The sequence below is a fragment of the Pseudomonas juntendi genome, assembly GCF_009932375.1.
GTDB lineage: Bacteria > Pseudomonadota > Gammaproteobacteria > Pseudomonadales > Pseudomonadaceae > Aquipseudomonas > Aquipseudomonas juntendi.
Genome location: NZ_BLJG01000123.1, coordinates 1 through 47,646 on the forward strand (window position 1 = coordinate 1; position 47,646 = coordinate 47,646).

The window sequence follows — 47,646 nt, forward strand, 5'->3', positions numbered from 1 at the left end:
AAGCCCTCGCTGCCATGCCGCAGGAGGGGTTGCCAGGCGAGCCCGTCACCTTCATGTTTTCTGGCCCGGATGCCTGTCGCCTGATGGAACAGCAACTGTTGCAAGCGCTTGCGCAACCACCAACGCCGCCCCGCACCTGGCGCTTTTGCAATGTGGATAAAGGCCAATGCGCGCAATTGTCCATCAGCCCACTGGGCAGTGAGGCCGCGAACCCATGCAGCTGAAACTCTTCATTTCGAGCAGGCACAAAAAAGTGCCGGTGTCAAGTCTTTCGCGCAAATCAAGAAGGACTTGAAACCGTATATGGGACAGTAGGTTAGCTCCTTTCGGGGCCGCTTAGAAGAAGAGCGGCGTTGTCGGCTAGGAGCGACATAGGAGCGTTGGGAGAGAAAGCCGCATCGCACTGTGTAGTGCTGGATTGCCGAGGAACGGCGGGCCTGTCGCATCATCATAGCCCAACAGGCTCGGCGGCATCCAGAATGAAGAACGCGCAGCCTGGGCTGCGCGTTCGATGGATGCCGTTGAATAGCATGCGGTGCAATCATGGCGGCTTCGGTGGTGTGCTGCGGGTCGCCGTGCCCTTCCTGAATCCTCGATCCCCCGCCATGAACGCTTCCAGCATATGCGGGATCAGCGTCGCCGCATCAACGGCCTCGCCATACGCCTGCGCGTGTAGCGCGGCGTAGCGGTCGAGGTCGGCTTTCAAGCTGGTCGGGCAAACGAAAGTCAGCTTGGTGCTCTCGGTCTTCGGCAGCGGGCCGAGCCGCAGCTTCTTGGTCGTGCTCATCGTGAAGTCCCCCGGTTGAAGAACAGCGGCTGGTACCGCCGCAGCACCAGATCCCGGTTGACGATGATGCGAACCGGCAGGCCCGGCCGTTGCGTTAAGGTCGGCTGGATGTTGAGGTTGCGCCGGGTCATCTCCTGGCCGACCTGATTGATGCTGTCCTGCGCGCTGTCGCGCCCAGCGATGATGACGCGATCACCATCCTGCCGGTTCTCCGGCGCGGCCAGCTCGGCACCGACGCCCAGCAGCGTGGTGAGTGCCGCACCGGCAAAGATGCGGCCCCAGTGGTAGTCCACATCGTCCTCCAGCCCGGCATAGCCGGCTGGGTCGGTGCCGGCCAGGTTGTCGAGCGTGAGCGAAGACGTGTCCGGCAGGATGATCCGGTTCCAGACGACTTGAACGCGGCTCTGCCCGTAGCTGACCTGGCTGTTGTATTTGCCCAGGATGCGCGAACCCTGCGGAATCAGCAGGAAGCGCCCGGAGGCTGTGTCATAGACCGGCTCCGTCACCGTGGCGATCACGTCGCCGGGCAAGTCCGACTTAATCCCCGTCACCAAGGCACCTGCGACCACCGTTCCGGCCATGACCTGATACGGCGAAGTTGGCAGGGTCAGATTGCCGGAATTACGGGTTTCAGTGGAGCCACCTTTCAAGAAAGCCTCTTTATGGTCTTGCCGGTTTTGCACCGCTGTCGGGTCAGCAGGCTGGGCCGCCGTGGAGACCGGCCCGGCCGCCAGCGGGTCAAACACCGCATTGGCGGCGAAGCCCGGCGCAGCGGCCACCTGTGTCTGCGCCACCGGCGCCGCATTCTGCCCTCCCGAGCGGAAGAACACGGACGAGGCCGCGGCCGCTTCGGCTTCTTTGCGCAGAGCATCGTTCGGGTCGTGGCCGGGGGCCGCGTAGGCGGCCGTCGCCGGCTGCTGCGACTTCACGATGGCCGGGCCAAGATCGCCCGGCAGCGGCGGCCCCAGTTCGGGAACGGCAGGCGGCAACGCCGGCGGCAGCTTGGAGTAGTCCGTCGGCAGCGCATCCAGTCCTTCAGACTTCGAGACACGATCGACGTTGTAAAGCTCGGTCTGCTCGCCCGCACCGCGCCGCTGAGGTTGCAGCGACCACATCACCGCGCCGAGCACGGCCACCGCCAGGACGCCGGCGAGGATGGCCAGCGTGCGCCGATTCAGGCGCGTGACCGGGCGCGGCTGGGCGCGAAGCGCGACCGCCTCGGGAGCGATCTTGCCCGCCGCCTGCGGCGCGGCAAGGTCGGGAGTGTCATCCTGGCTCATGGTCAGTTCCTCCGCGCAACGCCATCGGTGCGCTCGATCCGCACCACGTCGCCGCCGTCGCCGCCCAGCCGCAGTTCGGCCGCGCCGAACAGGCGATCCACGACGTAGTACGGCGCGCGGAAACGGTAGTTCACCAATTGCCCGTCGCCCTGCGCGCCGATGACAAACAGCGGCGGCAACTCGCCCTGGGCGATGCCCGCCGGAAACTGGATATAGACCTTCTCTCCATCATCGAAGGCGCGTAGCGGCTTCCACGGCGGGTTGCTGCCCGATACCGCGTAGCGGAAGCGGATCTTGTCCAGCGACAGGCCCGTATCGACAGGCGTTGTCGCCTGCGCAGCCTGCGCCTGGCGCTGCAACGCGAGCATCCGGTCTTTCGGGTAGTCCCAGGATACCGACGCCATCCATGCCTTCTCGGTCGAGGTCAGCTCCAGCAGGTAGGTGCGCCGACTGGTGGTGATGACGAGATTGGTTTTCAGGCCGGAACGGATGGGCTTGACCAGCACATTGACGCGCAGATCGGCCCCGCCGCCGCTGGACGTGTCGCCCACGATCCAGCGCACGGTATCGCCGGCGGCGACCGTCACCAGTTCCTCGCCCGGTTGAAGCGAAACCACCGTCACGCGCCCCGGCGACGCATAGACCTGATAAAGCGCGCCATCGGTGAACGGCCACACCTGAATCGCGTTGACGTAGCCCTCACGGGTAGGCGCGATACGCGCTTCTGCATTGGCACGGGAAACGCGCACCTTTTCGTCGGCCGGCTCCGGCGCAACGGGGGCCTCATCGAGTTCCGGCAGCGGCTTCAACTGCGCCGGCAGCGCCAGCGGTTCAGGGACGGCGACGACTTCGACGGGCTTGGGCGGTTCGGGCAATGGCTGGGCCAGCACCGGCTCGTCGAGCGAGATGGACGGCGGCGGCTTGCCCTGCGAGGCGCAGCCCGCGAGGGCCAGCAGCGTCAAAGGAAAAACGTAAAGGCAGAAACGAAGTTTCATGGTTTGGCTCCTTCGGAAGAATCCAGTTCGCGGCTCCATGACAGGCCGTTGACGTAGATACCCAATGGGTTCTTGCGCAAGCGCTGTTCAGTACGCGGGGTTTGCAGGACGGTCGAAAGCACGGCGTTCCAGCGTTCGGTGCCGGCGGGCGCACCGTTGACATAGCGCTGCTCTGTCCAGCGCACGTTGAAAGACGTGTCGCTGGCGCGAACCACGCTGGTGATTTGCACCGTTACCGATTCCTTGCCGATGCGGGCGAATGGGTCATTGGTGCGGGCGTAGTCGTTGAGCACCGCCGCGCCCTTGTCGGTGGTGTAGTCGTAGGCATCGAGCCAGTTCTGCCGCACCACGATGGGGTCGATGGACAGCGAGCGAACCAGCGTCACGAAGCGCGCCAGGTGGTGCGCGATCTGCGCGTCGCCGGGCCGATACGGCGTAGCGGCCTTACCTACAGCGCGCACCTGCCCGGCCTGATCGACCTCGATGACATAGGGCGTCACGATGGACTGCGCCGAGCGCCACACCAGGCCGCCGGCCATCAACAGCGCGAGCACTAGACAGCCGAAGGCCATCAGGCGCCAATTCTTCGCCTGCACGCGGGCGGAGCCGATACGGTCGTCCCACACCTGGGCGGCGGCTTGATACGGGGTGGCAGGCTGCGGCGTATCGGCGTAGCGCACCTGCGGTCGTTTGAATCGCATGGGTGTTCTCCTTGAAGGTTAGGTATCGGAATCCCGCAGGCTCGGGCCTTGCCCGGAGCCGCCGCCGTCGCCCCCGCGCAGCGTGTGGGCGGCAGTGGTCGCGGCATGGGTAGCCTGCTGGCGGCGGTGCATCCGCTTGGCCCAGGCCGGTTGCTCTTGCTTCTGCGAGCCTGCGGTGCCGTCTGCGGTCTGGCCGCGGCCAGCACCGTCGCTGCCGGCTTCTGTGCCGTTCCAGCCAGCGCGGAAGGAGTCGGCCACCTTCTGCCCAACAGCGGAAGCACCAGAGGTGACGCTGCGGCCTGCGGCTTGTGCGCCGGTCTTGGCGACATTGCCGAGGCCAGCCGCCGCGCCCTTGGCACCGCCGCCGGCCGCAGCGGAACCGGCCTGGAACGCCGATCGGGCACTGCCGGCCGCCGAAGTCGCGGCACGCGCGCCGGCACCGGCCAGCTTTGCGGCCGCCGGGGCCATTCGTGCCCCAGCCATGACGGCGCCGCCCACTCCCGTTGCGGCGGCTCCGATGGCAACGCCGGTGCCGACAGCCCCGACCGCAGCACCAGCCATCGCGCCCGCACCAAGCTGTGGCGCACCGGACACCAGGCCGGTGGCGATACCGGGGCCGAAAATGCCCAGCGCCAGCAGCGCGAGCGAGGCCAGCATCACGACCAGCGCGTGGTCGATTGATGGTTCGTCGGGATGTACCTGGAACTCGGCAAACAGCCCGGAACCAATGCCGACGATGACGGCCAGCACCAAGACCTTGATGCCTGACGACACCACGTTGCCTAGCACCTTTTCCGCGAGGAACGAGGTCTTGTTCCAGAGTGCAAACGGGATCAAGACGAAGCCGGCGAGCGTAGTCAGTTTGAACTCGATCAGCGTGATGAAAAGCTGTACGGCCAGCACGAAGAAGCAGAGGATCACCACCAGCCAGGCGATGAACAGAACCACGATAGGGTCGATGTTCACGAACACCTCGGGGAACCCAGCCATGTCCCCGATCTGTTCCAGAATCGGCGCGGCTGCGTCGATGCCGGTCTTCGCCAGCCGGCCCGGCTGAAGAAAGTTCTCCATCGTGATGGCCGAGCCGGTAGCGGTGATTCCCAAGCCGGCGAACGAGCGGAACACGATGCTCGCCAGCCAGTTGAAGTTGCCGATGATGTAGGCGAACGCGCCGACATAGAGCACCTTGCGCAGCAGCTTGGCGATCACGTCGTCGCCCTGGCCGGTGGCGTGGCTCATGGCCCAATACAGGCCAGCGATCGTCATGTCGATGACGATGAGCGTGGCGGTGAGAAATGCCACTTCGCCCTGCAATAAGCCGAAGCCCGAGTCGATGTAGCGCGAGAACGTATCGAGGAAACGGTCGATGATGGTCACGTCGTTCATGGCGAATCCTCGGGCGGAGTGAGCGGAACGGCGCCCTCTGGCAATTCATCTGCGGGCGTATCGAAGCTCGGCGGAATCGGCGGGAGTTCAGCCAGCGAGTTGTATTCATCCGGCCCGGTATGGCCGGCGAAGAAGCGCCGCCGGAAGGCTTCGGCGGCGGCGCGGCAGGCATCCTCGCCCATGGCCTGCCGGTCGACCGCGCATTGCCCGCGCAACGCCTTGAGCCGCACCGGATCTGCGGCCAGGGCGTCGGCCAGGTTCTCGGCCGGCTGCTGGCCGCACGCGGTCAGCAGCACGGCCAGCAGGACGGAAGCGCATCGCATGGCCGCCTCCGGTCAGTTGTTGTAGAAGTTGACGGACTGCGGCGTGTACGGCGTGCCGGTGCCGAGGAAGCGCCGCCGCACTTCGCGGGCGCGCTCCATAGCCGCCGCTTGCCGCGCCAGTTCCAGCGAAGCGGCCCGGTCTTGCGTGATCTGGAGCTGCTGCGCCTGGATCGACTGCTTGGCCTGCAAAGCCAGGAGCTGGTTCGTCGCCTGCATCGCTTGCAGCGCGCCGGTGGCCGACTGGCTCTGGCTCACGAGGTCGGCCAGCGCGCTTTCGTCTTGGGCGAGGTTCTGCGACACCTGCGCCTGCATCCGCATCGCGGTGTGCAGGCCGTTCAAGGTGTTCTGCCAGCGTTCGCGGGCATCCTGTGCCATGCGGTCGCCGCTGATGGTGGAGGCGTACTGTTCCGGGTACAGGCGGGCGAACGTGGCATCCATGCTCTGCACGTCGTAGGCCAAGCCGCGCGCCTCGGCGATCAGGCGCTCGGTGGTGGCGAGCGTCGAGCGCAGGCGGTTGACGATGTTGAAGTCGAGATTTGCCAGGTTCCTGGCCTGGTTCATCAACATCTGCGCCTCGTTCTGGAGCTGGTTGATCTGGTTGTTGATCTGTTCCAGCGTGCGCACGGCGGTCAGCGTGTTCTGCACGAAGTTGGACGGGTCGAACACCGTCAGCGCGGATGCGGGCTGCACGGCCAACAGCGATACCGACAGCACAGCAGCGAGTGAGACAGAGAGCAAACGGGGCTTGGTCATCATGGCGAAACCTCCAGCGGTTGAGAAGCGAGAAAGGAAGCTGCCGCCGGAGCGGACGGCAGCAGGTCGGCGGCCCAGCCGAGGCCGCGATGGCGCAGCCACGCGCCGGCGAAGCCGGGAGCGCCGGCCTGCGTCAGCACGCGGTCAATGTCGCGTTGGTCTTGAGGGGTGGATGCGCTCGCGAATGCGAGCGCGACAGGCCCCAGGTCGAGGTCGAACAGGCGATTGCCGAGGCGCGACTGGTAGTAGTAATCGCGCTTGGGCTGGGCGGTCGCCACGATCTCAATCTGGCGGCTGCTCAAGCCGAAGCCTTCGTAGATCGTGCGAATCTGCGGCTCGGTGGCCTGCGGGTTAGGTAAGAAGATCCTGCTCGCGCAGCTTTCGATGATGGCTGGCGCGATGGTCGAGTCCTTGATGTCGGCCAGCGACTGCGTGGCGAAGATGACGCTGACGTTCTTTTTTCTGAGCGTCTTGAGCCATTGCCGGATGCGGGCCGCGAAGGACGGCTCATTGAGGAACAGCCACGCTTCATCGAGGATCAACAGCGTGGGCGCGCCGTCGAAACGTTCGTCGAAGCGGGCGAACAGGTAGCGCAGCACCGCTTGCACGGCGGCCGGGCTGTGCATCAGTTCTTCCATCTCGAAGCCCTGCACGTCGGCCATGCCCAGCCGGTCGTGGTCAGCGTCCAGCAGCTTGCCGTGTGCGCCGCCCAGCACATAGGGCGCGAGCGCTTGGCGCAGCGCGTTAAACTGCAATAACACCGACAAGCCGGTCATGGTGCGCTGCTCCACCGGCGCACCGGCAAGGCTTCTCAGCGCCGACCAGATGGCAGCCTTCTCGTCCGGGCCGACCGTCACGCCTTCGTGCAGCAGCCGGCCCTCCACCCATTCGGCGGCCCAGGTGCGGTAGCCCTCGTGGGCAATTCGCGCGAGTGGCTGGAAGGCGATGCCGCCATCGGCGCCGAGGTCATAGTGCTCACCGCCAAGGCCGAAGATGGTGGCGCGCATCGAGCGGCCCATGTCGAAGGCGAAGATCCGCGAGCCGAAGTAGCGCCGGAACTGCATGGCCAAGATGGCGAGCAGCACCGACTTGCCCATGCCGGTCGGCCCGGCGACAAGGGTGTGCCCCACGTCGCCGATGTGCGTCACCAGCCGGAACGGCGTCGCGCCATCGGTGCGGGTGACGATCAGCGGCGGGCCATCGAGGTGTTCGTTCTTCTCCGGCCCAGCCCATACCGCTGACATCGGCATCATGTGCGCCAGGTTCAGCGTCGAAACGATGGGCTGACGCACGTTCGCGTATGCGTTGCCGGGGACGGACGACAGCCAGGCATCGACTGCGTTGAGGGTTTCGGGGATGGTCACGAAACCCCGGCCCTGGATGACGCGCTCCACCATGCGCAGCTTCTCGTCGGCCACGGCCGGGTCGGCGTCGAGCACCGTCACCGTGGCGGTGAGGTAGCCGAAGGCGACTTGATCGCTGCCCAGCTCCTGCAAGGCGGCATCGGCGTCGGCGGCCTTGTTGCTGGCATCGGTATCGACCAGCGGGCTTTCCTGCTGAAAGATCGTTTCGCGCAGCAGCGCGATGACGTTCTTGCGCTTGGCGAACCATTGGCGCCGCAAGCGCCCCAATTCCCGTTCCGCCTCGGCTTTGTCCAGGCACAGGAAGCGCGTACTCCAGCGATACGCAAAGCCCAGGCGGTTGAGGTCGTCCAAGATCCCCGGCCAGGTCGAGGTCGGGAAGCCTCGTACCGACACCACGCGCAGGTGCTGATCGCCCAGCATGGGCGCCAGGCCGCCGACCAGCGCGGCATCGGCAAGCAGTGCGTCGATATGGAACGGCACGTCGGGCACGCCGACGCGATAGCGCCGGGTGGAGACTGTGGCATGCAGGTAGGTCAGCGTCTGGCTATCGTCCAGCCAGGCAATCTCCGGCATCACACCATCGAGCAGGTCGAACACGCGATCGGTCTCTGCCACGAAGGAATCAAGCCGACCACGCCAGTCCACACCCTCAGTGGGCCGTTTCTCGTACAGCATCCCAGCCGCACGGGCGCGAGACTCTTGCGGCGGTAGGTGTTGCAACGTGAAGTGATAGACGCTCTCGAAATGGCCATCCGACTCCTCGAACGCCGCGCGTCGCTCCTCATCCACCAGCCAGGACAGTGGTTCGGGAAAGGAGGATTGCGGATAGCTCGATGCCCGCATCCGCTCGGCCTCGATATAGAAGGCCCAGCCAGACCCGGTACGGCGAAGCGCGTTGTTCTGCCGCGCCGACGTGGCAATCAGCTCGCCCTGTGTCGCACTGTCCAAGTCGGGGCCGCGAAACTGGAACGTGCGTTGAAACGAACCATCTTTGTTCAGCACAACGCCCGGCGCGACCAGCCCGGCCCAGGGCAGCCAGTCGGCAAGCAAGGCCGGGCGCTGACGATATTCGGCAAGGTTCAGCATGGCGTCCTCCCCTCACACGTCCAGAAGCGGGCGGTGTTTGATATGCCGCGCGAAGACCTGCATGAACTGCGGATCGACGCGCGCACCCCATACGGCCAGCGAGTGGCCGACGATCCAGAGCACCACGCCGGGAATCCACAGTTGCAGGCCCAGCCCGACGGCGGCGGCCAGCGTGCCGTTGGCAATTGCCACGGTGCGCGGCGCGCCGCCCAGCAGGATTGGCTCGGTCAGCGAGCGATGCAGCGGCACCTCGAAGCCTGGAAGGTCGCTGGCCGTACTCATACGACGGCCCCGCCGGAGAACGAGAAGAACGACAGGAAGAACGAGGAAGCGGCGAACGCGATGCTCAACCCGAACACGATCTGGATCAGCTTGCGAAAGCCGCCGCTGGTGTCGCCGAAGGCCAGCGCCAGGCCCGTGGCGATGATGATGATGACCGCGACGATGCGTGCCACCGGCCCCTGGATCGACTCCAGAATCGACTGCAAGGGCCCCTCCCACGGCATCGAGGAACCGGCGGCTTGCGCCGTTCCGGCCAGCAACAGCAGCAGCGCGGCCAGCAGCAGCCCCTGCCTCGCAGGGCGGGTGAGGCTGCGCAGCCGCGCCAGGCCGGACAGGCGAGGAAGCGGATTTACGGAAAAGCGGAAAGAATCAACGTGCGTCATGGCAGTTCTCCAAGTTGGTTGGGGGACGGGAATGTGCAGCGGCGTCGGCTGCGAGAGGAACCGGCGTCAGCTCGGGAAACGGCGTTTCCAGTGCGTCCGCCAGGCGATAGCCGGTGCCGTCGAAGCCGACGACACGGGCGATGGTTTCGACGTGGCGCTTGCGGCCGCGTCCGGCGATGTTGATGACGACGTTGACCGCCTCGGCGATCAGCGCCCGCGGCGGATTCACAGCGACTTCGAGAATCAACTGTTCGAGGCGCAGCAACGCGCCCAGCGCGGAGCCGGCATGGATGGTCGCAATGCCGCCGGGGTGGCCGGTGCCCCACACTTTGATGAGGTCGAGGGCTTCGCCGCCGCGCACCTCGCCGACGATCACGCGGTCAGGCCGCAGGCGCATCGTGGCCCGCACCAGCTCGGTCATGGTGACGACGCCGGCGCGGGTGCGCAGCGGCACATGGTCGCGGGCCGCGCATTGCAGCTCGATGGTGTCTTCGAGCACCAGCACGCGGTCGCCTGTGGCGGCGATCTCGGCCAGCAGCGCGTTCGCCAGCGTGGTCTTGCCGGTGCTGGTGCCGCCGGCGATTAGGATGTTCTGCCGCTCGCGCACGGCGCGGCGCAGGAACTCGGCCTGCCCGGCGGTCAGGATGCCGTCGGCCACGTAGCGATCCAGGCCGATGATGCTCACGGCCCGCTTGCGTAGCGCGAAGGCTGGCCCCGGGGCGGCCGGAGGCAGGATGCCCTCGAAACGCTCGCCGGTTTCCGGCAACTCGGCGGTCAAGAGCGGCTGGCCGCGATGCACCTCCGCGCCGACATGCGCGGCGACCAGGCGGATGATGCGTTCACCATCGGCCTCGGGCATCTCCACGCCCAGCGGCGAGCGACCCGACGACAGCCGATCCACCCACAGGGTGCGATCGGGGTTGAGCATGATTTCCACCACATCCGGGTCTTCGAGCGCAGCGGCGATCAGCGGCCCCATTGCAGTGCGCAGCATCTGGATGCGGCGATCCTGGGACGCTGCTGCGGATGAGCGAGGTTCGGGCTGGATCTGTGGAACGGCACTCATGACGCACGCTCCGCAGTTCGTTCATGGGCGGAGGCCATCGCTGCTGCGTCATCCATCTGCATCGGATCGGGGTGCAGTTCCTCCACCACGTCGCGCACCAGACTGCGGCCACGCAGAAGGTGGCGACCCAACTGTTCGACGAACTGCTCGAAGCGCACCTTGCCCTGGGCGCGTGCCGCATCCTGATGGGCTTCGGGCACCGGCGTGCTGACGGTCAGGAAGTAGCGGATGAACAGCGCCAGCGTTTCGATCTGGATGTTCTGGTCGCGCTCCAGGCGTTCGGTCTGCCGCGACAGTCGATCCAACCGCTTGGCAATGGCGGCCTCGCGCTGGTCGCCAGCATCGGGCGACAGCCAGGACGCCAAGGCCGCTGCGACGATGGACGACTTGGACACGCCTTTCTTGGCGGCCAGTTCGTCCAGGCGCTGGGCGTGCTCGGGCTGGATGAAAAGATTGAGGCGGTATTGGCTCATAGGTCGATTCCGTCGTTGGGGTCGAGGGAAGCCAGCCGGGCCGTGCGCTGCATGGCCGGGTCGAGCTGGCCGGGAAGCGGCAGCGCCAGGTCGTCGTCATCGAGCAGCGCCAGGTCGTTCGCATGTGCGTCCGGCTCGGGGTCGTAGGCGACGGTTTCGGAGAGTTCGGGCTGGCGGCGTGGGCCGCCGTCATCGGTGCCGCCCAGGCCATCGGCGGATGCCGAGGCCGGCGCCGCAGGTACGGCCGGGATCGCCAAGCCGCTCCAGTCGTCGGGGCGGGCTGGCGGCGCGTCGGCGTACCTCCCGGCTACGAGCGCGGGCGGTGGCAGGACGCGATTCTTGAAATTGGCGTCGGCGTAGTAGCGCAGCTTCTTCGCGCGGATCGGGGCGACGCTGGACACCATGACCACGGCGTCATCAGGTGGAAGCTGCATCACCTCGCCGGGCGTCAACAGCGGCCGTGCAGTTTCCTGACGCGACACCATCAGGTGCCCCAGCCACGGAGCGAGCCGGTGGCCGGCGTAGTTGCGCTGCGCGCGAAGCTCGGTGGCGGTGCCGAGGGTTTCTGAAATCCTTTTCGCCGTCCTTTCGTCGTTGGTGGCGAAAGTCACCCGGACATGGCAGTTGTCGAGGATGGAATGGTTCTGCCCATACGCCTTGTCGATCTGGTTCAGGCTTTGAGCGATGAGAAAGCTGCGGATGCCGTACCCGGCCATGAAGGCAAGCGCGGACTCGAAAAAATCGAGGCGGCCCAGCGCCGGAAACTCGTCCAGCATCAGCAGCAGCTTGTGCCGGCGCGCGATGCCATCGCTGCCGTCGAGCGATTCGGTCAGCCGCCGCCCGATCTGGTTCAAGATGAGCCGGATCAGCGGCTTGGTGCGGCTTATGTCGGAGGGCGGCACCACCAGATAGAGCGATACCGGGTGCTCGGCGGAAATCAGGTCGGCGATGCGCCAATCGCAGCGCGATGTGACTTCGGCCACGGTCGGGTCGCGGTACAGGCCGAGAAACGACATGGCGGTGGAGAGCACGCCCGATCGCTCGTTGTCCGACTTGTTAAGCACTTCGCGGGCAGCGGATGCGACAACCGGGTGAGGCGCATCGCCCAGGTGCTTCGTCGTCATCATCCGGTGCAGCGTCAGCTCGAACGGACACGCCGGGTCGCTGAGGAAGTTGGCGACGCCGCGCAGCGTCTTGTCCTCGCCTGCGTACAGCACATGCAGGATGGCGCCGACCAACAGCGCGTGACTGGTCTTTTCCCAATGGTTCCGGCGTTCGAGTGCGCCATCGGGATCGACAAGAATGTCGGCCACGTTCTGCACGTCGCGCACTTCGTGCGCGCCGCGCCTCACTTCCAGCAGCGGGTTGTAGGCTGCCGACTGCGCATCCGTGGGGTTGAACAGGAGGCAGTGGCTAAACCGCGAACGCCAGCCTGCGGTGAGCGTCCAGTTCTCGCCTTTGATGTCGTGAACGACGACGGATGCGGGCCAACTCAACAAGGTGGGAACGACCAGGCCCACACCCTTGCCCGAGCGCGTTGGTGCGAAGGTCAGGACGTGTTCCGGGCCTTCATGGCGGAGGTACTGGCCGCGATGCAGCCCGAGGAAAACCCCGTCGGGCTGGATCAGCCCAGCTTTGCGTATGTCTTCCGCATCGGCCCAGCGTGCCGAACCGTAGGTGGTGACAAGGCGCGCTTGCCGCGAGCGCCACACCGACATGGCGATGGCGACCACCACGGCCACCAGACCACTTCCACCCGCGATGGCCCCGCCGATATCGAAGACGTGCGGCGCGTAGGCATCAAAGAAGAACCACCACTCGAACAGCCGCCAAGGGTGATAGACCGGGGTTCCAAAGAAGTCGAACCATGGCGAGCCAAGGCGTAGTTGATAGCCCAGGGCGGCGGCTGTCCATTGCGTTGCACCCCACACGCCGGCGATCACGATGCCGAATACGGCGGCGATCTGCCCGAACAGTACGCCCTGAGCTTGCATTGACTGGCCTCCGATTTCCCTGCACTGATTCCTCGTTCAAAAGCGGCACAGGAACGTGCCGCATAGAGCGAGGATCGGTGCCGCGTGGGTGCCCGTCAAAGACCGTTTTGAGCACAACGGTCGAGGGAAAAGAAAGAATGAGCGGCGGGGCGAGTCGAAGACAAACGCCGCAAACTAAAGCACCCTATGGCGCATTTGGAGTTTCCAAGAGGTTGCCCAGAAAAAAATTCTCGCTGGGTCTCGCTCCCCTCATGAGCAGAATCTAGATATCATGGGAAAGAATTATTTATTGAAATCTGGATAAGAATGAAAGATATCAAGAGCATGGATCTCAACTTACTCAAGGCGCTGGACGTATTGTTGGACGAACGCAACGTGACACGGGCGGCAGCACGTCTTGGACTAACCCAACCGGCCTTGAGCGGCATGCTTGCGCGGCTGCGTGAAAGCTTCGGCGACCCGCTGTTCGCGCGTGCGCAGCGGGGCATCGTTCCGACGCAGCGGGCGCTAGACATAGGGATATCTGTCAAACAGGTGCTAGCGGAAATCGACGCGCTGCTCCAGCCACCTTCTTTCGACCCGGCCACCGCACAACTGACCTTCTCCATCGCCGCGACGGACTATGCGCTGCGTGCCATTGCTGTCCCATTTCTATCGGCACTCAAACAGCACGCACCGCGCGTTCGAGTCTCATTAGTGCCAGTCGAGAGCGGACTGCTACAGAACCAGCTTGAGCGCGGTCAAATCGATCTAGCCCTCCTGACGCCAGAGATCACTCCGCCAAATCTGCATGCCCGAGAGCTATTCAAGGAGCACTACGTGTGTGTCCTGCGGGAAGACCATCCAGCGGCTATGGGGCGCAAGCTGACAGTTAAGCAGTTCTGTGCTCTCGACCATGCGCTTGTTTCCTACGATGGTGGAGGTTTCCGCGGCGTCACCGACGATGCGCTAGAACAGTTGGGCAAACAACGAAGCGTCACACTGTCGGTCAAGAGCTTTCTGATCTTGCCAGACATCCTGCGTGCCAGTGACATGGTCGCGATCTTGCCGAGCCGCTTGGTCGCCGGTATGGACAAGCTGGCTATCTCCCTGCCGCCGATGAAGATACCGGGGTTCACCAAGACGGCTGCTTGGCACGAACGCACCCATCACGATCCAGCACATCGCTGGATACGAGCACTGCTGTTCACTTCCTGTGCTAACAACAAGTAGGCAAGATGGCTCTCATCGTCATGCTCAGCACAACTCTGCCTCGCACTACAAATATGCAATCAGCCGGCTCAATTGGAGACGGACCCTTTCGTAGCACCGCTGCGAGATAGCCTTGTCGGCGGATGGCAGAACCTAGACGCTGATATCAAATTATATGATTTCAAAAATAAAAAATTAGGATTTCACTTATTTCACAGGGAGGCTCATGATTGCTCTATGACCACTTGAATGACGCAGCCACCCCTGTTGCGTCATTGACATTTTGTGAAGGAGCTTCGATATGAGCAAGCAACAGAACGCCATCCTCTGGCCCGAAGGCTACACGCCGGGCTTTACTGAGAATTTCGCCTCTAATGAGATCATCGCCGCCGGCTTGAGCGCGGCCGACGTATGGCCGCTACTCGTCACACCATCGCTGTGGCCAAGCTACTACGCCAACTCGGCTAACGTGCGCTTTCATGGCGGCAAAGGCCCGGTACTGGCCGACGGCGATCGATTTTATTTCGAGACCTTCGGCTTCCCGGTAGAGGGGCAGTGCAACGAGTACGTGGCACCTGCGGATGGGCAACCCGGCCGCGTGGCCTGGCACGGCTGGTCCGGCGAGGAAGGCACAGATACGCGCCTGGATGTGCATCACGCCTGGCTGGTCGAGAACCTGGACGGCGGGCGCGTGCGCATCCTCACGCAGGAAACGCAGAAGGGCAAGCCGGCCGAGGAGCTGCACAACGCCAAACCCAACCCGATGATCAACGGCCATCAGGACTGGCTCGACAGCTTGGTCGAGACAGCGCGCAAAGCCAAGCAGGCGTAATGGTCGCTGGCCGCTTGATCCCAAGCGTCTGAACTGAGAAAACCATGATGGGAACTCCCCTCGAGATTCTGCTGGTTTTGACTTCGCAGGCAACGATGGGCGACGACCCGCGCCTGACCGGCGTGTGGTTCGAGGAACAGTCCACCCCGTACTACGCCTTGGTCGATGCAGGTGCCAATGTGGATATTGCGTCAATCGCCGGCGGCGAGATTCCGGTGGATCCTCATTCCATAGCGAGCGAAGGCATGAACCCGCCGAGCGTGGAATGCTTCCTCGATGACAAGGTGTCGATGGACAAGCTCGAAGGCTCGCTGAAGATCGACAGCATCGCCCCGGAAGGGGGTGCGGTGATGTTCCTGCCCGGCGGCCATGGCACCATGTGGGACTTACCCGGAGCGGGGCGCTCGTCAATCTGCTGTCGGGCGCTTGGGCTGACGGCAGGGTGGTCGCGGCGGCCTGCCACGGCCGAGCCGGACTGGTTAATGTCAAGGAAGCGAATGGCCAGCCGCTGGTTGCCGGCCGTCGCGTCAGCCCCTTTGCCAAACGCATGAGCCGCGAGACTGGGCTACCTGTGGCAGTGAGTTGGGGCATCGACGATCCGCGAATGGCCGAGCACGTGATCGCTGGCAGGTAGATGGGTTTGGTGATTCTTGGCCGCGCCATGCTAGCCAACCCACACTCTTTCTCCACCTTTGCAGGAGCTGAAGGTGGAGCACCCGGAATGGCTGCTCCACCGCCTTACGCGCACTGGCTCGAACTCTCCCGAGGCTGCGGCAAGCTCACCACATATAACGACTAGGAGGAGGTGACCGTGCGAGTTCCCAGAACCCGATCCAGTCTGTGTCGCAGGGTGTCCCAGTGACTACGCTATCAAAGGAGCTAGTACTCAACTCGATAACTTGAGCGTGATAACGCCCAGGATGATCAGCGCCACGCCAAGGTATCGCATCAGGGAGGTTGGGTCGCCATAGAAATGAATTCCGACTAAGAACGTTCCCGCCGCTCCGATACCCGTCCACACCGCATAAGCAGTCCCAATCGGTATCTGACGCTGAGCAAGCCATAGGAAGGCGCCGCTAATTGTCATGAAAGAGACGGCTACTGCGACCCCACTCCAACGCGATGTTGGCTCTTGCGCCATTTTCAGCCCGACCGGCCATCCGATTTCAAACAATCCAGCCAAAACAAGATAGATCCAGCCCATTGCAATTCTCCTTCAAGTTTTTCATATCCGGCATACATACTCCAGCGTGACCACCAGCTTAGAACTTCGGCGGCTCTTTAGGTGTGGTGTAGGGCACATCGCCATCTTCGTAAAAGCGCTTTCGCGTAGCCTCGGCAACCCGGTTACATAGTTGGTCGCCCAGCATAGGACGATCCAACTTGCATTGCTGGCGCAACTTTTTCAGCCGCTCAGGATTGAGCGCTAATTCATCGACCGTCGGAAGGTTGCCTTTATCTGGTTTCCCGGATGGGCTGCAGGCTGCCAGTGTCGAGGAAAGCAATATGAGAGCAATCTTCTTCATGGTTAAGTTTCCTTGGGAGATTGTGTGATGGTTTACCGCCGACTTTTGGCGTCTGGAGATTTGATCGAATGAACGCGTTCCATGAAGCGAGTCAGTATTTCTGACGGCTCGCTGGCCGGTCGTAGCAGATAGGTCGTGAGCATGGGCGAACCTCCAGTCAGCGGCCGTGCGACCACACCCTGTTCCCTGCTGGCAGTAATATGCGCACCTCCTGTGAGGCCTAGTGCAAGTCCCGCCGAAACCAGGACCATCATTAGATCGCTGGAAGTCACGCGTTCGGCAATTAGAGGCTCAATGTCCACGCGACGTAGCACCCGTTCAACTTGCCGAGCATGGCCCTCACACGCCACCGCGTCGCAGAGCACCAGCGGATACCGCAACAGCTCTTCCAGGGGAATCTGTTTGTGGGATAGCAAGGGGTGCCGTGCGGGCACAGCTACCATCAGAGGGTCACTCCACACCGGCACGGCGATGATGCCTTCGCCGACTTCATCCGATTGAGCGAAGCCGAGATCGTACAGTTCGCCACACAATCCCTTGATTTGCTGTGACAAAGGCACTTCGAAGAAGCGAACTTCCACTTCCGGCTCTTCCTGCCGGCAGAGCGCCAACAACGCAGGCAGGCGCGATGGCGTGATTCCATCAGACAATGCAATACGGAGCTGGCAATGAAAGCCATTGGCTGCGGCGTTCACACTGTCGCGCGCCTGCTGCAAAGCTGCGAAGACACGGGGTACGCTCTCAAAGAAGAGTCTGCCTGCACGAGTCAAGCGGGTGCTCCGAGTGGTTCTCGCAAATAGCGCTACGCCCAACTCCTCTTCAAGCTCTTTGATGGCGCGCGACAGCGGCGATGTCTCGATGTGGAGGCGCTCTGCGGCTCGGGCAAAGTGCAGTTCCTCTGCCACCGCTAGAAAGTAGCGCAGATGCCGAATTTCCATGTTCGCATTCCTCCTCACTTAGGCCTCACCACCTTCGCCTTGCGCCACGCTATCTAGCCTTCGCAAGCTGCTCCAGCAAGCTTCCCCGATCAAACAGGTGGGCCGGATAGTGCTTTTGCCAGCACACCCCATTGCACGGCTGTCTCGGCCCGCGTGCGGATCAGCGAAGCCTGCGCTGACATCACCCCCGCCTCAGCCTCGGCCACCACCGTGGCGTCCACTTGTCCCGCCTCAAACAGACGGCGGCTGCGATCGAGCTGACGCTCCGCGACTGCGACCCCCTCGGTCTGATGCTCCAGTGCGGCGTGCTGCGTATGCCAACCGAGGTATGCGTTCTCTACGTCCTGCAATGCACTCAACAAAGTGCGCTCGAACTCCGCGCGCGCAGCTCGGCTGCGCGCCTCTCCGGTCTCGATGCCGGCACGGATCGCGCCACCATCGAAGATCGGCAACGAAACCCCGGCCCCAAGTGAAAAAATGTTGCCGGTAATGCGCGTCCCCGCACTCTCAACGCGCTGCCGTCCGCCGCTCAGGTCCAACACCAGCTTAGGGAAGCGTTCGCCTTCGGCTGCGTTCCAGCGCGCGGTTTCGGCTGCGAACTTCGCTTCGGCGGCGCGCACGTCGGGCCGCTCACTCAGCAGGTCCGCAGGTATGCGTGTCGGTGTCCAATTGGGGGCGGCGAGTGAAGCAAGAGTCGGAGAAGCTGCAGACGCTCCGGGCGTTTGTCCCGCTAGTACATCAAGTGCATGCGTCGCCTCGCCGCGCGCACGCCGAAGTTGCTCTTGCTCCACACGCAGTGCGACGACGCCGGAGCGGGTTCGCTCGATGTCGAAGCCGGTAGCTTGTCCGGCCTCGAACTTCCGTTGTGTCAGCAAGACGAGTCGCTCGGCGGATGCCAGCCGCGCCGTGGCGAGCGCTTCGAGTTCACTGGCTTGGCGCTGCTGCACAGCCGCCGACACTGTTTCAAACGCGACCTGCCAACGCGTGGCAACCCACGCTTGTTCGGCTGCCACCGCATCCAGGCGCGCACCTTCTGCTGCCTGCGAAAGCCGCCCCGACAGGTCTGCCTCCCACGATGCAGACAACGTGGCGCGGCCATCATTGCCGATCGCAACGTTCTCTGAATAGTCGCGTCCTCGAGTTGCCTGCGTGCCCGCGGACAACGAGGGGAGCAGGGAGGCCCGTGCTCGCCGCGTGGCGGCCGAGGCCTCGTCGACGCGCGCGCGCGCAATCGACAGTTCGGTGTTGCGCTCCAGCGCCGCCCGGACTAGGACATTGAGCTGTGGATCGCCGTAGGCCGTCCACCAGTCGACGGGAAGAGTACGGCGGGATGATTTGTCCAGGATGCCTTCACCTCCCTCTTCATTTGAGAAATGGGCCGGTACATCCAGGCGAGGCGGATCGGCAGAGTGCGGAGCATGGCTGCAAGCCGCAAGAAGCATTAGCGGCGAAATCATGGCCATGAGGCGATAGCGTTCAAGAATTTGAGACATGGCAGGTCCTTGCATTCCGAAAAAGTCTTGACGGACTGTTTTACGCCTTCTACTATACCGTCTGGACTGTATATGACTCAAGCTTTTTTTGGAGCACGACCATGCCGCCTCGCGCGAAAACAAAGTTGCCCCCCCCGTCCACCGCCCATAGCAGCACCGATGCGCAGCCCGTTCTCCAGCAAGGAGCCCAGCTAACTCGCGAGCGCATCCTGCAGGCCGCTCGCGAACTGGTGCTGGAGGAAGGCGCCAGTCGTCTGACGCTGGACGCCGTCGTCGTGCGGGCCGGGTTGAGCAAAGGGGCGTTTCTCTATCATTTCAAGACCAAACGCGATTTGTTCGTGACACTGATCGACGAGATGATCCGGGCGTTCGACGCGGTACAAGCCAATCACGAGCGCAGGTTTGCCGGAGACCCGGACCCCTGGCTGTCGAGCCAGGTGGAAGCGATACCCGACGACGAGATGCAGAAGATGGGCGCAGCGCTGCTCGCGGCAGCTGCGGAAGATCCAACACTTCTCGACCCACTGCGCGAGTGTTATCGCGTGCAGTACGAACGCGTGCGTCGATCCCCGCGTGGCACCGAGACCGCGGCACTCATCATGCTGGCATTGGATGGCGCCCTGTTCGCCGATCTCCTGGGTCTGCCGATACTCGCACCCGCAGAGCGGCGGCATTTCTTTCGGGCGCTCCAGGATCTCGCCTCGGGCCATCTCGAACTGATCCCTGCGAAAGGACACCCATGAGTCGCGTCCGTAGAGCTTTCATGACCGCGTGCGCACTGCGCTCCTTGACGGTTGCTTGCACACTATTCATTTCGACCCTGGTCTCAGGGTGCGGAAACTCGCAATCCACCGTATCCGAGCCTCCGCGCGCAGTGAAGCTCGCCGCCGCGCAGTCGGATCTTCCGCATAGCTCCCGCATCGAATTGACTGGCTCGGCGCGAGCAACCGAGCGCAGCATCCTAGGATTTGAAACAGGAGGACGGATCGCCAAGTTGAACGTCGACGTGGGTGAACGGTTCGCCCGCGGTCAAGTCATGGCAGAACTTGATGCGGAACCTGACCGGCTTCGCGTGACGCAAGCGCAAGCATCCCTGGCGGCCGCCGAAGCCGGCCTGATGGATCGACGTGTACAGACAGATCAACAGCGCCGGTTGCTCGAAAGCGAAGTCATCTCCCCTGCTGCGTTCGAGAGCGCCAAGGCGCAGCTAGCGGTCGCAGAGGGCCAAGCGCGCACTGCCAAGGCAGCGCTTGGCCTGGCCGAACGAGCACAACGTGGCACGATGATCGTCGCTCCTTTCGATGGTGTCGTGGCGGAAAAGCTGGCTTTGGCGTTCACCGACATTGCTGCTGGTGCGCCGGTATTTCAGGTCGACGGTGTGCGCAGTGGCACTGAGATCATCGCGAACGCGTCTACTACACAGGCACCTCACATAGATGTCGGCCAACGCGCAGAACTGTTCTGGAGCGGAGCCGAACAACCAATCCGAGCGGTGGTACGTCGTGTCGGTCTGCGCGCCGAAAATGGCTCGCTCCTACCCGTGGTGCTAGTGCCTGAAGATAACGCGCAAGCGCGCGCACTTCGGCCAGGTATTCCCGTACAGGTCGTGCTCGACGCACCTGCGGCGACCTCCAAGACCTCTCGGCCCGAGACTGTATCCGTCCCTTATGCCTCGCTGGTGCTCGGCACGAAGCCGGGTGAGGCTTCCGTCTTCGTCTACACCCCTGCAGATAAGAAGGTGCACCGTCGCGCGGTGCGCTTCACGCCGGCACAGGAAGGAGACAGCGCGCGCGTCCTCGCTGGACTTAAGCCCGGCGAGACGGTGGTTGCCGCCGGAGGCGGATGGCTCACCGATGGACAGCCAGTGACACCACTGGAAGCCACCACTCAATTGACCAAGCGCTAACGCGATCCACCAGGTTACTTCATCATGAAGATCACCGAGATGGCGCTGCGCGCCAGTCGACTTACCTACTTTGTAGCGCTTATCATTTTCGTCGCCGGCATCGCGACCTTCCTGAATTTTCCTTCTCAGGAGGAGCCGACTGTCACGGTCCGCGATGCGATGGTCACGGCGTTGAACCCGGGGCTGCCCGCCGAACGCGTTGAGCAACTCATTGCCCGGCCGATCGAGGAGCGCTTGCGCGAACTGGCAGAGGTCAAGCGCGTGACGAGCACCGTGCGCGCAGGCAGCGCCATGATCCAGGTCACGATCTGGGACCGCTACACCGACTTGGCACCGATCTGGCAGCGCGTCCGGGCCAAGGTCGCCGATTCGAAGGATGCCTTACCACAGGGCACGATGGGGCCTTTCGTCGACGAAGACTTCGGCCGCGTCGCGGTTGCCTCGATTGCGGTCACTGCACCAGGTTACTCCATGAGCGAGATGCGCGTCGCGCTCAAGCAGATGCGCGACCGCCTGTACACCGTGCCTGGTATTGAGCGCATCACTTTCTACGGCCTGCAGGAAGAGCGCGTCTATCTCGAGTTCGATCGGCCTAGGCTTGCGCGATTGGAGCTGACACCACAGGGGGTGATCGACCAACTCGTCAAACAGAACGTCGTCGCTTCGGGTGGACAAATTGTCGTCGGCGGCATCAATGCAACCTTGGCGGTCAGTGGCGAAGTGAGTGACGCTCCCTCCCTGCGAGCAATGCCGATCGCGCTGCCGCGACCGCAAAGTAGTACGGCGCCCATGCCGACGATCGCATTGGGTGAACTGGCGCAGGTGAGTGTGCGGCCAGCCGATCCGCCGGAGTCTGCCGCCATCTACAAAGGCCAGCCCGCGGTCGTCATGGCGGTTTCGATGGCCTCTGGTCAAAACGTGGAGCAGTTCGGAAAAGCGCTCAAAGCACGGGTTGCAGACCAGGAGAAGCTGCTGCCGGCGGGTTTCGATCTGTCATACGTCACTTTCCAGGCCGATGTCGTCAAGCACGAGATGGGCAAAATGAACCACGTCATGATGGAGACGATCATCGTCGTCCTCGGTGTCGTCGTGCTATTCCTCGGTTGGCGAACCGGGATCATCGTGGGCATGATCGTGCCGTTGACGATCCTCAGTGCACTCATCGTCATGCGCGCGATGAACATCGAGCTTCAGAACGTCTCGATGGGCGCCATCATCATTGCGCTCGGCTTGTTGGTGGACAACGGCATTGTGATTGCCGAAGACATCGAACGCCGCCTAGCCGGTGGCGAAGATCGTAAGCATGCCTGCCTCGAGGCGGGCCGCACGCTCGCCATTCCGCTGCTCACGTCCTCGCTCGTGATCGTGATCGTGTTCTCGCCGTTCTTTTTTGGCCAGAACGCCACGAGCGAGTATCTGCACAATCTCGTGGTCGTGCTGGCACTGACGTTGTTCGCATCGTGGCTGCTGTGCCTGACTGTCACGCCCCTGTTGTGCTACCACTTCGCCAAACCCCACCACAAGCAGGAGCATGGCGACGCGTATGACACCCGCTTCTACCGTGGCTACCGGCGCGTACTGGAGTGGGTTCTCCACCATAAGGCGGTCTATGTAGCGTCGATGATCGCGGCGCTTGCCATTGCGCTGTATGGCTTCACCACCCTGCCTTACGATTTCATGCCCAAGTCCGACCGGCTTCAGTTCCAGATTCCGGTGCAGCTCGCCCCAGGTACGGATTCGCGCGAAACGCTCGCACGCGTGAAGCAGATCAGTAGTTGGCTGGGCGACAAGAACATCAATCCAGAAGTCTCCGATCACATCGGCTACGTCGCCGATGGTGGACCTCGCTTCATCCTTAGCCTGAATCCACCGCTGCCGGCATCGAACATCGCGTACTTCGTTGTCACACTGAAGCCGAAGAGCGACATCGACGCTGTCCTCGCCCGAACCCGCAGCTACTTTGCGCACGCACATGGCGACGTGCGCGCCGAGCCCAAGCGCTTCTCGCTCGGTGCGACCGAATCAGGGACCGCCATCTATCGTGTCAGCGGTCCGGATGAGGAGGTATTGTTGGAGGCTGCGTCCAAAATCGAAGCAGCACTGCGCAAGCTGCCCGGAACCATCAACGTCAAGAACGATTGGGATACGCGCATTGGCCGCATCGACGTAAAGGTTGACCAGGACCGCGCGCGTCGGGCGGGCGTAACGACTGAAGACATCGCTGGCGGGCTGGATGTCCGCTACAGCGGCCGATCGATCTCGGTGATTCGCGACGGTGACACCTCCGTTCCGATCGTCCTGCGCAGCATCGTAAGCGAGCGTCGCAGCACGGCAGACGTAGGCGCGACGCTCATCTATCCCAGCAACGGCGGTCCGGCGGTGACGCTGGCCCAGGTCGCAGACGTATCGCTCGCGAGCGAGCCATCGGTCATCCAACGGCGCAATCTCATCCGCACGATCACCGTGCAAGGACAGAACACCTCCTACACCGCCCAGGAGATCGTCAACCGCCTGGTGCCTAGCGTCGCTGCCTTGGACCTGCCCGCGGGCTACTCGGTCGAACTTGGCGGCGAGATCGAGGAAGCTGCCGAATCGAACGCCGCGCTGTCGACCTACATGCCCCTCGCATTTCTGGCGATGCTGATGCTGTTCGTATGGCAGTTCAATTCCTTCCGCAAGCTCGGTGTGATCCTCGCGACGATCCCTTTCACGCTTATCGGCGTGGTATTGGCTCTGAAGCTAACCGGCACACCTTTCAGCTTCATGGCGACCTTCGGCGTACTGGCCTTGTTCGGGATCATTGTCAACAACGCCGTGCTGTTGCTGGAACGCATCGACCAGGGCTTAGCGGAAGGCCTGCCGCGCCATGAAGCCTTGGTTGGGGCCGCGATACAACGACTTCGTCCAATCGTGATGACCAAGGTCACCTGCATTTCGGGACTGGTGCCACTCATGCTCTTCTCCGGACCGTTATGGACAGGGATGGCGATCGCGATGATCGGTGGGCTGGCGCTCGGAACGCTGGTGACGTTGGGCTTGATTCCGTTGCTTTACGAAGTCCTGTTTGGAATCAAGCGAATTGGGCCGTGGAGCCTGAGTGCCGCCACCGCGCATGGAGATCGCTCATGAGTCTCTTGCGGACCGCCTCGTGCTGCGCATTCTCAGAATTCGTATGTACCCACGCTTCATCCGTATGTCTCGCTAGGCTTATGCGATTCAGCATCCATCCGCTGATCTGGAAATCCTGGTCGATTGTCATTGCCGCAGGGGTTCTAGGAGCGGGCTATCCATTGGGCCTGCGGGCCATCACGGCGGGCGGTCCGACGCGCTGGGTCGGCCTCTGTGTGGCAGTGACGTGCATGGCGGCCAGCGGCGCACTTTTGTGGCTCGCGCTCAAGCGGATTCCGATCAGCGCGGCCTCTGCAGCCTGGGCAGGAATCGGGCTACTTGGAAACTTGGGTATCGGCGCCCTCTTGCTAGGCGATCTCGCATCAGTGACGCGCTGGTCTGGCACCGCCCTCATCGCAGCAGGCATTGCCTGTCTTAGTTTCGTTTGATCAAGGAGACCCATTATGAAGAGCAAAACTGCATTGATCCGCGGCGGCATTTTTTTTTGCGTAGCAGCCGCGCTCTCTGGATGCGCGACCAACAGCATGACGCGCTCCGGATTTCTCGGCGACTACGAGAAGTTATCGCCGACACGATACGAGAACGTACTGATGTACCGCGCAGCGGGATTCGAGCCCAAGCGTTATGCCGCTGTCGTGGTGGAAGATGCGCAGATCAAGACCGCCTCGGGTCGCATCGATGGGCTCGATGACGCGCAGCAGCGTGAAGTGCTAGACCATGTGACGAGCGAACTGAAACGCCAGGAAGGCAAAAGTCCCGCCACCCCAGGTGGCACGGGACAGGTTCGGGTGCGTGTAGCGGTCACCGAACTGCAGACACCGAATCGGGCAGTCAATGCAATGACGACCCTGCTGGTTGGACCCGTGACGACGGGCGGTGCCAGCCTAGAGTTCGAAGCAGTCGATGTAAGTACGGGACGACGCGTTGCTGCCGCCAGTTGCTTCGAGCGCGGCAACGTCATTAAAGAGTTCGCCGGTTCGTACACATTGCTGGGTCATGCCAAAGCGGCGATCACGAACTGCATCGAGCGCATCGACAGCGCTTGGCGGGACACGCAGCCATGAGCAACGCTTCACAGGCTTGGCTCCGGCAGGATGCCATGGTCGGCGGTGATCACAAATGGCTGGCGGGTGGCGACTGGACGATAGAGCACTACGCCAGTCTGGCAAAATCCGTGTCCGCCGCCCGCATCAGCCATGCCGAGGGGTACGCCACTCCCTTGCTCGACTGGACGCAAGTCCAGAGACTGGACACCGCCGGCGCGGCTCTGCTGGTGGAAATTCTCGGGCCAGACTCGATACTCGACCGGCCGGAGGCAGCTCCAAATCTGTCCCCGGATCGCCTCGCCCTAATGAAAGCGCTTGCCGCCGCTGCTACCGCTCAGCAGAAGACGGACAAAGCAGCGGTGAGCGGGAATCCTCTGCTCCGCGGTCTGGGACGCATAGGCCTGACCGTGGAACAGGGCTGTCGTGCGTGTCTTGGTCTGGCCGGGTTCGTGGGTCAGATCATCGAAACATGGAGCCGTACCGTTCGTCACCCGCGTCGCTGGCGCACGACCTCGGTGATCGCTCAAATCCAGCGGTCAGCGGTGGACGCCATTCCCATCGTGGCGCTACTGAGCTTCATGGTAGGAATGGTGGTGGCGTTCCTGGGCGCAACGGTGCTGGCCAACTTCGGTGCGAGCATCTTCTCGGTGCATCTGGTCGCCTTCTCGTTCATGCGCGAGTTCGGAGTGCTGCTCCCGGCCATATTGATTGCAGGCCGTACCGCAAGCGCGTATACCGCCCAAATCGGTTCGATGAAGGCAAATGAAGAGATCGATGCGCTTCGCTCCAACGCGCTCGACCCCATCGAGTTGCTGGTGCTGCCACGCGTGCTGGCGCTTCTTGTGTCCTTGCCACTGCTCACATTAGTAGGCATCTTGGCTGGCATTGTGGGCGGCGCCACTGTATGCGCACTGAGCTTGGAGATTCCTCCTGCACAGTTCCTTGCCATCGTGCAGGAAAAAATCGAGGTGCGCCATTTTCTTGTCGGAATGAGCAAGTCCCCGCTCTTCGCGGTGATGATCGCCGCTATCGGCTGCCATGAAGGGTTCAAGGTCGCCGGTAGCGCTGAGTCGGTAGGCGACCACACGACTTCTAGTGTTGTGCAATCAATCTTCATGGTGATCCTGATCGATGCCATCGCTGCACTGTTCTTCATGGAGATGGGCTGGTGAGCGCGGTGAAGGAAGACACCGACAACGGTGTGCGACACGCTATTGAAGTGCGCGGCCTAGACAACAGGTTTGGAACCCAGCAGGTCCATCAGGACCTGGACCTGGACGTGCGACGCGGGGAAATCCTTGGCGTGGTGGGAGGATCAGGCACCGGGAAATCCGTGCTCTTGCGTAGCATCGTCGGGCTGCAGAAGCCGCATTCGGGCGTGGTCCGTATCGGGGGGCGCGACCTACTGCGAGCCCAATGGCTTGCACGCGCGCGTATGGAGCGAAGGTTCGGCATTCTGTTCCAGAAGGGCGCGTTGTATTCATCGCTGACCGTCTTGGAGAACGTCGCTCTTCCTTTAATCGAGCATGTCGGTCTGGCGCGGCCTCTTGCCGAGCGTTTGGCAAGAAGCAAGCTGGGCTTGGTGGGGTTGCCTGCCGGAGCGGGAGACAAATATCCGGCCTCGTTGTCCGGAGGCATGGTGAAACGAGCAGCACTGGCGAGAGCCTTGGCGCTTGATGCGAACATCCTGTTTCTTGACGAACCCACCGCAGGACTGGATCCAATCGGGGCTGCATCTTTCGACCAATTGATTCTGACCCTGCGCAATGCACTGGGTCTCACGGTGTTTCTGGTAACCCACGACCTCGATACGCTGTACACCATATGCGACCGTGTCGCGGTCCTGGCGAACCAGAAGGTACTCATCAACGACGGCATCGAGGCAGTCGAGCGATTCAAGCACCCGTGGATACAGGAATACTTTCACGGCCCCCGTGGCCGTGCGGCCGCACAGGCCACTGGTGCTTCCAGCCAAGAGACGCAGCCATGAAACCCTTCCGCATCTGCATCATTCTTCCGTCGCGCACGCATTGGGCTGGGCGCACGCAATATTTACACTCTGAAAACGAGGTGGTCTGATCATGGAGCCACGTGCCCATCATGTATTCATTGGTCTGTTCGTCGTGCTGCTCGGTGCGATTGGTATCGGCTTCGCGCTCTGGCTCAGCGACACACGTTCCGACCACGATTACCAGTATTACCGGATCATGTTCGATGAGCCAGTGACCGGGCTTACGCCCGGCAGCCAGGTTCAGTACAGCGGAATCACGATTGGCGAAGTCGTTGCACTTTCTCTTTCGCCGCCTGACCCAAGGCGGGCGATAGCGCGCGTGCGTATCAATGCCACCATCCCGGTCCGGCAGGATACCCGCGCTGAATTGGTCATCACGGGAATTACCGGCAACGCGGTGATCGAGTTGAGCGACGGTGGGCCAAACGTGCCATTGCTGGATCGGAAAGAGGACGAGGAACCGTTGATCCTCGCGCCACGTTCGGCGATGGCATCCCTGGTCTCCGGCGAGGGTAACAGCATGACGACACTCAACGGCATCTTGCTGCGCACGCAGGAGTTACTGTCGAAGGAGAATTTGGCTCTTGTGCACCGCAGTCTAGTGAATCTCGAACAGACTACGGGCGCGGTCGCTGACCAGAGGGCCGAGATCGCGACGTTAATCAGCAATCTGACCGAAGCAAGCAGAGAATCGACAGCTGCCGTGCGCCAAGCAAATAGCACTCTTCGCGATGCCAACCTGCTACTAAATAACGATGGTAAGCAAATCATGGTGAACACGCGTGATGCAACGGCATCCCTCGAACGCGCCGCTTTCAGGGTTGAGACGCTACTGCAAAACAATCAGGAATCGCTGAACCAAGGCATGGCCGCCACAGGCCCTGCCATGCACGAACTCCAGCAGGCGCTGGCCAATCTAAACACCGTGCTGCGCCGACTGGATCGCAATCCGGCGCAATACCTGCTCGGTGGAGAGAACATTGAGGAAACCAAGCCGTGAACACTTCCGCCAGGATGATTCCCGTCGCTGCCGCGACTATGACGCTAGTACTCGGCTTGTCCGCGTGCAGTGTGCTTCCCAAAACAGCTCCAATGGTCACCTACAAACTGCCCGACTATCACATCGCCCAGGCGGAGAGTACGCCACGCGCCGTTCCTGGACCTGGGGCGCTGCGCGTCTACGCCCCTGAGAGTAGTCGCGTCCTGGATTCGGAGCGGCTTTTCATTGCGCAGCCCGATGGTCGCTTGTCGGCTTGGCAAGGAGTGCGTTGGGCCGACCCCGCACCGGTGCTGCTACGCGACCGAATCGTCGAAGCCTTCATGCGCGATGGGCGGTCGACTTCGGTGATTACCGATAGCACGCCAATGAGCGCCGATATGGAGTTGCGCAGTACGCTACGGGCGTTCCAGCTCGAATACCGCGGCACTGAAGCGATCGCCGCGGTTCGGGTTCGGCTCGATGTGCAACTGGTCGATCCGGCCAAACGGACTGCTATTGCCAGTAGACGCTTCGAAGCAATCCAAGCTACAGGCAGCAAGCGAGAGGCAGATGTGGTGAGCGCGTTCGGTGTCGCGACGGACGTGTTGGCCGGGCAGATCGTTGAATGGGCAGTTCAGGTCGGGGCAGCGCGTTTGCGAGTTGCACCGGAATCGGCAAGCAACCATGCACCCACAGCGTCGGCGATAAGCACAGACTAGTCGCCTTAACGGAGCACAGAAGCTAGGGCCAGAACGCTGCTCGACACCTTAACTCGGTACGACAGCCTACGGCCCCTATCCAATCCCAGGACCTCGTTGCCGTCCAACCTCCCATGACACACCGCCGCCGCGTACAGTCGCGGCGATCTGCTGCCCCAGTCGTGGCTCGATTATCGGCCGCCAAGGCACCAGACTGAACCCCATGCCGTCATCGAGCAGCGCATAGCGACCGCTGGCGAGAATGACCGAGCGCCGGTAGATGCCGGCTACGCGCTGCCCGTCTGTGACGTGCCGATGCTCCAACCCACTATCGGCGGCAATGTGCTGGGCGGCCTGCGCCAGCTCCCGATTGCGCAGCGTTTCCAGCAGATTCCGGGAGAGAATCACCCGCTGCCCACGCCGCTGGGCCAGCCCCTGTTCTTCGAGGAAGTCGGCGCGCTGCTGCAAGGCTTGCTTGGCATCGCCACCAAAGCCCAGGTCGCCCAATCCCCGGCCGCCGCCGATCAGTTGCTGGTCGAGCCAGGTGGCGCCGATCACGCGGGCCTGCCGCTCGATCGGCAGGTGAGATTTCAGGTCCACGGCCACGCCGCCCAGTCGCTGCGCATCGTACTGGCGCCCACGCTCGGATAGGTCGTCCGGCACTTTCCATAGCCCTTCCGCCACGCGCTCCACGATGCCGGCCCGGCGCAGGGCTTCCAGCCGTCGGACGTGGGCCGCGACGACTTCCTGCGGGTCGCGGCCGGGCTTGGCTCGGCCTTGCTCGATCGCCAGGTGATGATCGGTACGGTACAGGCCATCGCTCGCCAGTGCGGCGATGTTCTTGTCCGCCGCCCGTACCTCGGCGGAACCACGCACCTCCACCACCGCGCCGGTGGGGTAGCTCGCCAGTTCGTCGCGGGCGTTCAAAGCGACGTAGTGGGCCTTGCCGTCCACGCCGTCGATGACCAGATAGCCGCGGTCGTGCAGCTCGTCGGCCAGCCCCTTGGCGGCCACGCGGCCGACGAGGGTACGGCCGTCGTCGGCCGGCTCGAATACCGCCAGCTCGCGCGGCTGGCCGCTCATGGCGCGCTGCATGGTGCGGATGATGTCGCCACGCTCGCCCAGGGCACGCAGGGTCTTCTCAGCGTCGGCATGGATGGCCCAGGTGCTGGGCTGCACCTCGTCGGCCAGGCCGAGCCGCTGCAAGCGTTGCAGCCGGCCGATCAGTAGCAGGCGCTGGCGTTGCAACGTCGGTTCGTTGAAGCGTTCGATCCGCACCCGGTCATCCTCGCCGACCTCGCGCTGCAACGTGCGGTCGAGGCTCGTCCACCGCTCTTGCTTCACCTCGCGCTGCCAGGTCTGCTGGATCTCCAGTTCGGTGCGCGGCCCCAGCCATTCCGTCGCCAGCTCGGCGGCGCGATGGCGGAAGCCGTGGGCGATGTAGTCGCCCGCGATGACGAGGTCTCTGCCGGTATCGTCGCGTCCGCGCACGATCAGGTGCGTGTGCGGGTTGTCGGTGTTCCAGTGATCGACCGCCACCCAATCCAGCCGCGTTCCCAGGTCGGCCTCCATGCGGTTCATCAGGTGCCGGGTGTAGGTGCGCAGGTCGTCCAGCTCGGCTCCGTCTTCCGGGGAAACAATGAAACGGAAATGGTGTCGGTCGTCCTGGCAGCGTTCCTTGAAGGCATCGAGGTCGGCATGGTCGGTCTGCGGCCCGTAGGCACGGCCCGGCTCGCCGTCCCGGCCGGCACCGTCGCGCTCGATGTAGCGCAGGTGCTTGGCGAGCGACTGCGGGCTGGCGTTGCGCTGGTTGACCAGCAGCGTCTTGACGGTCACGCGCCGTGACATGGGTGTCAGCTTTGCACCTGCGAAGCGCGCTGCCGTATGGCCGCGCCCAAGCCGTGAGCCGGGCCGCTGGCCCGCGTGCTGGCCGCTCCCGCCAGCGACAGGACGGCGCACCGCCGACTTGCCGCCGCTGGCTTTGCCAGCCCGCTTGAGCACCTTGGAAACGAAGCTCTGGCCCTGGCCTTTGCCTCGGTTCTTCGGCGCGCCAGGGCGCACCCGGAAATCGTCGTCGCGGCGGTCGGTCATGGCAGCGCCCCTGGCAAGCTCCGGCGTCTCCGGGCGTGCGAAGCACGCGGACATGCCTGCATTGGCGCGGGCCTCGCGCCCCACGCGGCACGGCGGCAAAGCCGCTCCGTGCCGCGCCACCCCCATGTGCAGACAGGCCTTCGACGCGGCCCGGTGCCGCGTCCTTTTGTCTTGCCTTCCGCCTTTGCCCCTCGCTCCCGCTCCGGGCATCGGCGGCCCGGCGGCGCTGCTGCACCAGCAGCCAGCCCGCCGGCGAACACGCCAATGGCCGCAGGCCAGGCGCGTTCGAGGCAAGACGCCTGCACGTTGGACGGCTGCGCCGAAGGCAGCGCGAAGTGCGGTGCGAATGCACCCGCACTGCACGTGCGATGACAAGGCGACGAACAGTAGAACGACATGCCCGATGGCACGATGAGAGGCGCGGCAAAGTGCAGCGAATCGGCGGCCATCATGGACGTGTCTCCAGCCAGATCGGATGCGCAACGCCGATCGCGGTGGATGCACTGACCGGCCCGAAATAGCGGCTGTCGAACGACGCTGGGTTGGTCACGCTCAAGAGGAACAGTTCGCCCGGTTCGAGACGGCGGCAAAGCTGCAAGGATGGCAGCGGTCGGCCCTGCCGGTCGGCAGGCAGGGCGGCGGCCACCGGCACGCCGTCGATGCGAACCTGGCCGGCGACGATGCAGACGTGTTGTGGCGCGACTGCGCCCACACGTTTGAGCAGCGGAACGCGGGTCGGTAGGTAACTGCGCTGCGCAGCCAGCATGGCGGCCCTGTCGGGCAGCGGCACCAGCACGATGCTGTCCACGGACAGCGGACGTGGCCGCGAGGCGGTGCGCGGGTCGAACGGTTCGATGCGATACCAACCGACCGCCACGCTGTCGGACGGGTTGTAGGCCATTCGCGGCAGGGGCTGCACGAACGCAGCCCAGGCCAGCGCAGCGAGGCCGACGGTGGCGAAGCCTGCCAGCACGAGGCGAGTGCGCAGGCGCGAGCGAGGATGCGGCACGGGGCCGGTCGTGGAAATCGTGGTCATGGCAATGCCCTCCCTGCCAGCCAGGCGGCGTGCCGTTCTGTGGTGTATGTGGGTAACGCCGAGCGCGCTGCGAGCCGGTTCGCGAGCGTGCGCCAGTACGCGGGCGATGTGTCTGCGGCTGCGATGCCCAGCGCCTCGATGTCGTCGATGCGTTCCAGCACGGCGCGAACGTTGGCATCGCCTTCGGCGTGCAACAGCAGACGCGCGCCCGGCTGCACGCCGGGGATGCGTTGCACGGCGTCCAGCGGCGTGGCGGTCTGCATCACCATGAGCTGCCAGCGGATCGTGCCGTAGTCGTTGGCCTGCCAACGGATGCGGCACAGAACCGCGTTCGGCAGGAACACGGCGCAGCGCCGCCAGCGGTCGAGCTGGAGCGTGCGCGCCGGTTCGCCGAAGCGCAGGTAGAGCTTGAAGCGGGGTTCGATGTAGGTCAGCGCCACGCGCGTCAGCGGCACGTTGCCGGCCTGGCCGGCGAGTGTCGAAGGCGCCGGCGGCGGTGCAGCCGTGGGCGCACTTGCTTTGGGGGTGTGGGCGGTCGAAGCGGATGCGTTCACGGCGTGCCCTCCGGGGGAAACTCCCGCTCCAGCAGGCTGCGCAGCAGTTCGGCTACGGTCACGCCTCGCGTGAAGGCCGACACCTTGATGCGCGCCCGCATGGCGGGCGTGATGTCAAGCGTCAGTCGAGCGGTGTAGAGGTCGCCTTTCTGCAAGGCATCTGCGTCGCCCTGGCGAATCCACGCTTCGGCGTGCGGATTCGCTGGGGGACGTACACCGATGCCGACGCGCTTGCTGCGTGGTGATGGCTTTCCAGTCATGTCGGCCACCGCAGCAGTTCGTCGGTGAGCGCGGCGATCTCGCGGGCAGCGGCGCTGTCGGGCGCGGTTTCGCGGGCGAGCCGGCCAGCGGCTACGCTGTCGGCAAAGACGATGCGCTGGTGGATCTCCGAGCGCAGCGCGGGCAGCGGCTGTTCGGCCAGCGATTGCCGTGCCTCCCTGCCGATGATGGTGGTGCTGACGCGCCGGTTGATGACGAAGGCCGCGCGTAGCGCTGGCCGGAACACCTGTGCTTCGCGGATCAGTGCGACCATCTCGGCAGAAGCCCATACGTCGTAGGGGCTGGGCTGCACGGGGATCAGCACGCGCTCGGCCGCCAGCAGCGCGGAGCGCGCGAGGGCGGCGATGCGCGGCGGGCCGTCGATGATGATGTGATCGGCCCGCCTGGCGAGTTCTGGCGCTTCCTGATGCAGCGTTTCGCGGGCAAGGCCCACGGCGCTGAACAGACGGGGCAGGCCCTGCTGGCTACGCCGCTGCGTCCAGTCGAGCGATGACCCCTGCGGGTCGGCATCCAGCAGGATGACATGCAGGCCGCGCATCGCCAGTTCGCCGGCGATGTGCGTGGCGAGCGTGGTCTTGCCGACGCCGCCTTTCTGGTTGAGAAACGCGAAGATCATGGCGCGGCCCTCCGAGCTGGAAAGCCGGCCTGGGCGTGCCATTTCGTGGTTGTCCACCGAAACGGCGCGCTTCTACTAAAAGTTATGTATTTCTTGTTAGGTAAGTTAGAGGGAACGCAAACCCGCGCCGTTGTTGGCTTTCCGGCGTTTTCGTACTCCTGATAGCACGAGGGTCGTACTCCTGATAGCACGATACCCGGTACTCCTGATAGCACGAGGCCGTCCACAGGTTCTCCCGCAGTTATCCCCGTGCCGCGTGCGGCACGGGCCGGAAGGTCAGCAGCTCGGTGTTGTCGTCCGGCATCCGCTCGATGCCGAGGACGTAGCCGGGCAACGACTGCCGCGCCACCAGGGCGCGCACGTCGTAGGCGAAGTCCGAGAAGCGGGCCGCGCTGCCGGATTTGCGGTACAGGTGTCGGAAGTCGAATTGCCAGCCGTGCTCCTGCCGCCCGCCATGCTTGCGCACCAGGCGGTACAGCCAGCGTTCGATACCGCCTTTCAAGCGGAAATAGGCCGGGTCGATGGTCAGCACCAGGGCGGCGTCGAGCACGCCGGCATAGAACCAGTCCGGCAAGATCAGCTCGATGCCCAGCGGGGTGCCGCTGGCGTCGGCGAGTTCCTTCCACTCGTTGATCCACGAGAAGCGATGCAAGCGCCTTCCCGTGGTTTCGCGGATGGACGTGGCCACCGTGGTCGATTGCAGCCGGTCGAGGGCGGCCTTCAGGCGCTGGTAGTCGTTGAGGGACGTGCCGCGCCCGATGAAGCGCAAAATCTCGTAAGGCGTGGCGCGTATCCAGCGCGACGGGCGCAGGCCCGCGTCGCGCGCCTCCACGATCTGCGAGGCGGCCCATATCAGCACGTCGGCATCCCATATCGTTGCGATGCCGTGCTCCTGCGTGCCTTCCACGCGAATGGTGACGTTCCCGCTGCGGAAGTCGATCGGCGCCGTGCGCCGCGACTTGGCAAGCGAGAAGAACGGAAAGGCCATCAAGTCCTGGGAATCGCGTGGCGCCATGTCGCCCGGCAGCGCTCGGAACAGATCGAGCTGTTCGCGCTGCGGCAAGGCTTGCCCTGGCGGGCTGGACATGGCGAAGGCCACCCACGCGCCGACGATCAGCGGCCATCACGGTAGTCGCCCGCGTGGCGCTCGGCGTATTCGGGATCGGACGTGGCCTCGTAGCTGCGCTGGTCGGCCCAGGCATCGAGGTCGGACACCGCGTACATGACGCGGCGGCCGAACTTGCGGAACTTGGGGCCGCCGCCGATCACCCGCTGCTTCTCCAGCGTGCGCGGCGACAGCCGCAGGTAGTCGGCGGCTTCGTCGTTTGTCAGGTAGCGTTGAGGCTGCGAGGTCGCAGTGACGGCAGCGGCGGCAGGCCGCGAGGGAGCAGGTCGCATGGGATGTACCTCCATCAAGCCCGGCCACACCACGCGGCCGGATAGAGGCACTCTCAAGAAAGCAAGGCTTCTTGCTAAGGGACGATTCGCACGGGTCGAGAAACGTCCCCCCTAATGCGACGGGAACATTGGAAGCTGCGCTAGTCGGCGGTAGCCGCCGTGCATCAGCTCATCGCCGCGGCGTACCAGCCGCCGCACGCGGGCACGCAATGCACTGTCTTTGTGCCAGTCGGCCGCGACGGCATCCGCGCCGAACAGACCTTCGGCCACTTCGCGCAAAGAGGCTCCCGCGAGGGTCGCGTCGAGCGCTTGCAAGGTATGCAGTTCCAGCAGCGCGGCGGGCGTGGGGCGAGAGCGGGCTGTTGCCACAGGCGCGGCCACGGTTGCGGCAGATAGCGCATCCAGCTTCGCAGCGAGCGTGCGGTAGCGCGCACAGGGCGTGGCGCAGGCGCGTGTGGCGTAGAGATAGGCCGAGCCATCTTCTAGGTCGGGTGCGAGTGCGAGCCGAACGCAGCAGCCTGGCCAATGCGATACAAGCACCAGGCGCTTGCCGTCGTGGGTCAGTTGCTTGCGCCCAGGAATGCGCCAGAACTCGAAGGTATGCGCATCGGGTGGTGGGTCGGCGTCGGGGTATAGCTGCACCACGCCGTCGTGATCGGGGAACCAAGCAGGATGTGCATCGCGCGCATCCAGGCCGGGATCTTCCAGCAGGCGCAGGCCCCAGGCCTGCGCCGCATCTGGCTTGCGACGCCGGCGTAGCCAGTCGCGCCGGTAGCTTGCATTCCTGCGCAAATACTCCCAAGCCAGCGCTGGGCCATCGAGGTGCAGCGTGTAGAGATACGCGGCCGTGGGATACCAGTGTTGGCTGCTGCGGTCAGTCATGGCGAAACCTCCCTGTTTCTGGGAACGTCGCCACAATTCCGCTGTGCGGGAGCTATCGAATCGCCATCAAGTGGTCATCAAACTCGGGTTACGCTTTAACTGCTGGTGTCAAGACAGATTCGCTCCAGTGCATTGCCGAAATCGTCTAAATGCGACGACTGCACCGCCCGGAAATGGGGTGCAGCATTGAACACCGTGCCGAATCTCGCGCCTGGCATCATGACTGTTTTGGTCAGGAGCGCACCACCCTGGTGCAAGCATGCGGATCAAGACTTGCCAGGTCTTGGCTAAGACCGAAATAGTCACAATGCGATACTTTTTGCCTGGTCGCGCTGGAATGCGTCAATCGGTGATCGAACCGTTTTCCTGAGCCAGTCGAACGTATTCCGACAGCGGCCGCGTCGGCTGGAAGTACCGATCTCGTATCACGGGCTGCTTGAGCGGCCCGACGATGGACGCCAGATCGGACAGCTTCACCGTCGCCAGGGCAGGCATCCCGATCCCGAGGTCGATCAGGCCGTAGGCCGTATCGCCATCGGTCGGATCGAGCGCGGCCAATAGCCAGGTCGCATGTGCGTCCGGTGTGAACAGGCGCACCACGGGCAGCGGGTCACATTCCTGGCCTGCGGCGCGGGTGAGGCCGTGGGCCAGTAGGTGCACCCGGTCTTCCTCGGTGACAAGCGTGGTCAAGGCCGCGCCCCTTCCACGAACACACGCAATCGCCGAGGCGCATCTGTGCCTGCGGACGGATGCACGTATGCGCAAGCGCACGAAGCCGCAAAAGCGGAGAGGCACGAAGGCGTATTGGTGGAAGTCAGGAAAGACACGGACGCGGTTCCCTGGGTCTGAGGAAATCCGCAGATGCGGATCTCCGTAAAAGCACGGAAAAGGAAAACATCACCACCAAATGAACACTATAGATTGTAGTCCTATAGGGCGCAATGGGCTGTCATCTTGGTTTTTTGGGGAAACCATAGGTGGCAGCGAAGAACTCATTGGCAGCGGCGATTCGGACGGTAAGGAAGGCGCGTGGTTTGAGCCAGGAAGCGTTCTCCAACGTGTCCAGTCGCACCTACATGAGCACGCTGGAGCGCGACCTGAAAAGCCCAACCATCCAGAAGCTGGCCGATCTGTGCGAGGTCATGGAAGTGCATCCGCTCACGCTGCTCACATTGGCTTATGCCGGTGACAGCACCCGCGAAGCTGATGAATTGCTGGCACAGGTGCGCCAGGAACTCAGGGCGATATTGGAAGAGCCCGACACGCCGTAGCGCGTTGGCGTGTGGTACTGAATTGCAGCAAGCGGAGCGCGCAGCGCCGCAGGCGCGAAGGCGTGAGGGATTGAAGCCGGATGGCCGTGACGGCTTGCCGGCACGGGGCGAAGCCCGAAAGCCCGGCGGCGCTTACAGCGCCGACACGCCACACACCGCTCGTTGACACGGATTGCGAGCCACAAGGCACGCATGCAGGCCCGCGGTGACGGGCGTATCCAGCACGCGGCAGCAGCAGAAATCCTGCGCGTGCGGTGCTGCGATCAGCAGCATCGCGCCCCGCCGCAGTGGGCGGGACGCGGTAAGCGGCTGTCAGGCCGCCTTCGGCTTGTTGCGCGACCAGATCAGGTCGTGCGTGCCGTCCTCGTTCTCGATCAGGCGGGCATAGACCGTCGCCGGGAACGAAGGGTCGTCGATGGATACGGACAGGTATTCCCGCCCGGCCTCGCTGGTCTTCTTCCACGCTGCGCCGACTTCGTGGCCAGCCGCTTGCAGGTGGAAGTCGGGGGCGTTCTCGGTGTCGCCCTTGTCGTTGGGAACCAGCTTGACCTTGACGTTGAGCGTCAGGGTGCGAAGCGTGCCGGTGAAGCCGTCTTTCTCTGCGGTGAAGGTGCCGATGTTAGCCATGATGTTTCTCCTTTCGGGTTGAACAAGGTCGCGCCAGTGCGTCCTTGTTGTGATCCGGCCGGCGGGGGATGGGCTGGTCGCACCGCGCAGCGGTCGCAACAACGTGGAGAACCTGGAAGCGAAAAGAATTTGTCCCGCGAGGAATGCGCGCAGCGCAGGGGAAATTGTTTTCGCTGCAAGGTTGCGGCCATGAAGCCCAAGGCGCAGCCGCGCCACCGCCAGGATTCACAACAAGACAAGGACGCACAGGCCGCCCGCTCCCGAATGGAGACGTGGCCAACTCGGCATCCCCGCGTGACGGCTGCACCGGCTTGCGCCCTGACGCGGGCCAGGTCAATGCCCCGACGACAAGGCCAGAGCGCCCCTGCCGCAGCTCACGGCCACATACTGAGGCGTGGTGTGGAAGCTCCATAGAAGCGAGGCTGGGCGGCGTGTCGGTGAACCGTCTTTCGTGACGTACAGACAACGAACCGCCAGCGTCGGGGACGGCACGCTTTCGTGCAACCTGCCGCAGCAAGCCGGGGCGTAGCCACACCAGCCCCGCCCATTGCGGCGGGGCTCGGTCGAATCGTTGGCGGCGCGATGCGCCGCCACACTTGCTGGCTTCGTGGATTTCGCGCACGAGCGCCCTTGTGCGTGGCCCCATCGCCGCCGACCGAAGGCGGCGATGGGGCTTTTTTTTAGCAGTGAAACCGGGCGCGGCCACCGCCGCGCCCGGAGTTTTCGACCACCGGCCCCAAGGCGGCACGGCTTGGGGCCGGTGCGGCTCGTTATTTCTTGGTTTCGATGATCCACCACACGGCGCGCGGCAAGGCGCGGCCCGTGAGGGGATGCAGATCGGTCAGGTCGGCGCGGGCCGTCCAGCCACGCGGCGGACGGTAGCCGCGCACGTCGCCGTCGCCGTGCCAGCGGCGGGCGCGCACCGTGCCGGAGGCATAGGTCGCAGCCATACGGGGGCGGTTTGCGGGTTGGTGGGTCATGGCAGGCATCCTCAATATGAAGCGCCCCGGCCGGAACCGGGGCGCTATCTACGGTGCGAAGTCACGCGGCCAAAGCCTCGGCCTGCGGCTGGACATCCGCCACGGCGGCCGCTTCTTCCTGTGCTTCGGCTTCGCCATCCGCCGGCGCGTCCTGCCCGGCCTGCTGCGGGCCTTCGGTGCGGAAGATGGCGGGCATCCAGCCGGTGCCAGCGGCGAGCCGTTCGGCTTCGCTGGCAATGTCGCCCTTCTTCAACTTCGCCAGTCGGGTGACGTGCGAGGGCGCGAACCCGCCAACGGCTTCCAGAATCGCGGCCTTCGGCACATGCCGGAAGTAACCCTCATTGGTGGGCTGCCACCACGCGGCCATATCCAGCCCCACGGCCTGCGCCAGTTCCGCGCCGGGCTGGTGCGGCGTGGCGCGAGGCGTCACCACGTCCACCGTGGAAGCTAAGCACACGGCCAGCAGCCGCACCAGTTCATCCTGTGATTTCGCCAGCAGCGCGGCGAACAGTTCGGCGCTGTCCTCCGGCAAGGTTTCGCCTGCCACCTGTTGCAGTTCGCGCAGCGCCACGGCGGCGGGTGATTCCGGCCAGTCCGGGGCCATGCCTTCCAGCCGGTCTTGCACCGTGAGGCGCACGCCCAGCGGCAGGTCGTGGCCGTAGTGGCTTTCCTGCAAGACGGTCTGCACCATGCCATGCACCACGGCGGCCAGCGCGGCTTGCGGATGCCGGGCCACTTCGATTTGCAGCGCGGCGGTACGGTGCGCGCTCAACCGCTGCGCCAGTCGGTCGGACATGGTGGCGGTCTTGGGCTGCTCGTCGTCCTCGCCTTCGTCCTCGTTTGCGGCTTCGCCTTCGCTGCCGAAACCCTGCCGCAGTCGTTCCAGCGTGCGCAGCGCCTTGGCTTCGGCTTCGCGCAGCAGCCCGCGATGAATCGCGGCCTGCCCGTCGCGGTCGATGGTGACGATGGCACCGGCTGCGGCCTTCACATTGGCCGCATAGTCCAGCAAGCCTTCTTCCAGCGCCTGCAACTGCTCGCCCAGGCGTTCGCCTTCTTCCTGCAAGGCATCGGCCTTTTCTTCGTCTTCGTCGTCCAGCGCGGCATCCACGGCTTCGGCCAGTTCGTGCAGCTTGGTTTGCAGCTTCTCGATGCGCTGCGCGTCGCGCTTGTTCGGACTGCGGCGTTCCCTTGGCGCACGCTGGAAGGCTTGCAGATCGGCATGGGTCATGCCCGGCGTGGCATCCACCCACGCCCAGCCCTCGGCCTGCACCTTGGCGGCGATACCTGCCAGCTTGTCCTGCGCCAGCCGTTCCAGCAGTGCGGCATCGGTCAGATACACGCCTTTGTCGCCCTCCGCGAACAGGTCGCGGCGGATGCCACCGCCTTCCTGCTCGTAGCCGTCCAGCCCGACAAAGCGCACCAGCGGATGCCGGTAGGCGTCGATTTCGCGTTCGGTCAGACGGTCGCGCAGGTTGTGCGGGCTGCGCTGCCATGTCGGCGCATCGTAGAACGCGGCTTCCTGCGCGGCGTGGTCGTCGGTGATGGCAAGGGCCATCAACTGGTCAAGGCTCACGGCCTCGGCGCGATAGTCGGCCAGCAGGCGCGGCGAGACGTTGGCGAGTTTCAAGCGGCGCTGCACCACCAGCGGCGTGACGGAAAAATCCGCTGCGATATCCTCGATGCTGCGGCCTTCGGCCACCAGCGCGGCGAACGCCTCGAACTGGTCGGCGGGGTGCATGGCTTCGCGCTGCACGTTCTCGGTCAGGCTGGCCGTGCGTGCGGTGCCATCGGCCACCTGCAGGCAAGGCACCTCCCATTCCTTGCTGATGCGGTGCTTCTTCGCCAGCAGCTTCAACGCTGCGAGGCGACGGCCACCGGCCACGACTTCGTAATGCTCGCCGTCGGCGGCGGCAATCACGATGAGGTTTTGCAGCAGGCCGACACGCTGGATGCTGGCGGCGAGTTCGGGAATGGACATGCGCGGGGTCTTGCGCACGTTGCGGCCAGTGGGGCGCGACACCAGCCGCGACAGCGGAACCAGAATCAGGTTCTTGGTCGGGTCAGCGGCTTCCAGCGGGATAGCGGCGGCGGTGTTGATGGCGCGGGCTTCGGTTTGGGTAACGGCGTTCATGGTGATAACTCCTATCGGTTCAGGAATGCAGCAGCGAAGAAAGCGACAAGGGCTGCTGCCTGCCCCTGCCGCGTGGGGATTCAGGCTTTCAACTGGCGCATGCCATCGGCCAGCAGCCAGAGGGCGCGATTCAGTCGGATGTTTTGGTCGATGCCCTGCACCGGGCGGGTTTGCTGTCGGCGCCCGTTGGCGCTGCGGCCACGCAGCCCGCCTTGGGTCAGGTTTTCTTGGGTGCGGTTGAACACGCTCCACAGGTCGGGGCGGCGGTCGTCGAAGCGGCGCGGCATCAGGATTTGCGATTCCGTGATGGGCGCGGGCTTGTCGGGGTCGTCGTACTTGAGGGCGAGCGCGGCGCGGGCGAACACTTCGGATTCGCCATCGTCCAAGGTGATGCCGCGCATGGCATCGCGCGATTCCTTCACCCGATCGAAACCGCTCAAGACTTCGTAAGCGCCCTCAATGACCAGACCGGCCACGTCGCCTTTATGGGGCACTCGCACATCGGCCACGGTGTTGCCGCAAACAAGGCCATTGCTGCACACGAACCGGAACATTCCGGCCAGCATCTGATAGCTGCTGGTGCCGTCGTGCGAGTTCAGCAGCACGATTTCGTTGGCCTCCGCGCCGTTGATCTGGCTGGCATGGCGCAAGCGAATCATGTGTTTGGTGTGCTCGCGCTTGCCTTCGTCGCGCACGCGGGTTTGCGTCACCATGAAAGGCTGGAAGCCTTCTTTGCGAAGCTCGGTCAGCACGGCGGCGGTGGGGATATAGGCGTACCGCTGCGAACGGCTCTCGTGCGGGGCATCCGCGAAGATGGACGGGGCCACGCGGTGAATCTGGTCGTCGGACAGCGGGTAATCGCTGCGCAGCGAGGGGGAGCGGAAAGCGAAACGGGATGCGAGTTGCATGGTCTTTCTCCTGACAAAAGAGGTTTGCTGTTCACACCGCACACCGGATTTCTAGATTCGGAGCCCAGCCTTTCGGCTGTTTGGTGCGGTCGGCACGAGGAACCCGGTTGGCCCTGTTGCCACCGTCTTTCCTGAGTTCATCGCCCGCGGCCAAAGGAGCGCGCGGACGGGGGCCGTCAAGGAGCCAAGCGCAGGGTGGGTGCGGCCCGCAGGCGCAGCCGAGGACACGGCCCTGCGCGCCTTGACGGCACACGGGCGCGGGCTACGGTCGCGGGTAAGGTGATGAAGTCAGGGGAGACGGCTGGACAAGGCAACGGCCATCCCTTTGTGCTGACCGCACGCAAGCGAAGCGCGCAGGCCCGAAGCTGGAAGCCGGGCCGTAGGCGTCAGCGATGCGGAAGGCTGGCGAAGCCAGTCCCGCCAGGGATGAGCGACTAGCGAACCTGGAGCAGCGCGATCCGCGAAGCGGAGACGCAAGAGGACTCTTCGTTTACCATTTGTTTCGCAAGCTAATGATGGGAAAGCAAGAACACGGAGATCTAGAGATGATTGTCTGCATCAACCGCCTCAAACAGTTCGGAATCTTCAGCGACTTCAATGGAACGAAGATCCAAAAGTTCGGCCGGTACAACCTGGTCTATGGTTGGAATGGAACAGGCAAGTCAACGTTATCGAATCTATTCTCTTGCTTTGAGCTTCGCTCGATGGTTCCCCGCTTCAGCACGGGCCAATTTTCAGTAGTTCTGGAGGATGGCTCAACGATCACGGAATCCACACTCCACTCATCCCAATTGAATATTCATGTTTTCAATCAACGCTTCGTGCATGAGAACATTGATTGGGACAAATCCGTAAAGAGCATCCTTCTTATTGCGAAAGAGAAGATTGATGACTTGCAGAAGCTGGAGAAGCTGAAGAGCGAGCTTCAGTCGAAAAAGAAGGCTCACGACGACAAGCAAAGCGATATCAAGAAGCAGCGTGAGGCATTAGAGAAGTTCCTGACCAATGCTGCCAAGAAAATGAAGCTTGGACTTCAGGCGATTGATACGAGCGACAGTTATTACTTGAATTACGACCGCCGCAAGCTCTCCAACTTCATACAGAATAACGGCGAGACAATTATCAAGGCGGAGTCGGTTCTTCCAGATGAGAGGGTTATCGACCTTACGAATGCCGCCAAGCCAGATCAGCTTCCAAGCATTGCTTTCGCCTCAACGGCCATTGAGCCGGACTACTTTAAGAAAGCGGCGGGCCGCATCAGAGATTTGATTGGGACTACGGCGGTCAATCAAGCAATCCAGCGGCTTACCGATAACCCGGACATCCGCGAATGGGTTCAAGCAGGCTTGGAAATCCATAAAAACCACGACTCGCAATCCTGCGAGTTCTGCGGCTCTCCGTTCGCCCAGCTTCGTGCCGAGGCGCTTGCTGCCCACTTCAGCAAGGAGTTCACGGAGTTTCAGAGCCGACTTCAGAATGCGGCGACATGGATTGAATCTCAAGGCGCTCCAGCTAATCAGTTTCCCGCATCGACCGAGTTTTATAAAGAACTATCGGCCGAGGCAGAAAAGCTTCAAAAGGACTACGCAACTGCTGCTGAAAAGATCGACCAGCAAATGGACGCCTGGCGGGAAGCCCTGAAGGCCAAGATCACAGACCCTGGGAAGACAGACATTCAGATCTCGGATGTGGTTGAAGACGATGTCACCAATTTCAATGACATCCTGAAGTCGATTGTTGCTCTCGTTGGAAAGCACAACAATAAGACTTCAAATTTCAAATCTGAGACCTCAAAAAGCAAGGTGGCACTGGAGCTTCACTTTGCTGCGGCTGAGGTGCAAGAGTTTGACTATGCTGGAAGTGAGAAGAAGTGCAATGACCTTGAGTCAGAAGCAAAGAACGACCATAAGGAAATTGAAAAAATTAGTCTAGAGGTCGGAGCCATAGAAGCGGCGCTCTCGAATGAAACGGTCGGGGCAAAGGAGTTCAATGACATCCTGCATCGCTTCATTGGCCGCTCTGAGCTTTGCCTGAACTTCAATCAGAAGAAGAAAGGCTATGAGATCATCAGAAACGGGGTTGGTGAGCACGATGGGAATTTGAGCGAAGGTGAGAAGACTGCGATTGCATTTGTCTATTTCATCACGAAGCTCAAAGAAAATGGAAATAACATCAAGGATACGATCGTCGTCGTTGACGATCCGGTCTCAAGCTTTGATTCTAATCACTTGTTTCACGCCTACTCGTTTTTGAGAACGCAATGCACTGAAGCCAAGCAACTTTTTGTGCTGACTCACAACTTCACTTACTTTAAGCTAGTGAGAGACTGGTTCACTGGCACCAATAGGAATCGAGTCAAAAAAGGCAACGCCGAGAATTGCTTCTTTTATCGCCTGGATGCGCCACCTGGCTCCCCTCGTCACTCCCTACTTGTGGATGCCGACGACTCACTCAAGAACTACGGTTCCGAGTACCACTATATCTTCAAGAAGCTTTACGAATATAGGGCGCACACGACACTCAATCGAGATGAGGCGTTCTTGACCGCCAACCTCGCCCGAAAGCTTGTTGAATCGTTTTTTACCTTCAAATATCCAAGGCGGCGAAGCGACATTAGTCAATTGATGGAGGCTGGCCTAAAAGATTGCACCATCACGACACCAGAGCTTAAAGAAAAAATCTACCGCTTTATCAATAAGTATTCACATAGCGACGTTATTGAGATAACAGAGGAATCCGCAGAAAACTTGGCAGGCGAAAGCCACAGCGTCATCGGGAACATCTTCCAGTGGCTGGAAGAGGTGGACAAGAAACATTACGACGAGATGATTCAGGTTGCGACGGCCTGAGCATCAGGCCGCGAGGGCCATAGCTATGCCACCAGGCGCAGCAAAAAGGGGCCGAAGCCCCTTGGGCTAGATCAGCCCATGCTCGGCGAACGATGCCGTTTCGTTGCCCGCAACGATGATGTGATCGAGCACGCGCACGTCCACCAGACCCAACGCTTCCTTGAGCCGCTGGGTCAGCGCCCGGTCAGCCGCGCTCGGCTCGGGGTTTCCGCTCGGATGGTTGTGCGAAACGACGACCGCCGCCGCATTGAGCCGCAGCGCCTCCTTGACCACTTCGCGCGGATACACCGACGCACCGTCAATAGTGCCGTGGAACATCTCCCTGTATTCGATCAGACGATGGCGCGTATCCATGAACAGCACTACGAACACCTCATGCTCGAAGCTGGCCAACTTTGTACGCAAGTATTCCTTGACCGCCGCCGGCGAAGTGAACTCTGCTCCGCGCTGCATTTTCCGGTCAATGACCTGGCGCGCAGCTTCCAGAATGTCGTCGGCCGATGCCGGTAGATAGCGCCCGTGCGCGTCGCGCACCAGCAGACAGGAATCGAACGAGGGAAAGGACAGTTGCGACATGATCGTGCTCCGGTTGCTCGGGCGGAATTGCCCGGAACCGGCGGCAGCACGGCGCAGCGCAAGCAGTCAGGGGTCGCAGACGGCCGCCAGGACGCAAGCGCGCATGGCGCGCGCCGCCCTTGACGGCGAGAACGCCGTGATACGGTGAAGGGAACAGCAAGACCGCCCACACCCGCCCACTGCACAGAGTCGATTTTTGGCAAGCGGAGCGCGCAGGCCCGGATCAACGAGCCGGGACGGAGGCGTCAGTGATGGAAGCCCGACAGGGGCGAGACTCGCGCAGCGAAGCTCGATGCGCAGCACGACAGCGCGACGGCGGCACGCCGGGACGCCCGACTGCTTGGGACAGGACTACTCGTTGTCCGTCTTGCGCTGCTCGATTTGCAACTGCGCCCGTTGCGTTGCCTGTTGCAGCCGCTCCACCAGCACGCCCCTCGGCGGCAAGGCGGTCAGATACTCGGCAACGTGGATGCCGGACTTGTCCAGCTCCAGCAATTCGATCTGCTCGCGCTTCTTGCCGGTGCAAAGGATGATCCCGAGCGGCGAGGCTTCCTCCGGCTCCCGTTCGTGCTTGTCTAGCCACCGAAGGTAAAGCTCCATCTGCCCTTTGTAGGCCGCCTTGAAGTCACCTACCTTCAACTCCACCGCAACCAGCCGCCGCAGCTTGCGGTTGTAGAACAGAAGGTCAAGGTGGAAATCCTCGTCGTCGATCGGAATGCGCTTCTGCCGGGCGACGAATGAGAAGCCCGCGCCCAGCTCCAGCAGGAAGGACTCCATTTCACGGATGATCGCCGCTTCCAAGTCGCCTTCCTGCCAAGTGTCCCGCAGGCCCAGGAAGTCGAGGATGTACGGGTCGCGCATGACCAGGGCCGGCGACATGCGCTGCGCATCGCGCAGGGTCGCCAACTCCTGCGCTATGGTTTCTTCCGGCTTTTGGGAAAGCGCCGTGCGCTCGTACAGCATCGAGTCGATACGCTCGCGCAGCGTCCGCACGCTCCAGCGTTGGGTGCTGGCCATCTGTGCGTAGTAGTCCCGCTGGAGCGGGTCTTTCAGCGGCATCAGGGCGATGAAGTGCGTCCAGCTCAATTCTCGTATCAGTGATACGAGAATTCGCTCGTCGGGGAAGGTGGCGGCGAACTGCACCATGCGGCGCAAGTTCTGCTCTGCAAAGCTGCTGCCGTACTCCTCCACCAACTGCGCAGCCAAGGTGGGCAGAACTTCCTTGCCGTAGGCGCCCCGGCGCCTGTCCAAGACCTGCGTGTGGATGCGTTGGCCGATGCGCCAGTAGAGCATCGTAAGCTCGCTATTCACCGTCGAGGCGGCGCGCTTGCGCGCCGCCTCGATCAGTGCCCGAATGTCGCCCAGCAGCGCCGCGGGCGCTGCGAGCGATGCTGCTGATGGCCGGCGCCCGTTCATGCCACCGCCTCCGCAAGCTGCCGCGCGCCCGTGATGGCTTGGCGGCGGCTGGCCACCAGCTCGGCCGCCTCGCGCACCGGCTTGTCCTCGGTGTGGACGTAGTGCATGAACATCGCCACGGTCTTGTGGCCCGTCAGCTTCATTCCCACTTTGGTCGGCACACCGGAATTGGCAATGTCGGTGGTCGAGCGATGACGGATGCCGTGCGTGCCTACGTGCGGCACGCTGGCGGCCTTGAGCGTCCGGCACCAGCCGCCATAGTGCTCGCCAAAGGTCAGGTGCTTGGCCGGGTCGTTCGGCGACGGCAGGACGTAAGGGCAGCCTTCCAGACGCGGCGCCGTCGAAAGCAGCCGATAGGCTTCCTCGCTCATGGGCTTGGAAATGCCGCCAACCTTGCTGTCGGGCCACACCACGCGCCGGTTCTCGAAGTCCAGCCAGCTCCATTCGAGCGGGCAGATTTCGGAGCGCCGCGCCGCAAACTCGAATTGCAGCCGGATCGCCAACGGGATGACGTAGTTCTCCAGCCCCTCCGCCTCCAGTTTCTCCAACTGGCGGAAGATCCGCACCATTTCCTCGTCCACGATGAGCCGGGTTTCCTTGCCCGGCGGGTACATCGGGACGTGGCGGCACGGATTCGTACCGTCCGGGCGGAAGCCCCAGACTTCGGCCAAGTTGAACATCTTGCGCAGCACGCCGAAGGTCTTGTTGGCCTCGGTCGGCTTGTAGGCCAGCTTTTCCATGAGCCCCGCAATGTCGGGCCGCTTCACGTCATGCACCTTCTTGCGGCCCAGCAGCGGGATGATGTTGCGGTCGATGACGCCCTGGTAGCCGTCCTGCGTGCTGACCTTGTTGCGCTTCTTGGAGTAGTCCTCCATGAACTTTTTGCACAACTCGGCCATCGTGGGCGCCTTGCGCGCCTCGGCCTTGGCACCGCCGGGATCACCACCCCGGCGAACCTCGGCCAGCCAGTCCTGCGCTTTGACCCGCGCCTGTTCGACGGTTAGCTCCCCGTAGAGTCCCAGCGAGGGCTTGCGGGGCTGGCCAGAGTTCGTGCGGTACTGGAGCATGAACACCCGGCGTCCCGTCGGGGTAATCTTGCAAAGGAAGCCGGGCACGACGGTATCCCGTAGTTCGATGTCCTTCGCCTGGGGTTGCGCCGACTCTACGGCGGTCTTGGTGAGCTTGATCTTTGCCATGATGACTCCTTGGAACGACCCGGATTCCAGGAGCCAGATAGGAGCGGCGCGAGGGAGAACCGGGTCAAGTTTCAGAAAGCACCGGCATATGATGGACGCGCGTAAGCTATTGATAAACCTGTTGTATCGGGCTACGTCGCAGTCCAGCGAACTACCGGGCTGGAGTCATCGTGAAACAAAAAACCCGGCCGCAGCCTAATGCCAGTCAGTTAAG

Annotated in this window: 46 protein-coding genes and 2 pseudogenes; 15 read left to right on the forward strand and 33 right to left on the reverse strand. The window is 63.1% G+C overall.

Annotation, left to right across the window (positions count from 1 at the left end):
* A pseudogene (locus GYA94_RS28250) lies at positions 1–224 on the forward strand (hypothetical protein); the annotation flags it as partial.
* A gap of 317 nt (positions 225–541) precedes the next feature.
* Here GYA94_RS28250 and GYA94_RS17020 read toward each other — a convergent pair.
* The 13 genes and pseudogenes from GYA94_RS17020 to GYA94_RS17080 form a co-directional block, all read right to left on the reverse strand.
* Complete coding sequence (locus GYA94_RS17020) at positions 542–787, reverse strand: DUF2274 domain-containing protein (RefSeq protein WP_006378741.1); 246 nt, start codon at positions 785–787, stop codon at positions 542–544.
* Positions 784–2,067, reverse strand: coding sequence for a TraB/TrbI/VirB10 family type IV secretion system protein (locus GYA94_RS17025; RefSeq protein WP_016487820.1), 1,284 nt, complete (start codon positions 2,065–2,067; stop codon positions 784–786). Before GYA94_RS17025 ends, GYA94_RS17020 begins: the two co-directional genes overlap by 4 nt.
* Positions 2,068–2,069: 2 nt before the next feature.
* Positions 2,070–3,062, reverse strand: coding sequence for a P-type conjugative transfer protein TrbG (trbG, locus tag GYA94_RS17030; RefSeq protein WP_016487821.1), 993 nt, complete (start codon positions 3,060–3,062; stop codon positions 2,070–2,072).
* On the reverse strand, positions 3,059–3,763 hold the full coding sequence (trbF, locus tag GYA94_RS17035) for a conjugal transfer protein TrbF (protein ID WP_006378793.1): 705 nt from the start codon (positions 3,761–3,763) through the stop codon (positions 3,059–3,061). Before trbF ends, trbG begins: the two co-directional genes overlap by 4 nt.
* An 18-nt stretch (positions 3,764–3,781) precedes the next feature.
* Entirely contained in the window at positions 3,782–5,149 is a 1,368-nt protein-coding gene (trbL, locus tag GYA94_RS17040) for a P-type conjugative transfer protein TrbL (RefSeq protein WP_006378795.1), read from the reverse strand.
* Positions 5,146–5,472: a hypothetical protein gene (locus GYA94_RS17045; protein WP_006378798.1), complete on the reverse strand. Its 327-nt coding sequence runs from the start codon at positions 5,470–5,472 to the stop codon at positions 5,146–5,148. Before GYA94_RS17045 ends, trbL begins: the two co-directional genes overlap by 4 nt.
* A gap of 12 nt (positions 5,473–5,484) precedes the next feature.
* Complete coding sequence (gene trbJ, locus GYA94_RS17050; protein ID WP_445012300.1) at positions 5,485–6,225, reverse strand: P-type conjugative transfer protein TrbJ; 741 nt, start codon at positions 6,223–6,225, stop codon at positions 5,485–5,487.
* Positions 6,225–8,675 carry a conjugal transfer protein TrbE gene (gene trbE, locus GYA94_RS17055; protein ID WP_161892755.1) on the reverse strand — a complete coding sequence of 817 codons (2,451 nt, stop codon included), beginning with the start codon at positions 8,673–8,675 and terminating at the stop codon, positions 6,225–6,227. Before trbE ends, trbJ begins: the two co-directional genes overlap by 1 nt.
* Positions 8,676–8,687: 12 nt before the next feature.
* Positions 8,688–8,957 carry a VirB3 family type IV secretion system protein gene (locus GYA94_RS17060; RefSeq protein ID WP_006378802.1) on the reverse strand — a complete coding sequence of 90 codons (270 nt, stop codon included), beginning with the start codon at positions 8,955–8,957 and terminating at the stop codon, positions 8,688–8,690.
* A complete protein-coding gene (locus GYA94_RS17065) occupies positions 8,954–9,340 on the reverse strand; it encodes a TrbC/VirB2 family type IV secretion system protein (protein WP_006378803.1) in 387 nt (128 codons plus the stop codon). The genes GYA94_RS17060 and GYA94_RS17065 overlap by 4 nt, the downstream gene beginning before the upstream one ends.
* Positions 9,337–10,406 (reverse strand): annotated as a pseudogene (gene trbB / locus GYA94_RS17070) (P-type conjugative transfer ATPase TrbB). Before trbB ends, GYA94_RS17065 begins: the two are co-directional and overlap by 4 nt.
* Entirely contained in the window at positions 10,403–10,879 is a 477-nt protein-coding gene (locus tag GYA94_RS17075; protein ID WP_006378865.1) for a CopG family transcriptional regulator, read from the reverse strand. Before GYA94_RS17075 ends, trbB begins: the two are co-directional and overlap by 4 nt.
* A complete protein-coding gene (locus GYA94_RS17080) occupies positions 10,876–12,873 on the reverse strand; it encodes a conjugal transfer protein TraG (RefSeq protein WP_016487822.1) in 1,998 nt (665 codons plus the stop codon). Before GYA94_RS17080 ends, GYA94_RS17075 begins: the two co-directional genes overlap by 4 nt.
* A 306-nt stretch (positions 12,874–13,179) precedes the next feature.
* On the opposite strand from GYA94_RS17080, the gene GYA94_RS17085 reads away from it, so the two are divergent.
* The 3 genes from GYA94_RS17085 (at position 13,180) to GYA94_RS17095 (ending at position 15,447) form a co-directional block, all read left to right on the forward strand.
* Positions 13,180–14,085: a LysR family transcriptional regulator gene (locus tag GYA94_RS17085; RefSeq protein ID WP_006378991.1), complete on the forward strand. Its 906-nt coding sequence runs from the start codon at positions 13,180–13,182 to the stop codon at positions 14,083–14,085.
* A gap of 280 nt (positions 14,086–14,365) precedes the next feature.
* Positions 14,366–14,896 (forward strand): SRPBCC family protein, encoded by a 531-nt coding sequence (locus GYA94_RS17090; RefSeq protein ID WP_016487823.1) that lies wholly within the window; start codon positions 14,366–14,368, stop codon positions 14,894–14,896.
* A 44-nt stretch (positions 14,897–14,940) separates the two neighbouring features.
* Complete coding sequence (locus GYA94_RS17095) at positions 14,941–15,447, forward strand: type 1 glutamine amidotransferase family protein (protein ID WP_006378996.1); 507 nt, start codon at positions 14,941–14,943, stop codon at positions 15,445–15,447.
* 335 nt (positions 15,448–15,782) lie between these two features.
* On the opposite strand, the gene GYA94_RS17100 is transcribed toward GYA94_RS17095, so the two are convergent.
* From GYA94_RS17100 to GYA94_RS17115, 4 genes are all read right to left on the reverse strand, one after another.
* The gene (locus GYA94_RS17100; RefSeq protein ID WP_000539741.1) at positions 15,783–16,100 is read right to left on the reverse strand and encodes a DMT family transporter; all 318 of its coding nucleotides are present in this window, start codon (positions 16,098–16,100) and stop codon (positions 15,783–15,785) included.
* A gap of 58 nt (positions 16,101–16,158) precedes the next feature.
* On the reverse strand, positions 16,159–16,422 hold the full coding sequence (locus GYA94_RS17105) for an EexN family lipoprotein (protein ID WP_016487824.1): 264 nt from the start codon (positions 16,420–16,422) through the stop codon (positions 16,159–16,161).
* A gap of 32 nt (positions 16,423–16,454) precedes the next feature.
* Positions 16,455–17,360: a LysR family transcriptional regulator gene (locus tag GYA94_RS17110; protein WP_006378999.1), complete on the reverse strand. Its 906-nt coding sequence runs from the start codon at positions 17,358–17,360 to the stop codon at positions 16,455–16,457.
* 89 nt (positions 17,361–17,449) lie between these two features.
* Complete coding sequence (locus tag GYA94_RS17115) at positions 17,450–18,853, reverse strand: efflux transporter outer membrane subunit (RefSeq protein ID WP_016487825.1); 1,404 nt, start codon at positions 18,851–18,853, stop codon at positions 17,450–17,452.
* Between the two features lie 101 nt (positions 18,854–18,954).
* On the opposite strand from GYA94_RS17115, the gene GYA94_RS28255 reads away from it, so the two are divergent.
* The 9 genes from GYA94_RS28255 to GYA94_RS17160 all read left to right on the forward strand — a co-directional run bounded on the left by GYA94_RS28255 (position 18,955) and on the right by GYA94_RS17160 (position 28,643).
* A complete protein-coding gene (locus GYA94_RS28255; RefSeq protein ID WP_028689677.1) occupies positions 18,955–19,596 on the forward strand; it encodes a TetR/AcrR family transcriptional regulator in 642 nt (213 codons plus the stop codon).
* A 131-nt stretch (positions 19,597–19,727) separates the two neighbouring features.
* Positions 19,728–20,759 (forward strand): efflux RND transporter periplasmic adaptor subunit, encoded by a 1,032-nt coding sequence (locus tag GYA94_RS17125; protein WP_223231736.1) that lies wholly within the window; start codon positions 19,728–19,730, stop codon positions 20,757–20,759.
* 24 nt (positions 20,760–20,783) lie between these two features.
* Complete coding sequence (locus GYA94_RS17130) at positions 20,784–23,888, forward strand: efflux RND transporter permease subunit (RefSeq protein WP_016487828.1); 3,105 nt, start codon at positions 20,784–20,786, stop codon at positions 23,886–23,888.
* An 80-nt stretch (positions 23,889–23,968) separates the two neighbouring features.
* On the forward strand, positions 23,969–24,316 hold the full coding sequence (locus GYA94_RS17135; RefSeq protein WP_032665245.1) for a DMT family transporter: 348 nt from the start codon (positions 23,969–23,971) through the stop codon (positions 24,314–24,316).
* Between the two features lie 15 nt (positions 24,317–24,331).
* Positions 24,332–24,952: a DUF3313 family protein gene (locus GYA94_RS17140; RefSeq protein WP_016487830.1), complete on the forward strand. Its 621-nt coding sequence runs from the start codon at positions 24,332–24,334 to the stop codon at positions 24,950–24,952.
* Positions 24,949–26,106: an MlaE family ABC transporter permease gene (locus tag GYA94_RS17145; protein WP_016487831.1), complete on the forward strand. Its 1,158-nt coding sequence runs from the start codon at positions 24,949–24,951 to the stop codon at positions 26,104–26,106. Before GYA94_RS17140 ends, GYA94_RS17145 begins: the two co-directional genes overlap by 4 nt.
* Before the next feature lie 29 nt (positions 26,107–26,135).
* A complete protein-coding gene (locus GYA94_RS17150; RefSeq protein ID WP_028689679.1) occupies positions 26,136–26,924 on the forward strand; it encodes an ABC transporter ATP-binding protein in 789 nt (262 codons plus the stop codon).
* A 91-nt stretch (positions 26,925–27,015) separates the two neighbouring features.
* Positions 27,016–27,945: an MlaD family protein gene (locus GYA94_RS17155; protein WP_016487833.1), complete on the forward strand. Its 930-nt coding sequence runs from the start codon at positions 27,016–27,018 to the stop codon at positions 27,943–27,945.
* 92 nt (positions 27,946–28,037) lie between these two features.
* Complete coding sequence (locus GYA94_RS17160; protein ID WP_223231737.1) at positions 28,038–28,643, forward strand: ABC-type transport auxiliary lipoprotein family protein; 606 nt, start codon at positions 28,038–28,040, stop codon at positions 28,641–28,643.
* A gap of 75 nt (positions 28,644–28,718) precedes the next feature.
* Here the strand turns inward: GYA94_RS17160 and GYA94_RS17165 are convergent, their stop codons facing one another.
* The 9 genes from GYA94_RS17165 to GYA94_RS17210 all read right to left on the reverse strand — a co-directional run bounded on the left by GYA94_RS17165 (position 28,719) and on the right by GYA94_RS17210 (position 36,168).
* Positions 28,719–30,713 carry a relaxase/mobilization nuclease and DUF3363 domain-containing protein gene (locus GYA94_RS17165; RefSeq protein WP_016487835.1) on the reverse strand — a complete coding sequence of 665 codons (1,995 nt, stop codon included), beginning with the start codon at positions 30,711–30,713 and terminating at the stop codon, positions 28,719–28,721.
* Positions 30,714–31,161: 448 nt separating this feature from the next.
* Positions 31,162–31,749, reverse strand: coding sequence for a S26 family signal peptidase (locus GYA94_RS17170; RefSeq protein WP_006379345.1), 588 nt, complete (start codon positions 31,747–31,749; stop codon positions 31,162–31,164).
* Entirely contained in the window at positions 31,746–32,303 is a 558-nt protein-coding gene (locus GYA94_RS17175) for a DUF2840 domain-containing protein (protein WP_006379346.1), read from the reverse strand. The genes GYA94_RS17170 and GYA94_RS17175 overlap by 4 nt, the downstream gene beginning before the upstream one ends.
* Positions 32,300–32,563: a hypothetical protein gene (locus GYA94_RS17180; RefSeq protein WP_022652187.1), complete on the reverse strand. Its 264-nt coding sequence runs from the start codon at positions 32,561–32,563 to the stop codon at positions 32,300–32,302. Before GYA94_RS17180 ends, GYA94_RS17175 begins: the two co-directional genes overlap by 4 nt.
* Positions 32,560–33,198, reverse strand: coding sequence for a ParA family partition ATPase (parA, locus tag GYA94_RS17185; protein ID WP_003092312.1), 639 nt, complete (start codon positions 33,196–33,198; stop codon positions 32,560–32,562). Before parA ends, GYA94_RS17180 begins: the two co-directional genes overlap by 4 nt.
* 241 nt (positions 33,199–33,439) lie before the next feature.
* Positions 33,440–34,285, reverse strand: a complete 846-nt coding sequence (locus tag GYA94_RS17195) for a replication initiator protein A (protein ID WP_022652188.1) — start codon at positions 34,283–34,285, stop codon at positions 33,440–33,442.
* Between the two features lie 26 nt (positions 34,286–34,311).
* Complete coding sequence (locus GYA94_RS17200) at positions 34,312–34,596, reverse strand: helix-turn-helix transcriptional regulator (RefSeq protein ID WP_001247107.1); 285 nt, start codon at positions 34,594–34,596, stop codon at positions 34,312–34,314.
* 111 nt (positions 34,597–34,707) lie between these two features.
* On the reverse strand, positions 34,708–35,478 hold the full coding sequence (locus GYA94_RS17205) for a DUF2285 domain-containing protein (RefSeq protein WP_006379424.1): 771 nt from the start codon (positions 35,476–35,478) through the stop codon (positions 34,708–34,710).
* Between the two features lie 342 nt (positions 35,479–35,820).
* A complete protein-coding gene (locus GYA94_RS17210) occupies positions 35,821–36,168 on the reverse strand; it encodes a DUF2958 domain-containing protein (RefSeq protein WP_016487838.1) in 348 nt (115 codons plus the stop codon).
* Positions 36,169–36,455: 287 nt separating this feature from the next.
* On the opposite strand from GYA94_RS17210, the gene GYA94_RS17215 reads away from it, so the two are divergent.
* Positions 36,456–36,749, forward strand: coding sequence for a helix-turn-helix domain-containing protein (locus tag GYA94_RS17215; protein WP_006379425.1), 294 nt, complete (start codon positions 36,456–36,458; stop codon positions 36,747–36,749).
* A 312-nt stretch (positions 36,750–37,061) separates the two neighbouring features.
* On the opposite strand, the gene GYA94_RS17220 is transcribed toward GYA94_RS17215, so the two are convergent.
* The 4 genes from GYA94_RS17220 to GYA94_RS17235 all read right to left on the reverse strand — a co-directional run bounded on the left by GYA94_RS17220 (position 37,062) and on the right by GYA94_RS17235 (position 41,395).
* Positions 37,062–37,376: a DUF736 domain-containing protein gene (locus GYA94_RS17220; protein WP_001273857.1), complete on the reverse strand. Its 315-nt coding sequence runs from the start codon at positions 37,374–37,376 to the stop codon at positions 37,062–37,064.
* Positions 37,377–38,146: 770 nt separating this feature from the next.
* Positions 38,147–38,356: a hypothetical protein gene (locus tag GYA94_RS17225; RefSeq protein WP_016487839.1), complete on the reverse strand. Its 210-nt coding sequence runs from the start codon at positions 38,354–38,356 to the stop codon at positions 38,147–38,149.
* Positions 38,357–38,417: 61 nt separating this feature from the next.
* Positions 38,418–40,487 (reverse strand): ParB/RepB/Spo0J family partition protein, encoded by a 2,070-nt coding sequence (locus tag GYA94_RS17230; RefSeq protein ID WP_006379606.1) that lies wholly within the window; start codon positions 40,485–40,487, stop codon positions 38,418–38,420.
* Between the two features lie 80 nt (positions 40,488–40,567).
* Positions 40,568–41,395, reverse strand: coding sequence for a DUF932 domain-containing protein (locus GYA94_RS17235; RefSeq protein ID WP_003092327.1), 828 nt, complete (start codon positions 41,393–41,395; stop codon positions 40,568–40,570).
* Between the two features lie 392 nt (positions 41,396–41,787).
* Here GYA94_RS17235 and GYA94_RS17240 point away from each other — a divergent pair, with 392 nt between their 5' ends.
* Positions 41,788–44,244 (forward strand): ATP-binding protein, encoded by a 2,457-nt coding sequence (locus tag GYA94_RS17240; protein ID WP_016487840.1) that lies wholly within the window; start codon positions 41,788–41,790, stop codon positions 44,242–44,244.
* A gap of 66 nt (positions 44,245–44,310) precedes the next feature.
* On the opposite strand, the gene radC is transcribed toward GYA94_RS17240, so the two are convergent.
* The 3 genes from radC to GYA94_RS17255 form a co-directional block, all read right to left on the reverse strand.
* Entirely contained in the window at positions 44,311–44,820 is a 510-nt protein-coding gene (gene radC / locus GYA94_RS17245; RefSeq protein WP_016487841.1) for a RadC family protein, read from the reverse strand.
* Positions 44,821–45,171: 351 nt separating this feature from the next.
* Positions 45,172–46,236: a PDDEXK nuclease domain-containing protein gene (locus GYA94_RS17250; RefSeq protein ID WP_016487843.1), complete on the reverse strand. Its 1,065-nt coding sequence runs from the start codon at positions 46,234–46,236 to the stop codon at positions 45,172–45,174.
* Positions 46,233–47,432, reverse strand: a complete 1,200-nt coding sequence (locus GYA94_RS17255) for a tyrosine-type recombinase/integrase (protein WP_014603550.1) — start codon at positions 47,430–47,432, stop codon at positions 46,233–46,235. The genes GYA94_RS17250 and GYA94_RS17255 overlap by 4 nt, the downstream gene beginning before the upstream one ends.
* Positions 47,433–47,646: the final 214 nt, after the last annotated feature.

What these genes read in the sequence shown, in the direction of transcription:
- GYA94_RS17115 (WP_016487825.1), bottom strand. Translation starts at nt 18,853, where the DNA reads ATGTCTCAAATTCTTGAACGCTATCGCCTCATGGCCATGATTTCGCCG.
- GYA94_RS17020 (WP_006378741.1), bottom strand. Translation starts at nt 787, where the DNA reads ATGAGCACGACCAAGAAGCTGCGGCTCGGCCCGCTGCCGAAGACCGAG.
- GYA94_RS17135 (WP_032665245.1), top strand. Translation starts at nt 23,969, where the DNA reads ATGCGATTCAGCATCCATCCGCTGATCTGGAAATCCTGGTCGATTGTC.
- GYA94_RS17100 (WP_000539741.1), bottom strand. Translation starts at nt 16,100, where the DNA reads ATGGGCTGGATCTATCTTGTTTTGGCTGGATTGTTTGAAATCGGATGG.
- GYA94_RS17200 (WP_001247107.1), bottom strand. Translation starts at nt 34,596, where the DNA reads ATGCGACCTGCTCCCTCGCGGCCTGCCGCCGCTGCCGTCACTGCGACC.
- GYA94_RS17250 (WP_016487843.1), bottom strand. Translation starts at nt 46,236, where the DNA reads ATGAACGGGCGCCGGCCATCAGCAGCATCGCTCGCAGCGCCCGCGGCG.
- GYA94_RS17105 (WP_016487824.1), bottom strand. Translation starts at nt 16,422, where the DNA reads ATGAAGAAGATTGCTCTCATATTGCTTTCCTCGACACTGGCAGCCTGC.
- trbF (WP_006378793.1), bottom strand. Translation starts at nt 3,763, where the DNA reads ATGCGATTCAAACGACCGCAGGTGCGCTACGCCGATACGCCGCAGCCT.
- GYA94_RS17130 (WP_016487828.1), top strand. Translation starts at nt 20,784, where the DNA reads ATGAAGATCACCGAGATGGCGCTGCGCGCCAGTCGACTTACCTACTTT.
- GYA94_RS17170 (WP_006379345.1), bottom strand. Translation starts at nt 31,749, where the DNA reads ATGACCACGATTTCCACGACCGGCCCCGTGCCGCATCCTCGCTCGCGC.
- GYA94_RS17195 (WP_022652188.1), bottom strand. Translation starts at nt 34,285, where the DNA reads ATGTCCAGCCCGCCAGGGCAAGCCTTGCCGCAGCGCGAACAGCTCGAT.
- GYA94_RS17145 (WP_016487831.1), top strand. Translation starts at nt 24,949, where the DNA reads ATGAGCAACGCTTCACAGGCTTGGCTCCGGCAGGATGCCATGGTCGGC.
- GYA94_RS17230 (WP_006379606.1), bottom strand. Translation starts at nt 40,487, where the DNA reads ATGAACGCCGTTACCCAAACCGAAGCCCGCGCCATCAACACCGCCGCC.
- GYA94_RS28255 (WP_028689677.1), top strand. Translation starts at nt 18,955, where the DNA reads ATGCCGCCTCGCGCGAAAACAAAGTTGCCCCCCCCGTCCACCGCCCAT.
- GYA94_RS17085 (WP_006378991.1), top strand. Translation starts at nt 13,180, where the DNA reads ATGAAAGATATCAAGAGCATGGATCTCAACTTACTCAAGGCGCTGGAC.
- trbG (WP_016487821.1), bottom strand. Translation starts at nt 3,062, where the DNA reads ATGAAACTTCGTTTCTGCCTTTACGTTTTTCCTTTGACGCTGCTGGCC.
- GYA94_RS17220 (WP_001273857.1), bottom strand. Translation starts at nt 37,376, where the DNA reads ATGGCTAACATCGGCACCTTCACCGCAGAGAAAGACGGCTTCACCGGC.
- GYA94_RS17255 (WP_014603550.1), bottom strand. Translation starts at nt 47,432, where the DNA reads ATGGCAAAGATCAAGCTCACCAAGACCGCCGTAGAGTCGGCGCAACCC.
- trbE (WP_161892755.1), bottom strand. Translation starts at nt 8,675, where the DNA reads ATGCTGAACCTTGCCGAATATCGTCAGCGCCCGGCCTTGCTTGCCGAC.
- GYA94_RS17110 (WP_006378999.1), bottom strand. Translation starts at nt 17,360, where the DNA reads ATGGAAATTCGGCATCTGCGCTACTTTCTAGCGGTGGCAGAGGAACTG.
- GYA94_RS17235 (WP_003092327.1), bottom strand. Translation starts at nt 41,395, where the DNA reads ATGCAACTCGCATCCCGTTTCGCTTTCCGCTCCCCCTCGCTGCGCAGC.
- GYA94_RS17025 (WP_016487820.1), bottom strand. Translation starts at nt 2,067, where the DNA reads ATGAGCCAGGATGACACTCCCGACCTTGCCGCGCCGCAGGCGGCGGGC.
- GYA94_RS17140 (WP_016487830.1), top strand. Translation starts at nt 24,332, where the DNA reads ATGAAGAGCAAAACTGCATTGATCCGCGGCGGCATTTTTTTTTGCGTA.
- GYA94_RS17075 (WP_006378865.1), bottom strand. Translation starts at nt 10,879, where the DNA reads ATGAGCCAATACCGCCTCAATCTTTTCATCCAGCCCGAGCACGCCCAG.
- GYA94_RS17080 (WP_016487822.1), bottom strand. Translation starts at nt 12,873, where the DNA reads ATGCAAGCTCAGGGCGTACTGTTCGGGCAGATCGCCGCCGTATTCGGC.
- GYA94_RS17180 (WP_022652187.1), bottom strand. Translation starts at nt 32,563, where the DNA reads ATGACTGGAAAGCCATCACCACGCAGCAAGCGCGTCGGCATCGGTGTA.
- GYA94_RS17090 (WP_016487823.1), top strand. Translation starts at nt 14,366, where the DNA reads ATGAGCAAGCAACAGAACGCCATCCTCTGGCCCGAAGGCTACACGCCG.
- GYA94_RS17060 (WP_006378802.1), bottom strand. Translation starts at nt 8,957, where the DNA reads ATGAGTACGGCCAGCGACCTTCCAGGCTTCGAGGTGCCGCTGCATCGC.
- GYA94_RS17205 (WP_006379424.1), bottom strand. Translation starts at nt 35,478, where the DNA reads ATGACTGACCGCAGCAGCCAACACTGGTATCCCACGGCCGCGTATCTC.
- GYA94_RS17225 (WP_016487839.1), bottom strand. Translation starts at nt 38,356, where the DNA reads ATGACCCACCAACCCGCAAACCGCCCCCGTATGGCTGCGACCTATGCC.
- radC (WP_016487841.1), bottom strand. Translation starts at nt 44,820, where the DNA reads ATGTCGCAACTGTCCTTTCCCTCGTTCGATTCCTGTCTGCTGGTGCGC.
- GYA94_RS17065 (WP_006378803.1), bottom strand. Translation starts at nt 9,340, where the DNA reads ATGACGCACGTTGATTCTTTCCGCTTTTCCGTAAATCCGCTTCCTCGC.
- parA (WP_003092312.1), bottom strand. Translation starts at nt 33,198, where the DNA reads ATGATCTTCGCGTTTCTCAACCAGAAAGGCGGCGTCGGCAAGACCACG.
- GYA94_RS17165 (WP_016487835.1), bottom strand. Translation starts at nt 30,713, where the DNA reads ATGACCGACCGCCGCGACGACGATTTCCGGGTGCGCCCTGGCGCGCCG.
- GYA94_RS17045 (WP_006378798.1), bottom strand. Translation starts at nt 5,472, where the DNA reads ATGCGATGCGCTTCCGTCCTGCTGGCCGTGCTGCTGACCGCGTGCGGC.
- GYA94_RS17155 (WP_016487833.1), top strand. Translation starts at nt 27,016, where the DNA reads ATGGAGCCACGTGCCCATCATGTATTCATTGGTCTGTTCGTCGTGCTG.
- GYA94_RS17240 (WP_016487840.1), top strand. Translation starts at nt 41,788, where the DNA reads ATGCGGAAGGCTGGCGAAGCCAGTCCCGCCAGGGATGAGCGACTAGCG.
- trbJ (WP_445012300.1), bottom strand. Translation starts at nt 6,225, where the DNA reads ATGACCAAGCCCCGTTTGCTCTCTGTCTCACTCGCTGCTGTGCTGTCG.
- GYA94_RS17160 (WP_223231737.1), top strand. Translation starts at nt 28,038, where the DNA reads ATGGTCACCTACAAACTGCCCGACTATCACATCGCCCAGGCGGAGAGT.
- GYA94_RS17095 (WP_006378996.1), top strand. Translation starts at nt 14,941, where the DNA reads ATGATGGGAACTCCCCTCGAGATTCTGCTGGTTTTGACTTCGCAGGCA.
- trbL (WP_006378795.1), bottom strand. Translation starts at nt 5,149, where the DNA reads ATGAACGACGTGACCATCATCGACCGTTTCCTCGATACGTTCTCGCGC.